The organism is Flaviflexus ciconiae (assembly GCF_003971195.1).
GTDB classification, from domain to species: domain Bacteria; phylum Actinomycetota; class Actinomycetes; order Actinomycetales; family Actinomycetaceae; genus Flaviflexus; species Flaviflexus ciconiae.
Genome location: NZ_CP034593.1, coordinates 1,440,687 through 1,498,357 on the forward strand (window position 1 = coordinate 1,440,687; position 57,671 = coordinate 1,498,357).

Genomic DNA, 57,671 nt, shown 5'->3' on the forward strand with positions numbered 1-57,671 from the left:
CGCAAGCTTCTCGCGCGAGGACCTAACCTTGTCGAAGATCTTCTCGAAGATCGGGCCCAGAATCAGGGGCGTGCCGAGGTCGGAGAAGAAGATCGCAATACCACCGAGCCACACGGAGAACTGCGCCCTCGCGCGGGTCGTGATGAACTTCGTCGTGCTCTTCGCGAGCGCAGCTCCGCCACCGGATCGCTCAACAAGCGCGACGAAACCACCGATAAAGAACAGGAGTACAACGACACCCGCGTTGTAGCTGTCAGTCGCCTGAGCGACAAGATAATCCGTGAACATCGACAGGCTCGTGTCAACCGGATTACCGCCAACAATAATAAGGATGCCGACGAAGACCGCCACGCCCAGAGAAATCACAACATTGCGGAAGGCAATGGAGAGTCCAATGGCGAGAATCGGGGGTATGAGCGAAATTATGCCCATGTGGTCCATGATGATCCCTCTGGTAGATCGAATACTTATTCAGTAAGGGTAATACTGTTCGAAAGCTTTTCAGACTTCGGCGAGGTTGATTTGGCCCACCTTAGAGAGACAATTCCGCCTTATCACCCTTCGCTCAACCAGAGAGATTATGCAGAACCATGTTCAAAATACGTAGCAATCACCAGCTAAATGTATATGGCAGCCGCAGACTCTCCCGAGCAAATTGTCGGCACCACGACCGATTCCAGATTTTCTTTCCATGAGCAACATCACCAGCATGCTGGCCAAGCTATGCAGGGCAGTTGCGAATCTTTCATGCCGACTGCCACTTCGCATAGCCACTCAGTGCGCACAAGACGCTGGGTCCCTCCGAAGAGGGACCCAGCAGTGCGTGGCGCTATAAGTGCGGGGACGCTTCAGAAGAAGTAAGCGTTCCGGATGGCCATTTCCCCTGTCGCTACTCGCTGGCCTTCTCGAGCGCCTCACGGGTGCGCCGGTGGCGGGAGAGGACGTCCTGCGCAGGCTCGGCAAGGTTCTCGTGAAGAACTGCATGAATCTCGGTGTCGACCTGCTTCTCGTAGCGGTCGGCGGCGCGCTTTGCAGCTGATCGTCTGACGGAGCCAGCCATGAAGAACGCCCAGAGTCCAACCAGCACCAGGATTCCAGCGAGGATCCAGTTGCCCATGGCTTCCGCGAACGGGAATCCAGCACCGAGTGCAGTGGCCACCCCAAAACCAACACCGGCGAGCATGAGGAGGATGCCGAGGCCGAGGAGAATGCCAGCGTTCTGCGCCGACGGCTTGGTGAGCGGCACCGAGGTCACCGCATCGTTCACGCGGCGGCGGAGCCGCTCGGGGCCGGCTACCTCATCCGTCAATGTCTTTGCCCATGTAACGGGCAGGCCCCTCTTGGCGGAGTCGAGCCAGCCGTCCCGGATTGCGTCCACTGTGGAGGTGGCGGGCTGTTCCGGTTTGGCGAGGGCGTGCTGACGCCACGACTCTCCCGATTCGCGTAGCGAATCACCGACGGCCCGGATTCCGGCGGCACGTGACAGCTGCTGGGTGATCGGTTCGAGGCTCTCATCCGTCACGTCAGCTTCTGAGGAACCAACGGAGCTGAGGAGTCTGTTCGCGATTGCGCTAATTTCCGCCGAGGCTGTCACCGCGTTGATCGACGGCTTGGAGACGGCAGCGGCAATGTGGATCTTCAGCTCGTCGATTCCCTGATTCTCAAGAGCGGACGCGCTAATAACGGGAACGCCATCCAGTCCATCTTGCTTAAGGACGTCCTTAACGTCTTCCACAATGCGGTCACGCTGATCAAAAGGAACCGTGTCGATCTGGTTGAGGACAACGACCATGGAATCCTGGCGTCGCTCCAGCCCCTTGAGGTATCCGGCGTGGAGTGCCTGGTCGGCATACTTTTGGGGATCGAGAACCCAGACCAGGAGGTCAACGAGTGGCATAAGCTGCGAGACCTGGACGGAGTGGGCAACAGCGACCGAGTCGTGGTCCGGCAGATCAAGCAGGACGAGGCCCTCGAACTCCGGTTCCTCATCGGTCAGGATTGAGGCCTTACGGATCCTGCGATCCTCGTCGACACCAAGGAAGTCCAGCATCGCGCTCGCATCCCCGCCCCACGTGCACGCGGTCGCACGTTCTGTGGTGGGGCGGAGTTCACCCGAGTCCGCGAAGTCGAGATTGCTGATCGCATTGAAGGTCGTCGACTTACCGGAACCCGTTCCACCAACGAGGGCTACAACGGTGAGGTCGATACCGAGATCCATGCGACGGCGAACGGCGGTAATGTCCTCCCGAGCGCGAGCCAGCTGGAACGGTTCGAAGTGTCCCTTCCCGAGTTCAAGGCCCTCGCCGATGGCCTCAAGCTTGGCGTCGACACTGTCGACCATGATGTCGTTCATTCTTTCTCCCATACGGCATTAACGAGTTCACGAGCCCGGATCCTCAGGTTGGAACTATCCGGAAGTTCCAGTGCATCAATCGCCGCGACGTAACGACCGGCCACCTTGTCGATCGCTTCCTGACAGCGATCCTGGAGCGCTCGCTTCGTGCGTGACAGGCCACCCTCGGCGCCACCGTCAGTCAGTGCGGTTTGCACTCCCGGTATCCCACCGGCCCCGGCGCGAAGCAGATCCGCCAACCCGTCTCTGGAAACCTTCTTAGCGATCGCACCGTTCACCTTATCTGCCGCGGCCCGAGAGTCGGCCTGCCAAGCGGAAATGGCACCGTTCACAAAACTATCGATACCAACTTCCACCTTGATTTCGGACGTATCGACGTAGGACATGGACCAGATAGTGGCGGCGCTGTCGCGAACGTCGATGAGTGTCTGCGTGAGGATTACTCTCAGAGCATCGTCGATCGCTTCGGCAATATTGTGCGCAGCCCGATCGCGCTTCGCGATGGCGCGGTTAGCAAAGAGCAGGTCCCTTCCGCTGCCGAGGGAAGCGAGCGGACCACCCGTCGAGGCGAGCGACAGCCACTGCGTTGTTGGGGCACCGCGGGCGATCCTGCCCGACTCAAGGGTCTCGGTGAGCTTCCTCGAGGGCTCGTCAGCCGCCGTACGAGCACCATCTTTCAGACTTTCTGCAGCATCCGTCTGTGCGGTTGCGGCATCGGCCAGATCAAGTAGTTCTCTTCTAATCTCCGGCATCATCGCCTTCGACGTACGGGACACGAGGGACTTCGAGGCCCTCGTTGTCTTCATGAGGTGGAGCCAGTCCTTCAGCTCGGAAACCCGTTCAGGATCGAGTCGACCATTCGTTGCACCAGCATCATCGATGATGAACAGGGGCGACTCCCCCATCCCAGACTCCGCCATGCGCTTCATCAGGTCGGCGCGCACCGCGGTCTTCGCGCGTGCGGGAAGACGGTTGAGAATCACTGCGGTTGTCATGCCCCTGTTGAACGCTTCGCTCAGTGTCGACCAGGCCACGTGGTCCCCGTACCTGGAGGCTGTCGTCACAAAGATCCACAGGTCCGCCGCGTTGATAAGCGTCTGCGACATGTTTCGGTTAGCTTCCTCGATCGAATCGAGATCGGGAGCGTCAATGAGTGCAATACCCGGGAGGGCACTCTCGGTCACAACCGTCTTACAGATCTCGGTCAGCAGGTGACCTTCCATGGCAAGAGCATCATCGGGATGGAAAACAAGAACCGGTGTCATCGTCGTTGGGCGAATCACCGAGGCCTCGGAGATATCGTCCTCGACGAGGGAGTTAAGGATTGTGGACTTGCCCGCACCCGAGGAACCACCGAAGACAACGACAGCTGGAACGGCGTCCTCAAGCAGGTGCGGGAGCAACCGTGTTGACAGCTGTGTCTGAAGAGATCCCTGCATTTCCCGCAATTCGTTGATCCCTGGGACCGACAGTGGGAATACGACCTCGCGAAGCGCCTCGACAGTCTCTGTCACGAGGCGCGCTAACCTTGATACGGCGTACTGGGAACTCACACCCCTATTCTTACCGAAATCTCACTCCAGGTGTTGGACAGTGGTGGGGCAATGGTGCGCTAAGATTTAACGGGCACATGCCGCGCCTCCATAGCTCAATGGATAGAGCAACGGCCTTCTAATCCGTAGGTTGCAGGTTCGAATCCTGCTGGGGGCACAGTGAAGGGTGACAGCCCGGCACCTGCCGGGCTCGTCCAACACCCGCGTCGCAGAAGTGAGGAAAGGCTCGAACGTGGTTTTGAAGCAGGAAGACAACCCGATCGTCTGGATCGACTGTGAAATGACCGGACTAGACCTTGCCAATGACGGCATTGTTGAAGTTTCCGTTGTCATCACCGGTTCAGATCTTGTCCCCGTCGACGAAGGCATCGACCTCGTCATTAAGCCCACCCCCGAGGCCCTCGCTTCGATGGGTGCCTTCGTGACGAAGATGCACACCGATTCGGGCCTCATCAAGGAATGGGAGACCGGCCTTGACCTGAAGGACGCCGAGGAGCAGGTTCTCGCCTACATCTCTGCCCGTGTCCCCAAGGGTAAAGCGCCCCTCGGCGGTAACTCCGTCGGAACCGATAAGTCGTTCCTCGAACGCGACATGCCTTCGGTCATCGACTACCTGCACTACCGCGTCATCGATGTGTCCACCATCAAGGAGCTGGCGCGCCGGTGGTATCCACGCGCCTACTTCGCAGCTCCCGAGAAATTCGGCAACCACCGTGCGCTCGGCGACATCTACGACTCAATCGACGAACTGCGCTATTACCGTTCCGTTCTCTTCCCGCAAGGCGACGGGCCCACGACGGACCAGGCGAAGGAAAGGTCCGCGGAGATTCTCGCATCCCGCACCCAGCTATCCTTCGATACCGCCGGTTCAGACGAAACCACAACGGCAGAAGGAACGGAGCAGGCATAATTGCTTCTCGTTCGCTCCCTACAGGAGCCTTCGTTTGATCTTTGGAGAACCCGCCTCTTCCTGGGCGGGTTCTTCACTACCCACAGTCCTCAATCAGGCGCGTGGATTCCTCACGCGAGCCGGTGGATTCAGCCCGCACGGCACCAACCGATAGGCTAGTGCCGTGATTCTGCCTATCGTCATCACCGGTGATCCGGTCCTCCACTCCCCTGCTGAACCCGTCACCGAGTTCGATTCGGATCTGGCCAGGTTTGTCGACGACATGTATGAGACAACGGTGGCCGCACCGGGTGTTGGCCTTGCCGCACCCCAGGTAGGGATTGGTAGGCAGATCTTCGTCTGGGTATACGACAAGCAGACAGAAGTAGCCCCACGCGGAGTGGCAATCAATCCCCAGCTCTTCATCGAACCGATCCAGCCCGGGGAAGCAACCGTCGAGGACCGTGAGGGATGCCTGTCATTCCCGGACGAAAAGTTTGCTCTAAGGCGTAGTACTCGCGCGATCCTACGCGCGCAGGGTCTCGATGGTGCGCCTTACGAGCTTGAAGCGAGTGGCTGGTTCGCTCGGATCCTCCAGCACGAATACGATCATCTCCAAGGAACGCTCTATGTTGATCGCTTAACCGGCACCGACGCTGAGACCGTTGCGCAAATCACAGAGGAGAGACGATGGGGGCGGCCGGGACTTTCCTGGACACCCCCATCTCCGCGCCATTAACCGGCCCGGATGATGCTTGGCGAGGCATGTGGCACGTGCTCTCGCCAGCCACCGTTAGTCACCAGACTTCGTATCCGCCTTCCTGCGGACGGCGAGGATCACTCCGCCACCCAGGAGCACTAGGCCGCCAATCGTGAACATCCACGTTCCCGAAGCGCCGGTGTGTGGAAGCAAGAAATCAGCGTTGTGTGGATTGTTCTCAACGGGTATGACGAGGGCAGAAGTCTGAGCGCCCGTGACGGCCACTCGAATCGGCTCGGCTTGTAGCTCGTAACCTTGCGGCGCCTTCGTCTCAACAATCCAGTAGTACTGCCAATCCTTTTCATCCTGGATTGGGTTTCCATTTTCGAAGTCCGAGGCGCGCAGACCCGAGATTCTCACGATTCCGTCTTTCCCGGTCGTAAACTCCGAGACTCCGTCAATCGCTATGACGTTCGTCCCCTTCTCCGCGTCAGCCTTTGTTTCGAACACCTGGAACGTGGCGCCGCTGAGCCCGGCCTGATGGTTGGTCGACGAGATCTTCTCGATGACGAGATCGCCCCAACGCGTCTCCGGGATATTTGACGGCACCGGCATCTCCCATTCGATTGATTCGCTATTCGGGAAGAGGAGTGCCTGGTTATCGATGAGGCCATCTCCGATCGTGCCCTTCAGGGACTCTGGGCTGTTCAGCGTGACCACCTCAGTGGTGAGGACGATCTGGACGTCAACGGCTGTCGCACTGCTGGCCTTCGAAGCCGCGAGCGCCATCTTCGCCCTGCCCTCTTCGGTGAAGGTCACCGTCACTTTGGATCCGGCAGTCTGCTCTGCTGTGACGGTGTAGTCCGTTCCGACGGCGAGCTCGATGCCGCCGCTCGTGAGGGTGACGACGGTGGGGTCTGCGGATACTGGCTTGAGGCGATCGTCGAGCTGATCTTCAACGACGTAGGCGGTGGGCGGCAGGAACTTCAGGTTGGTCTCGGAAACGTCCCGGTACTGCGAGTAGTCAGGATTGGCATCCAGCGGGATGTCACCAATGATTGTCCACTCCACGGTGTCGCCAACCTTCGCAGCATCGGCGTCGTTAACGGTCTTACTGATATCGCTCACGCCGTTCTTCGGGTAGACGTTGATGTCGTAAAGCCAGGATGTCCGCTCAACCGGGTCAGTAAGCGGCACTGAGAGGACCCAGTCCTCCGACTTCGTCACACCAATCGGTACTTTCGTTTCTGTGAAGAGGTAGAGGCCGATTGGAAGGTCCTGGAAAACCGCCGGCGAGTAGGTCGTCGCTCCAGTATTTGCGGTGTAGGTTGTGCCGAGTTGGACGGTCGCGGCAGCTCCGTCGTAGAGCCACGCCCCATCATCGAGAACAAGCTTTGATGCGTGCTGCCACCCGTCGATTGTGCTGAGGTCAAGGTCGTACTCCGTCGTTCCAACCGTAATGGCCTCAATCTGCTGAGCTTCGAACGTGACACCGGCAATCGGTGTTCCGTCCACGTCCATCACCGCACCGTTGGACGGCACGCCCCAAAGGTCACCTTGCTCGTACTTGTGGACCGTCACGGTGCCCGTGGAGGGCTCCCCGTCAGTCCCCGGCAAGATAAGGGGGCCTTCGGTTTGACTCGGGAGGGCACTTGCCGCACCCAGCTGACCGACGATGAGGAACAGCGCGAGGAGCGCACTGAGAAGGCCGACAATAGACGGCCTTATTCGTTGTAACACTGTCATGGTTTCCTTCTCCTGGATACGGGACCGGAGCGGGCTACGCTCCATCGGTCGCGGGGCCTCGTCAGAGGCTTCTGCATCAGATTGCCGCCGACGCAGGATCACACCAGAGATCAGAAATTCCCCTGTGTAAGAAAGAAGGGTTGGTCAGTTTGAGGACAGCGATTGATCAACCGCGAGAATCATCACCCTTCTCTGTGGCTCACGGAGAATTGCGCTCTCGCACTGTGCCCAACGGAACATGAGGCGGACGAGATCCACGAGATGGGCCAGAGTACGCCGAGACGTGGCGGAATGGACACCATCAGGACGAGACGGCTTCGCCCCTCGTCATCACTCGCTAACCTTGATGTCGATGGGTTTCCCCATGAAGAAGATTCTGTTTGGTTTGATACCCACCGCGGTTCTCGTTGGCGGCATTCCCATCGGTGAGAAGTATGACAACGATCGCTTAGCGGGATCGGATTATTAGCCGGTCGTGCCGCTCCAGTACGACATAATTCCCGAGACCACGTACGCCAACCAGGGCGTGCCACATGACGTTGGCACCGATTATGAGCTCACTGCTTACGACTCGGATGGTGAAGCGAAGCAGGTGTCATTCACCTACGACAGCGAGGATTCGACGAGCTTCCCCCAAGCTGGGGGGTACACGCTTGTTGAGGCAAGCGAACAGGTTGTAACGGGGCAGAAGGTCGATATCGAAACTGACGTCCCGCAGAGAGCCCTCGACAAGATCAAGGTCTCTCTCTAACAACTCTTTCTAGCTTGACCGGTAGCCACGGAGATATGACAGTTGATCACCAGGAAAAAGAAGAAGCGGGTGCTCCCCGGGCGTAAGCCCAGCGAAGCACCCGCTTCATTCGGTTAGGTCAGAGGACCTCGATGTTGACTGCCTGCATGCCCTTGGGGCCGCGCTCAGCATCAAAGGAGACCTTCTGGTCCTCTTCAAGGCTACGGAAGCCGGAGCTGTTGATCGCGCTGAAGTGCGCGAACAGGTCGTCGGAGCCATCGTCGGGTGCGATGAAGCCGAAGCCCTTTTCGGAGTTGAACCATTTGACGGTGCCTGTGGCCATAACGTCATTCCTTCTCTGTTTTGGACCACGGGAGTGATCCGTGCGACCGCGACGACGGCGCCGCCGCGGAGTTTATTGGGCGCCGAGTGGCGCGAGGGTGTGTATAGGTGATGGTGAGTGTACTGCCGAACACCCCGTCGGGGTCGGTCAGAGGCGCCCCTGTTCGGAGCGAGGAATAAGAGGACCTGCTGGCTCGACTGAAAGTAATTTCAGCATTGAATCGAGCTTGTTCGCCGGGCACATGATCGGCATGCTCAACCATCGAAGTCACGAGAGCTACATTGATTGAACCTGCCGCTAAAGCGGCAAAAGAAGAAATACCACACCAATCATCAAACGACCGCTCCGCAAAGAACGGTACACATACACAATGGAACCCGTCTGTCTTCTCTCCGAGTCCCAGTCGTCGTTTCCAGCGAGGAACCGACGCGCAGTGTCTTGGTGAGGTCCAGTTTCAAGAACCTACCGATGAGTGTACAGCACTGGCGTCCGATTTCTACACGCGGGGCCACGATTCAGAATGTCGGGAACGTTACCTTGCGCTCAACTGCCGAAGTTACGGCTTGGAGTTTCCAGACGAGAGCAAAGCTGCCTGCCACTTCGACCAACCGCCTCCACAACGTCAATTGGAAGAACACGTAGCTCAGAACTTGTTTCGGCACCTTCCCCCACCGGCAAGCTTTAGATATACAAGAGAGGTAATTCCAGTCGTAACCATGTAAGGGTAAATTCTGACGAGGGAAACGTCGCCCTCTTCTGGTGACAGCTAGTACTAAGCGGGCTACACTTTCGGAATCGTCGAGACCGGCGTGCCGGTATTTCCACGACTACGCAATTCCCTATGAAAGAAGTTCGTTATGTCGCAATCCGGTTCTCGACTTAAAAAAGGGATGGGCGGGCTACTTCTTTTCGCTTTTATCCTCGGGGACGTTCTTGGTGCAGGCGTCTATGCGCTGACTGGAACTCTGGCAGGTGAAGCTGGTGGGATCACCTGGGCACCCGTTCTTATCGCCCTGATCATGGCCCTACTGACCGCCGGGTCCTACGCAGAACTTGTGACTAAATATCCGAAGGCTGGCGGCGCCTCAGTTTTTGCTCAGCGAGCTTTCCGTCAACCGATCATTGCGTTCCTTGTTGGCTACTGCATGCTCTGTGCCGGCATTGTTTCCGTGGGTGGCCTCGCCATTGCCTTTGCCGGTGACTACCTGTCAACTCTTATGCCAGTCGTAGTGCCAATCGCCGCTCCCCTGTTCCTTCTCGTCATTGCCCTTATTAACCTTCGGGGAATCACTGAATCCGTCCGTTCCAATTTGGTCATGACGATTATCGAAGTGAGTGGCCTTGTTCTCGTCCTTGTTGCTGTGGCTCTTGCTATGGGTGACGGGCTCGGAGACACGTCCAGGCTCACCCAAGGCCCAGAAACGGGCAGGACAGCCGCCGCAGTTTTCGGTGCAGCGCTCCTGGCCTTCTATAGCTTCGTAGGATTTGAAACATCAGCCAATGTAGCTGAAGAAGTGAAAGACGTATCCCGCGTTTATCCGAAAGCACTTTTCTTTGCGGTCACGTCAGCCGGCATTGTCTACCTTCTGATCGCTATGGCCTCATCAATCATGTTGCCTGCCGACGAATTGGCGGAATCGTCAGGACCATTACTTGATGTTGTGAACGCGACGGGCATGGAGGTTCCGGGCTGGGCTTTCGCCACCATCGCTCTTGTCGCTATCGCTAACGGTGCTCTCATGACGTCGATCATGAGCTCACGCCTTGTATATGGTATGGCGGACCAAGGAATTCTGCCGAGCGTGTTCACGAAGGTTCTACCCAACCGCCGCACCCCGTGGGTAGCGATCATTGCCACCACGGGACTCTCCGCGATTCTGTCTGTCGTTGGTGAGCTCCAGCTCCTGGCCGAAACAGTAGTCCTGTTCCTGCTGTTCGTCTTTATCTCGACAAACCTTGCAGTGCTCGTTCTCCGTAAAGACAAGGTTGAGCACGACCATTTCACGATCCCAGCTTTCATCCCCGTCCTTGCCCTGATCAGTTGCCTCGTTCTCCTTATTCAACAGACTGCGGCGGTATGGGCACTCGGTGGGATCTTGCTTGTCGTTGGCGTGATTCTCTACTTCATTTCTCACCGGGTGAAGTCACGTGAGAAGACAGCTAAGGAGCAAATACTTAAGAGCGGCCCGGACACCACAGATGGCATCTGAACCGCACTCACGTGTACACCGTTGAGAGATAAGTTCTAGGACTTAGTTTTTCTTGCGCGTGACTGTCATGAAACCGGCTGCTCCGAGAACATCGAGAAGGAGTCCTCCCGCGGCCCAGATCCAGGTGTTTGATGAGCTGGTGGGACTGCTGAAGGTTCGGTTGACTTCACGACTGGATAAATTCCAGGAAGGATAGAAGTCATGCCAAAGATCTACACAGATGAGTTCAAGCAATCAGCTATCGAGCTCATCAACGACGGGCTGACCCATAAACAGGTCTGCGCTGATATCGGAGTCTCGGAATCTGCTCTCCAAGCTTGGGTACGCGACTCACGGCTGCGCGCGCATGGCCTCGAGCCGTCGAAGGATCACGACGAGTCACCGGCCCGAGCAATAGCGCTCAAGCTCCTTCAGCCGGGCACGCTCAGTGGCCGTCAACTCGGTGTCAGTGCCACCATGTGCCTCACGGTAGGAGATCAACCAGTTACGGAGCGTTTCCGCTCCCACACGATGGAGGGGTTGTACACCAGGAGGGCATTGAGAGTGCGGAGAGCCTGCTTCATGAGGGTTGGACGGTGGGCTCCACGCCCTGGGCCGCCAGATTACGCCTCCCAGATACGGTCGACCTGTCGCTCTACACGTCGACGGTCCACACCGCGGAAGAGCGCGGCTACCGTATTCACCAGCTCACTGCGGCTGAGCTCCACTCGATTGCCCGTCTTGATGCCATAACCGCATCAGACTTTCCGTCCGCCGGCGGCTTCTACTACACCCCGCTGAACTCCGAAGAGCCGTCAATGTCGCGTTCCTCGGTGACATCGATCATCGAGTGAATCGCATCGGTGAGTAGCGCCGAGTACTTCTCCATCTGCGCACCCTCGCCGGTCGCGGCATTGAACACGCCGACGACTTCGGTGACCGGCTCTTCGTAGGGTCGGCAGCCGACGCGCAGCAGGTCGAGGAGGTGCTTGGCTTCGGTGTGATTCGCGATGACCTCGCCCTGGTCGTCGAGGTAGACGAGGTAGTACGGGTGGAGGCGGTTGCCTCGGTTGATGTGTTCGTCTGCGGTGAGGTTTCGCAGGGCGAAGATGACGCCGGGCGTGGCCGAACGACGTGGATGTCGAGTGGAGGCTCGGTTCGTACATTCAGCGCGGCAATCGCGCCTGGAGTCAGGAGTTGACGGCGGTCCGTCAGCGGTCGGGGTCACTTTTCCAGGAGGCAGTGGGACCTGCGTCGAATGTCTCGTGAACCGTCTTGAGTTTATCGCTACTGTGTTGTGGGTGTGAGAGAGAGTATTTATATCTCGTCGCGTTTCTGAGGAAGCTAGATAACGTGTGACCTGCTTGGCTTTGAACCTTTTTGATGAGTACGCGTATCTGACCGAGGCTTGTGCGAACATCGGTGGGCAGCTCGGGATCGGTAAAGAGTCCTTACGCCGGTGGGTACGCGACACCCAGATCGATGACAGATAACGCGTTGGCACCCCGGGCGAGGTTATCGAGGAGAATAGGTACTTACGTAAAGAGATCCGGGAGCTGGAAGAGGCCAACAGTATTTTGTGGGACGCAGCGGTTTTCTTCGTGGGAAAAGTCGGCCCCGATCGGAGCCTCTCAGGCTTCCATGCCGACGCCCCCACCTGGGCCGAAAGGCAAAGAAATGGGAGAGGTTCGCGCCGGACAAAGAGTGGCAACTTTTGACGAGGGGCGAACCTCTCCTAGCGGGGTGGCTAACGGGGCTTGAACCCGCGACCTCCTGGACCACAACCAGGCGCTCTACCGACTGAGCTATAGCCACCATGGCGCCGTGCGCCGATTCTTAACTATACCGAAGCCTTCAGATCTTTCCGAATTCTGGCGGTGTGAGGTAGCCGTCAGTCGCACTGAGAATCTAGTGTTCCAGCGATTTCTTCAAAAGTTGCGTATGCGGCTTCATTATCAAAGTGCTGTGCGACGTTCCCTGAGGCGTCCGCGAGGTCCCGGATGGTAGTCGCAAGATCATGGTCGGTTGCTAGTACGGATGCTTCGGCGAGGGTGAACTCCCACTGCGTGGCAGTATTCGCCTGCTCGTCGGTTAACATGCCGATTCCGCGATATTCCCGGACCTGGGAGACGACCTCGTCGGCCTGCGCGCAGGCTTCAGCGTCTCCTCCGGTCTCGGATGAACTACATGCGGCTAGAGAGCCGACTGCAAGGAGCCAGATGAGGCGTTTCACCAGAATGCTCGGACCGCTATCGCGTCGGCGAACTTCTCAAGGTTGGATTCGTCGGCGCTGAGGTACAGCGAGCCATCGATGAGTGAGATCTCCATGACGTAGAACTCTTCCTCATCGTTCGGACCGCCGCGGACGATGTCGACGCGATTGAAGAGGAGCTGCTCGTCGCGCCCGGAGGTGTCCTTGATATAGCTGTGTAGGGCCTTGCGAATGCGCTCGCCCCAGCGCCACTCGTCCTCGGTTGCCTGCTTTGAGTGCGCGATCTCTTCCTGGACGGTGTTGCCACCGCGGAAACGGGGGTGGAGCATGGGCTCCTTCTTCACCATGTAGGACGGAAGCCCGTTCAGGTAGATCAGGGAGATCTCACCGGAGTGGTCAACTTCCTGGTGGTAGCGCTGAACCATAACGGTGCGGCCCTTTTCCAGGTGGTGGATTGCATCGCTGATGGCATTCATGCGGGAGGTGCCGTCAGTCGACGTGTAACGTCCGGTGCCGCGTCCTCCGGAGGAGATAGCCGGCTTGATGACGAAGTCACCGTAGGCCGGCATACGGGTGTGCACCTGATGCCGGGACAGGTTCTGGGACGGCTCGAGCCACATCGTGTCGATGGTCGGCATGCCGCGCTTGGCAAGTTCCTTTAGGTAATGCTTGTCAGTATTCCACTCGATGACCGAGGCCGGGTTCAGCAGCCGCGGGACCGACTTCGCCCACTCGATGAATTCGAGACGGTTCGGTGCGTAGTCGCGGACGGAGCGCACAACAACGGTGCCGGCGTTCGACCAGTCAACGGACGGATCGTTCCAGACGGCAATGCGTGGTTCGATTCCCCGCTCGCGAAGAGCGTCGGGGAGCCCAGCTTCATCGCTGTCGAGCTCCGGGAATGCTGCGGCGGTTACGAGAGTCACTATCGGATCAGACACGCTTCCCACGGTACCCGAAATCGCCTGGCAATGACCGCCCATATTGCCTTTCGCACCTCCATCCCGCGAAGATCACACGAGCGGGTGAAGACCCATAGATCCCCACCCGCTCATGTGACATAAATGTATGCGATTATCAGCCGTTACTTGCAGTTAGCTAGCTAAACAAACCTCACGTGGCCGTCGAAAGAAATGGCGATTAGCCCTCGAGTGCGCTCAAGCGCTCAACCGGGACAATCTCCTCGGCCTGGACGCGGATCGCGGATGCTTCACCGTCGGTCGTCGTCTGCTGAGCTGCGAGGATCGCATCGGCCTGCTTGGCCCAGTTCGCAACCTCCCGCTCGGTCGTGGCCTGGTCCCATCCGAGCTCGGTTGCCATGATCTCAGCGATCTCGGGGGCCGCCGCCTTACCGCGGTCAAGCTGCTCGAAGTCAAGGCGGATGCGGTGCAGAAGCACGTCCTCCAGGTGAAGTGCACCCTCGTTGCGAACAGCGAAGACAGCCTCCGCGCGGAGGTAGTCTGCGGCGTGCTCAAGCGGAAGGGCGAGGGTCTCGTCCTCGTCAAGAAGGGCAAGAACGTCTGCGGTCTCGGAGCCGTAGCGGGAGAACAGGTGCTTCACCTGGGTCTCAGTGAGCTCGTAGCGAGATGACAGGAGCGGCAGGGTCCTGCGGGCGGCTTCGAGGCCGGGGGCGCCGACGAGCGGGGTCGTGGCTGTGACCGAAGGATTGGACTTGGCCTTGCCCCGAGCACGTGGTCGACGGCGTCCTCCGCCATCTGCCTATACGTCGTGAGCTTGCCGCCAGCGATGACGGTCAGGCCGGGCTGCGGCGAGGTCACCGTGTGCTCGCGGGAAACCTTCGTCGACTCTCCCTCACCCTTCGTGCCGGGCTGAAGGAGCGGACGCAGGCCCGCATAGGAACCGATGATGTCGTCCGTGGTGATCTTGTCGGAGAGAACCGAGTTTGCCTGCTCAAGGACGTAATCAATGTCGGCGGCGGTAGCGACGGGGGCGTCGCGTTGCTCGTGCCACTTCGTGTCAGTGGTGCCGATCACCCAGTAGCGGTCCCAGGGGATGATGAAAAGTACGGACTTTTCGGTGCGGAGGAAGACACCGGTCTTGCCCTGGATCTTTTCCTTGGGAACGAGAATATGAATGCCCTTAGAGGCAAGAACCTTGAGGCCGCCGCCGGATCCGCCGAGCGACTCGGTCTCTTCGGTCCACACACCGGTGGCACCAATGACGTGCTTGGCCCGGACGGTGACCTCTTCGCCGGTCTCGAGATCCTTGAGGATCGCACCGACAACGGTCTTGCCCTCGGTGATGAACTCCGTTGCTTGGGTGCGGGAGGCGGCGTGAGCACCGAAGCCCTGGGCGGTACGAATCAGGTCAATGACCAGGCGAGCATCGTCAACGCGTGCGTCATAGAAGCGAATACCACCGATGAGAGTGTTCGGGTCAAGGCTCGGGACGAGCTCGAGAGCGCCCTTGTGGCTGTAGTGCTTCTGTACGGGAACGGCCGTACCGGCACCGGCGAGTGCCAGGCCGTCGTACATGCCGACACCGATAGCCGAGTAGGCGCGCTCGATAACGCGTTGCTTCAGCGGCCACAGGAAGGGCTGGGCCGAAACCAGGTGCGGGGCCGTTGTCTTCAGCAAAGTACCACGTTCACGTAGCGCCTCGGCTACGAGGGCAAAGTCGAGCTGATAGAGGTAGCGGAGACCGCCGTGAACAAGCTTCGAGGACCACTGCGACGTACCGGAAGCCCAGTCCCTCATCTCGACCACACCGGTACGCAATCCGCGCGTTGCCGCATCGAGTGCAATGCCCGCTCCGGTGACGCCACCCCCAACAACGAGGATGTCGAGCTCCTGCTCGGCCATGTTCCTAAGCGCCTGCATGCGCGATTCACGGGTCAATGCGGTCTGTGTGGTGTTCACGTATGTTCCTCCCGATAACGAGCGCCTCTGCTCACGGCGCCCATGCCTTTTGTCCCAGATTGCTCTCTTTTGAACGTTTGGTCAAGTGGTGTGAACGGACGTGCATATTTAAACAACATTTGTGTCACATAATTCAATGGTTCTGGAACACCTCGAGCTGATTCAGATGATTCCACGGCACCGAGGCGGGTCCACCTCGGTGCCGCATTCTTCCCTTAACTCATTTGGCAAATGGACTGCCCCGTCTCCGGCAGGGTGCGCACACTCTCCCTGCCCCTACTTCCCCTCGGCCCGCAGGCGCGCGGCACTTGCCTCGGGGGCGAGGTCGAGACGTCGCAGCAGCTGTGCGTTGAGCGCGACAACAATTGTCGAGGCCGACATGAGCAATGCGCCCACGCTCATCGGCAACACGAAGCCAAAAGGTGCGAGAACACCGGCGGCCAACGGCACGGAAACAAGGTTATATCCGGCAGCCCACCACAGGTTCTGCTTCATCTTGCGGTAGCTCGCACGGGAGACCTCGATGACCGACAGGACGGAGCGTGGGTCGGAGCTCGCAAGAATAACTCCCGCCGAGCCAATGGCAACATCGGTGCCAGCACCGATTGCGATCCCAACATCAGCTTGAGCCAGTGCGGGAGCATCGTTCACGCCGTCGCCCACCATTGCCACTTTGCGGCCTTCGTTTTGAAGCTCGGAGACCTTGGCGGCCTTATCTTCGGGACGCACACCGGCGAAGACGCGGTCGATACTAAGATCGGCGGCAACCGTGTCGGCCACGGCCTGAGCATCACCGGTAATCATGACAACCTCGACGCCGATCGCGTGGAGCGCGTCGACCGTTTCGCGCGACTCGGCCCGAACCTCATCGGCCAAACGCAACCCGCCAATCACCTCACCGTCGGCAAGCACATGCAAAATCGTGGCACCTTCATCGTGCCAGGGTTCGACAGCAGGATGCTCGTCGAGTCCATTCTGCTCCAGCAGGTAGGGACCACCCACCTCGATCACCGTACCGTCGACCGTGGCCTTCACACCCACGGCCGGAGCCGAGGAGAAGTCCGTCGAGGACGGCACGTCCAATTCTCGAGCCTTGGCGGCACCAACGATTGCCCTCGCCAGCGGGTGCTCACTGCCGCTTTCAGCAGCGGCCGCGAGCACCAGCACCTCATCGGCAGAGCGATCGCCGACAGGTTCGATGCCGGTAACGGTCGGCTCACCCTTGGTGAGAGTACCGGTCTTGTCGAACAGGACCGTGTCCACGCCGCGCATAGACTCGAGTGCCAGGCGATCCTTGATAAGGACGCCGCCGCGGGCGGCACGCTCGGTAGCGATAGAAACTACCAGTGGGATTGCGAGGCCGAGTGCGTGGGGCAGGCAATCACGAGCACGGTGATAGCACGAACAACAGCATCATCCGGTCGACCCATAAGCGCCCAGACGATCGCGGTGACAATGGCGGCACCAAGCGCAAACCAGAACAACCATCCCGCAGCACGGTCCGCAAGCCGTTGCGCGGGTGAAGACGAATTCTGAGCATCCGATACGAGCTTCTGGATCCCTGCCAGGGCAGTATCGTCACCGATTGCAGTGACTTCAACGCGAAGGCCGGAATCGGTTGCAACCGTACCTGCCACAACGTCATCGCCTTCTTCGCGGCGGACGCTCTTCGATTCTCCCGTCACCATGGATTCGTCCATGCTGGCACTGCCGTCAACGATCCGACCATCGGCCGCAACTACGGAGCCGGGGCGCACCACAACAATATCGCCAACGGCGAGATCCGAAGGAGACACCTTCACGACGTCATCACCTTCGACACGCTCCGCCTCATCCGGTAACAGTGCCGCCAACGAATCCAAGGCGGACGTGGTCTGAGCCAGCGATCGCATCTCGATCCAGTGACCGAAAAGCATGATGACAACCAGCAGTGCAAGCTCCCACCAGAAGTTCAGCTGGTCATCTAGCAACCCAAGGGTGGATCCCCAGGAGGCAATAAAAGCGGTGGTGATGGCGAGCCCAATGAGGAGCATCATTCCCGGCTGACGGGACCGGATCTCGGAAATCGCGCCGGTAATGAAGGGCCAGCCACCCCAGAAGTAAAGAACGGTGCCGAGCACGGGCGAGATCCAGCGCACCCACTCCGCATCCGGCAAATCATAGCCAACAATGTCGGCAAATGCTCCGTTAAAGAACACGACGGGAATGGCAAACACAAGCATGATCCAGAACAACCGCCTGAACTGTCCCACGTGATCGCCGTGACCGCCGTGACCAGCATGCTGGTCATGGCCGTCGTGGTCCGCATGACCAGCATGCCCATCGTGGCTCACATGCTTTCCGTGGCTCACATGCTTTCCGGGGCTCACGTGGCCAGAGTGACCCTCGTGTGGCTCGTGGCCGCTCACCTCGTGGTGATGACCGGCATGTTTTCCGTGATCTTCGTGCTTGTCCATACCTCCAAACTATACCCCTATGGGGTATCTGGCAATGAATGGTTTGACTCAGTTCCCCGGTGGCGAAATCAGGACCCCAGGCACTACGCCACGGACTTCCTCCACCGCCCGCAGAAACAACGCAGGCTCTTAATCAGTAGGTTAAGGGCAAGCTAAACCTGTCGGCATTGAGACCCTCGGAGATTGAATTTAGCCGCGTGGACGCACCGACTATTGTGGACTACTCATTTGGGATCGGAACAACGCTGTTAACGAGGATGCCCGGATCAAAGCAGGAGGGACCCGGCTAGGGATAAAGCAGAGACAGATCATTGGCGGCAGGTGCGCAACAAGACGCCCCGAGTCTTTCACTGGCGTCGGCCTTATCCCGGCCTCATACCAATTCTTCCGTGGGAAACGAAAAATCCTGGCCGAAGCCAGGATTTCTCTCTTTGTACACCGCCAGGGACTCGAACCCTGAACCCACTGATTAAGAGTCAGTTGCTCTACCATTGAGCTAGCGGTGCGCGCAAGAAATAACAATACTCTGGCGGTGCTATCCAGTTCAAACTGGTTGGCCCGTTTTTTGCTGTGAAGTCCTGCACAGAAGCCCATGACCGGTTTTGGTTCCGGTTCATATGGCAGTTCTATCCCGACTCATGTGGCAGTCTGATGGGGTGACTGCTTCGCCTGCCCCGCTCAATGACGCCCTGGATGAACTTGCCGACCGCTTTGGAGAAAATCCTCCGGCGGATGATGTCTACGACGTCTTCCATGCCTGGGTCGAATCAACGGGCAAGGATCTCTATCCGCACCAGGACGAGGCGCTTATGGCGGCGCTGGATGGGGATCACCTCATTGTTTCCACCCCCACGGGCTCCGGCAAATCAATGATTGCGATGGCAGCGTTGTTTGTTGCCCTGTCGGAGGGTCGCAGCGGTTACTACACCGCTCCCCTTAAAGCCCTGGTCTCGGAGAAGTTCTTTGACCTTATCGGACTATTCGGAGCCGCGAACGTCGGCATGGTGACGGGCGATTCCACAATCAACGCTGATGCGCCAATCATTTGTTGCACGGCGGAGATCCTTGCAAACGTCGCTCTGCGGGAGGGCAAGGGCGCCGATGCTGGCGTCGTGATCTCCGACGAGTTCCATTTCTTCTCCGAGCCGGACCGCGGATGGGCATGGCAGGTCCCACTTCTCGAGCTCACAAACACCCAGCACATTCTCCTGTCGGCAACCCTGGGCGACACCTCGCACTTCGTTGAAGATCTTGAGAAACGGACGGACCGTCAGGTGTCGATCATCGACAACGCAGAACGTCCGGTTCCGCTCAGCTATAACTATTCCCTGGAGACGGTGTCCGAGACGATCAAGGAACTCGTTTCCACACACCGCTCCCCCGTCTATATCGTCCACTTCTCTCAGCTTGCCGCGGTCTCCGCAGCAACCGAGCTTCAGTCGGTTGCCCTATCGACGAAGGAACAGAAGACAGAGATTGCCGAGGAGATCGGGGACTTCCGGTTCGGCCCGGGTTTCGGCGCCGTCCTGTCCAAATTGCTCCGAGCGGGAATCGGTGTACACCACGCCGGTATGCTCCCCCGCTATCGCCGTCTCGTAGAAAGGCTTGCCCAGCATGGCCTTCTGAGAGTTATCTGCGGAACCGACACCCTCGGAGTTGGCATCAACGTTCCAATCCGAACGGTATTGCTCACGAGCCTTGCGAAGTTCGACGGTGAGAAGCAGCGCCAGCTCACGGCACGCGAGTTCCACCAGATCGCAGGCCGAGCGGGCCGGGCTGGCTTTGATACCACCGGCGAGGTTGTTGTCCAAGCACCCGAGCATGAGATTGAGAACGCCAAGGCGGAAGCAAAGGCCGCGGAACGGAAGAAGAAGTTCCAGAAGAAGAAGCCCCCGGAGGGGCAGGTCAACTGGACCCGGTCCACCTTTGAACGCCTTATCTCTGCCGCTCCCGAGACTCTCGAGTCCCGCATGCAGATCACGCACGCGATGATGCTCCAGATCCTGGCAAGGGCCGGAGACCCGGTAAAAACCGTCTACCGGCTTCTTACAGACAACTACGAGCCGAGAAGAGCATCCAACCCTCTGCTGCGCCGGGCCATCGATATCTACGTTTCCTTGCGCGCCGCCGGCGTTATCGTTCACCACGACCGGGACTGGCGAGAAGCCAACCCTGATAAGCCCGCCATTGAGCTGGCTCGGGAGGTCCCGGACGACTTTGCGCTAAATGCCCCGCTCTCCCCGTTTGCTCTCGCGGCACTCGAATTGCTGGACATGGAGTCACCCACGTACGCACTTGATGCCGTATCGATCGTCGAATCGGTGCAGGAAGACCCCCGACCAATACTCGTTGCCCAACGGCGCCACGAGCGGGACGTGGCCATGGCTTCCATGAAGGCCGAGGGGCTGGAATACAACGAGCGGATGGCGAGACTCGATGAGATCACGTGGCCTCGCCCGCTGGCCGACCTTCTCGACCCCGCTCTCGAAACCTATCGTCAAACGAATCCGTGGGTTTCCGACTTTGAGCTCTCCCCGAAGTCCGTTGTGCGCGACATGATCGAACACTCGATGACGTTCTCCGAACTCATTTCGAAAAACGACGCCGCCCGCAGCGAGGGCGTTGTCCTGCGGTACCTGACCGACACGTACAAGGCTCTGCGTCAGATTATCCCGGAGGATGCGCTAACGGATGACCTGCAAGACATCATCGACTGGCTGGGCGAACTCGTTCGTTCGGTCGACTCCTCTCTCATTGCCGAATGGGAGGCGCTTGCCGACGGCATGATCGACGATGCCGAAATCATGGCGCACACCAAGATTCCGCAGGGCGGCACCGAACGTGCCTTCGGGGCACGCGAAGACGGCACCGTCCCGATCACCGCCAACCTCCATGCCTTCCGTACGATCGTGCGGAACTGGATGTGGCGCTTCGTTGAGGCGGCCGCCGATGAAGACATCGACAAGCTGGAGTGCCTCTCCCTCCCGGCCACGGTGGCGCCGGCCGAGAAGATCGACGGCGATACGTGGGATAAGTTCCTGGACGACTACTACGCCGATCACGAGTGGCTGGGAACCGATACCGGCTCCCGCTCTGCAAGCTTCCTGCGGTTCAACGAATCCCCCGGGGTAGCCGACTTTGTTGACGCCGGCCTCAGCGAGGAAGCGGCGCAAGAGGCTGGCGCAAAGAAGATGTGGATCGTTCACCAGGTGATTGACGATGGTGAGGAGTCGCGTGACACGGAGTTCGTTGCCATCGTTGATCTTGACGAAAGCACCGCCGCAGATCGCCTGATCGCTTCTCTCGTTAGAATAGGAGACGTTGTCTAGAAGGAGAGCAATGATCAGCGAGCGTTACCAACAACTCACGGCAGAGGTTAACGAAGCCTCGGCGGGCCGGGACGTTCGTGTCCTGCTTGCGGCGAAGCATCAGCCGGCTGAGAAGATCATGGAAGCGCTCCAAGCGGGCGCAACACTGCTTGGCCACAACATCATCCAGCAGCTCACCGCCACCGAAGAGGCCCTCGCAGAGCTTGGGGCACCGGAGCATGAAACCCACGTGATCGGGCACGTCCAGTCCAACAAGGCACGGGCAGCCCTGCGGCACGCTCACACAATCGAGACAGTCGACTCCGCCAAGACCGCCCGCCGCCTCTCAACGGTGAGCGATGATCTCGGCGTCGACCGGAACGTGTTTATTCAGGTGAACTCGGCGGGTGCGGAATCCCAGTTCGGAATCGACCCAGAGGATGCCAAAGAACTCGCCGACCTGATTCGCTCGCTCCCCCGCCTCACCTTGACGGGCCTCATGACAATCGGAGCCAATACGGACAACGAGACACAGATCCACACGTCATTCGCGCTCACCCGTGAACTGTCCGAGTCCCTGCGGGCCGATGGTCACGACTCCTGTACGGAGCTGTCCATGGGAATGAGTGGAGATTGGCGGATTGCGGTCGACGAGGGCTCCACTATCATTCGCGTTGGCCGTCAGGTCTTCGGGGAACGGGACAAGGCGTAAGGAAACTGGGAAGACGGAAGTGGGGAAGAAACACTGATGCTTCTTCCCCACCGACTTCCCTATTCTCTGGCCTCGAGCTTTGCGTTGCTCTCCAGAGGTGTTTGCTCGAGAGGCGCTCACTACAGTGGCGCCACCCCAGCCTTAAATAGGCCGTAGATGTAGCCATCGGTGAGGGCTTCCCAGGAGGCCTCGACAACGTCCTTGCCGACACCGACCGTTGCCCAGACCCCGGCAGGTGAGGCCATGGACACGATGACTCGGGTGGTTGCCCGGGTGGCTGCGGAGCCGTCGAGGATACGGACCTTGAAGTCCGTGAGCTCGCAACTGTCCAGTTCCGGATAAACCGGGACAAGGGCAGAGCGCAACGCGTGGTCGAGAGCGTCAACCGGTCCGACTCCTTCACCGACCGTCAGGGAGCGCCCCATGCCGGTGGAGAGTTTGACGACCGCTTCGGCCCCGTTGGACCTGTCGATGCTTCCAGAGAGGTGGGTTGTCCACGACTCAATATCAAAGTAGGACAGGCGTGAGCCATCAATGATTTCGCGAATCAGCAGTTCAACGGACGCATCCGTCGCGTCGTACGTGTAGCCCTGGGCTTCGGCGGCCTTGATGCGGGAGGTAACTTCGGCCAGAACATCGGGCCTGTTCGACAGGTCAAGTCCAACCTCACGGGCCTTGAGCTCTATCGAGGCCCGTCCCGCCATATCCGACACGATCATTCTCATGTCATTACCGACAAGTGCGGGATCGATGTGCTGGTAAAGGTCCGCGTCCACGCGGATCGCGGATGCGTGGAGCCCCGCCTTGTGGGCGAAGGCCGAGATTCCCGTGTAGGGCTGACGACCGTAGGGGCAATGTTGACGAGTTCGGCAACCGCATGAGAGACACGTGTCTGCTCGGCAAGTTGCTCGGCCGTGACAACGCCCTTACCCATTTTGAGCTGAAGATTGGCAACAGCCGTCAGAATGTTGGCATTGCCGGTGCGTTCGCCGTAGCCATTGACTGTGCCCTGGATATGAGAGGCGCCAGCCGTGACCGCAACGAGCGTGTTCGCCACCGCCATCTCGCCGTCGTTGTGGGCATGAATGCCGAGGCGCGGCTCGAGGCCTTCTTCCGCAAGGCGTGCCTTCAGTTCGCTCACGAGGGTCAGGATCTGGTGCGGCAGTGCCCCACCGTTCGTGTCGCATGGAATGATGGTCGAGGCGCCTGCCTTCGCGGCCGCGACTGCAACGGAGAATGTATAGTCCCCGCTGTCAGCCGCTCCGTCGAAGAAGTGTTCCAGGTCGACCATGACCTCACGGCCCTGGTCGGTCAGGTACTCGACGGTGTCGGTGACCATCGCAAGGTTTTCTTCTTCCGTGGTGCGTAGCGCGAGCTCCACGTGCCGAGCATCCGACTTGGCGACAAGCGTGATGATCGGGGCGCCCGAATCGAGAAGAGCCGCAACCTGCGGATCGTCCTGGACGGCCACGTGCGCTTTTCTCGTTGCACCGAAGGCAGCAAGCTTCGCGCTCGTCAGCGGGTTCGAGTCTTTGAGTACGGCGAAGAACTCGGTGTCCCGCGGGATCGCCCCCGGCCATCCGCCTTCGATGATGTCGGCGCCGTAGGACTCGAGGAGCGGCAGGAGAGTCACCTTGTCGGCAACCGACAGGTTCATGCCCTCCTGCTGCGCCCCATCCCGTAGCGTCGTGTCGTATACGACGAGGTTGTCGCTCATGCTGACAGCTGGTAGGTCCAGTTGTATGGATCCGGTGCGTGGCCGAGCTGAATCGACGTCACCTGGTCGTATATCGACTTGGTGACATCCCCGCCGGTCACGGATACATCGAAGCCCTCGCCCGCGATCCTGCCGATCGGTGTCACGACTGCGGCGGTGCCGCAAGCAAAGACCTCGGCGACCTTGCCAGACTCGATGTCCGCAATAAGGGACTGAAGCGGGATCGTTTCTTCCCGGACAACGTTTCCGCGGTCGCGCAGGATCTGAAGGATCGCACCGCGGGTGCCACCCTCGAGGATGTTCCCTGTAAGAACCGGGGTGGAGACCGAGCCGTCCTCGTAGACAACGAAGACGTTCATGCCGCCCAGTTCATCGACGTTCGTGTTCGTCGCAGCATCGAGGAAGCAGACTTCGTCGAAGCCCTCCTCGTGGGCCGCGAGCTTCGGAACGAGCGACGACGCATAGTTGCCGCCGCACTTCGCTGCCCCGGTTCCACCCGGGCCCGCCCGGTGGTAGTCCGGGGACACCCAGACGGAAATCGGCTGGAAGCCGTTCACGAAGTACGGTCCCGAGGGGGATGCGATGCAGAGGTAGTCGAGCCGGCGAGCAGAACGCACTCCAAGGAAGGGCTCGGTAGCAATGATAAACGGGCGCAGGTAAAGCGAGGACCCGGGAACCGAAGGAACCCAGTCAGCATCCGCACGGACCAGACCAACGATTGAGGCAAGGAAATCCTCGACGGGAAGCTCCGGGATCGCCAGGCGACGGGCCGAGGCGTTAAGCCGTGCCGCGTTGTAGCCAGGCCTAAACGACCAAATCGAACCGTCATCATGACGGTATGCCTTGAGGCCCTCGAAGATCTCCTGGCCATAGTGGAAGACCGCGGCCGCAGGGTCGAGCGTGAGGGGGCCGTAGGGCTCGATAACCTTCGAGTGCCAACCCTTGCCCTCGTCGTAGACCGCGTGAGCCATGTGGTCCGTGTAGTCCACGCCAAAGCTCAGCCGGTTGAAGATCGCTTCCCGCTGTTCACGGGTCGCCGGATGCTTCTTCGGGTGCAGGTCCCAGGCGCCAGCAACCTCATCGGCGGTCGGTAGCGGCAGGGCGGCGGCCTGCTCTAGTTCAGAAAGAGTTTCTGTCATGTTCTGGCCTTCCTAAATCCGTGCGACGACAGCATCGCCGATCTCGCTCGTGGTGCGGACAAGAGGCGTGCCCGCCTCGGCAGCATCCGCCCTCTCCTCCATGTCAGCATCGACGGCGACCCGGATCTTCTTTGCCTCGTCAACAAGGCCCAGGTGCTCAAGCATGAGAGCAACGGACGAGATCGTGGCGATCGGATCGGCCTTCTGCTGACCGGCAATGTCGGGAGCGGAGCCGTGGACGGGCTCGAACATCGAGGGGAAAGCGCCGTCGGGATTGACGTTGCCCGAGGCAGCCAGGCCGATACCGCCGGTGATAGCGCCCGCCTCATCGGTGAGAATGTCTCCGAACAGGTTGTCGGTGACGATGACGTCAAAGCGAGCCGGATCGGTAACGAGGAAGATCGTTGCGGCGTCGACGTGCAGGTAGTCCGTCGTAACGTCCGGGAATTCCTGGCCAACACGCTCAACGGTGCGGCGCCAGAGATGCCCGGCATTCACGAGAACGTTGTGCTTGTGGACGAGGGTGAGGCGGTTGTCGCGCTGAGTCGCAAGGCCGAAGGCATAGCGGACGACGCGCTCGACACCGTAGGCGGTGTTGATCGAGACCTCGGTCGCGATCTCGTGCGGGGTGTCCTGGCGGACCACGCCGCCGTTGCCTGCGTAGAGGCCCTCGGTGCCCTCCCGGACGACGACGAAGTCGATGTCGCCGGGATTGGCAAGCGGCGTGGGGACGCCGCGGTAGTACTTGGAGGGGCGAAGGTTCACGTAGTGATCAAGGGCGAACCGCAGCTTGAGAAGGAGGCCGCGCTCAAGGATTCCCGAGGGAAGCGACGGGTCACCAACGGCGCCAAGAAGAATCGCGTCGTGGGTGGAAATCTGCTCGAACTCATCATCGGGCAGGACCTCGCCCGTGCGGTGCCAGCGGTCGGCACCCAGATCGAAGACAGTTTCTTCGACGGTGACGCCCGAATCGCGCAGTGCCGCATTCATGGCCTTGAGGCCCTCGGCAACGACTTCGGGGCCAATCCCGTCTCCCGGAATTACAGCAAGCTTAATCGTTCGGTTCATGTCCTCATCCTAGCCCTTGGTCCACATTCTGAAATGCAAATTTCACCATTCGGGAGCGCGTGTGGAACCCGCCCCCGTTAAGAATTAAGTAGATTCCCGGCGTTCCATCTTCCGGGTACCCATCTCAGTCTCGCGTCTTCATCTGCGCCGAGACAGTCCTGCCACGAGTGGCCAGCAACTGCAATATCGGTGCCGGCTATCCCCTGCAAAAGCCGTGCCGCCGTTGCGGTTGTCATCCCTTGTAGGGAGCTCTGCCCCGTGGGTCGCTGTGCGCTTTGGGTCAATCCCCGCGCGCTGTTCGGTCATTTGAGCTTTAACTGCGAGACGTTCTTAGCGGTGGGACGTTTCTAGCGGTGGGATGGGGTACCCCGGCGCATGCCGGGGTACCCCATGTCAACTACCTGGCTGCGTGGCCGTCTTCGTAGTCCTCGTCAACGGACTTCCACGAGAACATCTTGCGGAGTTCGACGCCGACCTTCTCAATTTCATGGTCTTCGCCGCGCTTGCGGAGTTCCTGGAACTCCGGTCCGCCCTTGTCCTGGTCGGAGATGAAGCGTTCGGCGAATGCGCCGGACTGCACGTCCGCGAGGACTTCCTTCATGTTCTCCTTGACGTTCGGGGAGATCACTCGGGGGCCGGACACGTAGTCGCCATACTCTGCCGTGTCGGAAATCGACCAGCGCTGCTTCGTGAGGCCACCTTCGTTGATGAGGTCAACGATGAGCTTGAGCTCGTGGAGAACCTCGAAGTAGGCGATCTCGGGCTGGTAGCCAGCTTCGGTCAGGGTCTCGAAACCGTACTGGATGAGTTGCGAAACGCCGCCGCAGAGGACTGCCTGCTCACCGAAGAGATCCGTTTCGGTCTCTTCCGTGAAGGTCGTCTTGATAACGCCGGCGCGGGTTCCGCCGATCGCCTTCGCGTACGAGAGTGCAAGGTCCCAGGCCTGGCCAGAAGCATCCTGTTCGATGGCGACGATGTCCGGGACACCGCGTCCTTCGGCGTACTGGCGGCGGACCGTGTGGCCCGGGCCCTTCGGGGCAACCATGCAGACGTCGTGATCGGCGGACGGCTTGATGTAGCCGTAGCGGATGTTGAAGCCGTGGGCGAAGAAGAGTGCTGCGCCTTCCTTGAGGTTCGGCTCGATCTGCTCCGAGTAGATGGTGCGCTGGTGCTGGTCCGGTGCGAGGATCATGACCACGTCGGCGTCCTTCACAGCGTCCTCGATCGAGGCAACTGCCAGGCCCTGCTCCTGTGCCTTAGCAACGGAGGATGAGCCTTCGCGGAGGCCAACAACGACGTCGACGCCCGAATCGCGGAGGTTCAGCGCGTGGGCGTGTCCCTGCGAGCCGTAGCCGATAACGGCGACCTTCTTCGACTGGATGAGCGACAGGTCGGCATCATCGTCATAGTAAATATCTGCCACAGTGATTCTCCTTGTGTTATCAGGCGCGGCGGAGTGCACGTTCTGCACTCACTCGTTCGGATAGGGAGCGCGAGCCGCGAGATATCGCGACGGCGCCCGATTGGACAATTTCTTTAATTCCGTAGGGAGCAAGCGCTGTCAGGAGCGCCTGCACCTTCCCCGCGGAGCCCGTTGCCTCGATCGTCACCGTATCAGTGACGACGTCAACAACGTGGGCACGGAAGAGTTCAACAAGTTGGAGGACAGCGGTCCGTGTCTCGTCGGTTGCGGAGACCTTGACGAGCAGGAGTTCGCGCTGCACCGAAGTGTCAGCCTCCAGGGCAACGATCTTGATGACGTTAACGAGCTTGTTCAGCTGCTTCGTCACCTGTTCCAGCGGAGCCTCGGCCGCGTCAACAACGAGCGTGATCCGCGAAATCTCGGGATCCTCGGTCGGGCCAACCGCCACCGAGTGGATGTTGAACGCGCGGCGCGCGAACAGTGCGGTGACTCGGGTGAGCACGCCAGGCTTGTTCTCGACGAGGACGGAAAGGGTGTGTCGGGTATTCATTGTTCCTTCTATTCTTCGTCGTCCCAGTTCGGGGCAAGATCGCGGGCGTACTGGATTTCATCGTTCGAGACACCTGCGGCCACCATTGGCCACACCATGGCATCTGCGGAGACCTGGAAGTCGATAACGACCGGGCGGTCGTTGATTTCCATGGCCTGACGGATCGTGTCAGCAACATCCTCGGGCTTGTCACAACGCAGACCCACGCAGCCGTAAGCGTCTGCAAGCTTCACGAAGTCCGGAACGTTCCTCGTGCCGCTACCCGTGTCGAGATCCGTGTTCGAGTAGCGAGCATTATAGAACAGCGTCTGCCACTGACGGACCATGCCGAGCGAGGAGTTGTTGATGATTGCGACCTTGATCGGGATGTCGTTGATAACGCAGGTGGCGAGCTCCTGATTTGTCATCTGGAAACAGCCGTCGCCGTCGATCGCCCACACCGCCTTATCGGGTGCGGCAACCTTGGCTCCCATAGCAGCGGGGATGGCGAGGCCCATCGTGCCCGCACCGCCCGAGTTGATCCACGTACGCGGATTCTCGAACTTCAGGAACTGGGATGCCCACATCTGGTGCTGACCAACGCCGGCAACGTAGATGGCGTCGGGGCCAACAATCTCGGCAAGCTGCTCGAGAACGTACTGGGGAGCCATCTCCCCATCCTCCGTCGGCGTCCACCCCAGCGGATACGTTTCCCGCATGCGGTTCAGGCGCTTCCACCAAGCCGAAATATCGCGCTTGTCGTACTGGCGGTAGGCGGCGGGCAGTTCCTCGATCAGCTCGGCGATCGTCTCCTTGACGTCACCAACGATCGGAACGTCCGCGTGCCGGTTCTTCCCGATCTCGGCCGGGTCAATGTCGGCGTGGATAACCTTCGCGTGGGGGGCGAACGAATCGAGGTTACCGGTCACGCGATCATCAAATCGCGCACCGAGAGCAATAAGGAGGTCGGAGCGCTGCAGTGCATCCACCGCGGCAACCGTGCCATGCATACCGGGCATGCCCAGGTTGTGCGGGTCCTCGACCGACAGCGAGCCGATCGCGTTGAGCGTCGTGACGGCGGGGATGCCGGTGAGCTTGACAAGTTCGCGGAGTTCCTCGGCTGCTCCGGCACGGATCACGCCGCCGCCCACGTAGAACACGGGGCGCTCGGCCGTGGCAACAAGGCGGGCCGCTTCCCGCACCTGACGGGCGTTCGGACGGGTTACCGGTCGATATCCGGGAAGGTCGCGGACCGGGGGCCACACGAAGTCGCATTCGGCGTTCTGGGCGGACTTGGCGATGTCGACGATGACAGGGCCGGGTCGTCCGGTCTGGGCAAGCTCGTAAGCCTCGGCAATGCGTGCCGGGATGTCCTTCGCGTCTGTGACGAGGAACGAGTGCTTCGTGATCGGCATGGTGATGCCGACAATGTCGGCCTCCTGGAAAGCATCCGTGCCAATCAGTGCCGCACCAACCTGGCCGGTGATTGCCAGCATCGGAACCGAGTCCATGTAGGCATCCAGAACGGCAGTTGTCAGGTTGGTCGCACCCGGACCAGAGGTAGCAATGCAGACACCGACCTTGCCGGTGGCATGTGCGTAGCCCTCAGCCGCATGTCCTGCGCCCTGCTCGTGACGCACCAGGATGTGCCGTAGCGAGGTGGAATCCATGAGCGGATCGTAGGTGGGGAGGATGGCACCGCCGGGGAGACCGAAGACCGTATCTACGCCCAGCTCCTCGAGAGAACGAATAATTGACCGGGCACCGGTTGACTTCTCTCGGATAACACCGTCGCCCTGCGCCTTCAGCGCACTCGCTTCAGCGAGTGTTGCCGGGGATGCTGGTTTCCCCATGGTTCCTCCTAGACGTGGATCGGTATGGCAATGAAAAAGCCCCCTGCTTCGGAACAGGGGGCGCGCAACACTTCCTTAGCGGACCGGTGTGGCGCGCCAGGTAACTACAAGCTTCATTTCCATAACTCAGACATTAGCCTGACCCGCCCGGGACAAGCAAGCCAGAGTCACTTGATCTCACATATTGGTTCGCAATGTCAGCCAATGAGACATACCTTCTCGGGGCAAAAGTCCTACTTTTTGGCTTATATTCACTAATTCCACGGAAATACTGCACCCTCCCCCGCCGAGAGTAAACGCTCTCCCGCGTGCGCGAAGCGGGCGTCCAATTATCAAGAAGCAGCCGTTCTCCGCACCTACCTGCACTCCCCTGGCGTAGCCACCACCTATCCCCCATCCCCGTCTCTGCCCCGCAGGTACCTGCCCAATAGCAACGGGGGCTGGTCGAGCTGCCCGGTCTCTATCGTTGGGGGAACCGCGCGGATGTCCGGGAAGCGAAAACGCTGGCCCGCACCCGGTTCGACATAGCGGACGGGGTATTCACGGATAGAAACCCTCACTGACATTGAGAACTTGTGGGAATAGGGACATGCGGACATAAGCGTGCTCCCCGGGACTCGAACGTCCTGTCACGTTCGGATTCCGGGGAGCACTGTTGCAGTATGCCACGAAGCGTGGCTTGTGGCGCTTACATACCGCCAAGGAAGTGGGCGACGAGGATCTTGGCGATCATCGCGACCGGGTAGACAAGTGCATACCCGAGGGCAACGCGGGGGTCTGATCCCGTACGGCCGTTCGCGAATGCGAGGACGGCCGGCTGGGTCTGCGAGCCTGCGAGCAGGCCAGACAGCCTCGTTCCACCCATATGGAAGATATGGCGCATGGTCAAGTAGAGGCCGACTCCCATGATCGAGGTGACAAGAACTCCGAGCAGGAGGATCTTCCACCAGGCATCACCGGAGAAGGCGAGTCCGATCTGGCCACCGGCGTTGCAACCTGCCTGCGCGAGGAAAAGGAGGAGGCCGAGTTCCGACATGACGAGGTTCGCGGTGTTCGGCAGGGCGGTGACGACCTTGCCGACACGACCAAGACGGCCCATGACCAGTCCAACGAGGAGAACGCCGGCGGCGCCACCGAGGGAGAAGCTACCGCCACCGGGCATCGGGATTTCAATGGAGCCAACGAACAGGCCAAGGGCGAGGCCCAGACCGAGCGCCACGGGGTTGATGTCGGTGAGGCCCTTCGAGGAGTCGCCGAGCCACTTGGAGATTTCCTTCAGCTTCATGGTCGGGCCGACAACGCGGACGCGGTCTCCCATTTCCACCATGAGATTCGGGATTGCAAGCATGTCCTGATCGGCCCTGCGGACGCGGGAGATCTTTGCTCCCCAGCGCTCTGCGAGAACTTCGTCGAGTTCGCGGACGGTGAGGCCAACGAGGCTGGGCTCGGACACGGTGATCCGGCGGAAATCGAGCATGCGACGGTCGGAGCGTAGCGAGTGGGAGGAGCGGTGGCCAAGTTCGCCAACAACCTGTTCAACATCGGCATCTTCACCGACGATGGTGACAAGGTCGCCCCGCTGGAGGACCTCGCTGGAGCTGGGGATCCAGATGGGGCCCTGTTCGCCGCGGCGGATGCGGGAGAATTCGATTGCGGAGCCGAGGGACTTCATGATGCCACCAACGGTCGGGCCGTCTTCACGGTCCACGCGGACGTTCTGGTGGGTGACGGGCGACGGGGCATCGGTGTCGAGGTGCGCTTTCCGCAATGCCATCTGCGCCGCAATGATCATGCCGATGACGCCGAACAGGTAGGCGACTGCGTAGCCCACGGTTGCGGTCCCGGGATCACCGGAGGATTCACCGGCGGCCGCGAGCGCGGGCGTGTTCGTGACGGCGCCGGAGAAGGTACCGGCGATGAGTGCGATGTCCATGTCGAACACGTAGCTACCGACAAGGTAGGCGGCAACGGCTGCGACGATGAAGAGGACCACCATCGTGATGATGGGGCCGGTTGCCTGTTTCAGGGACTTGAAGAACGTGCCGCCGGCGTTGTTGCCGATGGAGAAGGCGAACAGGACGAGCCCGAGGGTGCCAATGTAGTGCGGGATTGTGATCTCGACGCCGACCGCATTACCCCATGCTGCGAGGGCGATCGCGAAGAACAGGACGGCAGCCGCACCGAGGCTCACTCCCTTAACTTTGATTCGGCCGAGGGCCATTCCTATGCCGATAATCAAGAAAACCGTCAAGATCGGTTGTTCGGCCAAGTAGTTCAACACACTGTTCATGCCACCCGGACACTCCTCTGTCATGGATCGCTGTCCACGCATCTGTTATTGAATAGTTCCATCAATAAGTATGGCCCGGGTTTTGTCCGAATTGATGGGCAATGAGTCCCGGCACGACGAAGCGGGAGATGTTAGTTGCACCTCCCGCTTACCGTCATATTTTGCGCTTTGTGGGCCGCGTCTCAGAATACTGCGCTAATCGCTACGGGCGGCGTTGTTCGGAACCTCGTTGGCAGCGTCCGTGAGCGGTCAGCCGAGCCCACATCTGCTAGTCGTCGAGTGAACGCACTCCTCCGTAGGTGGCTGAGCGTGCCAGCATCGCGTAGGCCTTGAGCGCCTTGGAGACCTTGCGGGGGCGCTCAGCGGCGGGCTTCCACGGGGTGGATCCCTTGGCGGCGCGGCGCTCGGCCAGGGTTTCGTCGTCGACGAGTAGCTCGAGTTTGCGGGAGGGCACGTCGAGGACAATGCGGTCACCCTCTTCGATAAGTCCGATGGCGCCGCCTGCGGCGGCCTCGGGTGAGATGTGGCCGATGGAGATACCGGACGTGCCTCCGGAGAACCTGCCGTCGGTGATCAGTGCGCAGTCCTTGCCAAGTCCCAGTCCCTTGAGGAAGGACGTCGGGTACAGCATCTCCTGCATGCCCGGCCCGCCCTTGGGGCCCTCATACCGGATGACAACAACGTCGCCGGGAACAACGGACTTGGAGAGGATCAGGTTGATGGCGTCCTCCTGGGAGTCAACGACCCGTGCCCTGCCTTCGAAGTGGAAGAGCTCTTCGTCGATTCCGGCGGTCTTAATGACTGCGCCTTCTTCGGCGATGTTGCCCTTGAGGACGGCAAGACCACCATCTTCCGTGTAGGCGTTCTCGACGGAACGGATGCAGCCGTTCTCGCCGTCCGTGTCGAGCTCTTCCCATTCATTCGCTTGGGAGAAAGCCCTCGTCGTGCGGACGCCACCGGGGGCGGCCTTGAACAGCTGGACCGCTTCGGGTGACGGCGCGGGGCCGCGCACGTCCCACTTCTCCAGCCAGGACTTCAGGTCATCGGAGTGGACCGAATGGACGGAGTCCTTGAGGAGACCTGCTCGGTAGAGCTCACCGAGGATCGCGGGGATGCCGCCGGCGCGGTGAACGTCTTCCATGTGGAACACCGGGTGGTTGGGGGCAACCTTGGAGACGCAGGGAACCTGGCGGGAGATCGCGTCGATGTCATCGAGGTTGAAGTCGACCTCTCCCTCGATTGCGGTGGCAAGGATATGGAGGATCGTGTTGGTCGAGCCACCCATTGCCACGTCCATCGTCATCGCGTTAAAGAACGCATCGCGGGTGGCAATGTTGCGGGGCAGGACCGACTCGTCGTCCTCCTCGTAGTAGCGGCGAGCCAGGTCGACGATGCGACGGCCCGCCCCAAGGAAGAGCTCCTTGCGTGCCACGTGGGTGGCCAGCGTCGAGCCGTTGCCGGGAAGGGACAGGCCAAGGGCCTCGGTCAGGCAGTTCATGGAGTTCGCGGTGAACATGCCGGAACATGAACCGCACGTCGGGCACGCGGCCGATTCGATTTCGGACAGTTGCTCATCGCTGATCGACTCGTCAGCTGCGCCGGTCATGGCGTCGATGAGGTTCACGGGATGGTCAATAACACCGTCGACGGCCTTGCCCGCTTCCATGGGCCCACCGGACACGAAGATGACGGGAATGTTAAGCCTCATGGCGGCCATGAGCATCCCGGGGGTGATCTTGTCGCAGTTCGAGATGCAGACAAGAGCATCTGCCGTGTGGGCGTTCACCATGTACTCAACGGAATCCGCGATAATCTCGCGGGACGGTAGCGAGTAGAGCATGCCGTCATGCCCCATAGCAATGCCGTCATCCACGGCAATTGTATTGAATTCCTTGCCAACACCGCCCGCTTCCTCAATTGCGGAAATCACGAGCTGGCCCATGTCCTTCAGGTGAACGTGGCCGGGAACAAACTGGGTGAACGAGTTGGCAACCGCAATAATCGGTTTACCGAAGTCACCGTCTCCCATACCGGTAGCCCGCCAAAGGGCTCTTGCACCGGCAAAGTTACGTCCCTGGGTTGACGTGGCCGAACGCAGCTGTGGCATTGAAACTCCTTGTCCTCACTCTTCCGATTACCTTACGACCGATCCCACGAATTGGGACAGAAGCGGCCACGAGGCGAGACAGCGCCCCGACATCACCACCGACGAGCTCCCACACGCCACACGCCCCGTCGCACAGCGCTCCCGCACACACCACGTGTTCGACGCCTGGTTCCCTGCATTTTGCGACACGTAGTCCCCCCGATGTATCCCGCACCCGACAATTCCGCCCTTCCACCGAGGCGATATTGCGGCTCTCTGCACTCACGAACTCGGCCCCACCAACCACAAACCACCAACCACCAACCTGCCCCGACATCTCGTCGAACTATGACAATTACCTGATACCGGTCGAGAAAATCGTTGAGAAGTGCGCGCCATGTCGGTAGATTCCAAGAGAGTCAGATCACAGTTCGCGAACCCGCCGAACCGGATGACGGGACAGCCAGCTAGAAAGCGACAGCTAGACAACAAATCACGACCAGCACATTGCCGTCGACCATTAAGGACCAACACCATGTCCGACATCATCACCTCTCTCAAGAACCCGAGTGACGAGGAGGTTCGCGCCGTGGACGCCTGGTGGCGGGCCAACAATTATTTGACCGTTGGCCAGATCTACCTCAAGTCCAATCCGCTCCTACGCGAGCCCCTTGAGGCATCCGACATTAAGCCCAGGCTTCTTGGCCACTGGGGCACCTCCCCAGGCCTATCCCTGATCTACGCCCACGCCTCCCGCCTCATTCAGAAGACCGGGCAGGAAATGATTTATATTACGGGGCCGGGGCACGGCGGGCCCGCGATTGTGGCAGCCACGTACCTGGAGAACACGTACACCGAGTCCTTCCCGCACGTCACGCAGGACACCCCCGGACTCGAGACACTGTTCCGCCAGTTCTCAGCACCCGGTGGCATCCCTTCCCATGCTTCGGTCACCACCCCCGGTTCCATCAACGAGGGTGGCGAGCTCGGCTACGCTCTCGTTCACGCCTTCGGAGCCGTTTTCGATAACCCCGATCTCATCGCACTCAGCGTTGTCGGTGACGGTGAGGCCGAGACCGGACCTCTCGAAGGTTCCTGGAAGAGCATCTCGTTCCTCAACCCTGCGCGCGACGGTGCAGTCCTCCCGGTTCTGCACCTGAACGGCGCGAAGATTGCCTCCCCCACGGTGCAGGGCCGCAAGGACCCCGAGGAGGTCCGCAAGCTGTACGAGGGCCACGGCTACGAGGTTCTCGAAGTCGAAGGCGATGACCTCCCCGGCATGCACTACCGCTTTGCCGAAACCCTTGGAACAGCGTACGAACGGATCAAGGAAATCCAGGACGACGCTCGCACGAACGGCGTCGTTGCGGGAGAGCGCCCCCGCTGGCCCATGATCATCCTTCGCTCCCCGAAGGGGTGGACGGGGCCGGACGTCGTTGACGGCGTCCAAGTAGCGGGAACATGGCGTTCCCACCAGGTACCCCTATCGGGTGTCCGGGAAAATCCGGACCACTTAAAGATCCTGGAAGACTGGATGAAGTCGTACCGCCCCGAAGAGCTCTTTGACGAGTCGGGTATGCCGACGGATATTGTGCGGTCAATCAATCCGGAAGGCGATCTACGCATGTCGGCCCACCCGGCAGGTAATGGCGGAGGGGAGTACAGAGCTCTCGACATGCCGAACTGGCGGGACTTCACCATCGACTTCGCCCCGGCAGAGCGCGGCACGTTCCGCGCCGAATCGACCCGCAAGCTCGGCGAGTTCCTTGAGGAGATCTACCGCCGCAACCCCGAAACGTTCCGACTGTTCTGCCCGGACGAAACAAACTCGAACCGGCTTGGCGCGGTCTTCAATGCTTCGGACCGGATGACAATGGAAGCGGTCACCGACGATGACGAAAAGCTGTCACCGGACGGGCGGGTCATGGAAGTTCTGTCCGAGCACCTGACCCACGGTTGGCTGGAGGGCTACAACCTGACGGGACGCCACGGGCTCTTCGCCTCCTACGAAGCATTCGGCATGGTGTCGGTCTCCCAGACCGTTCAGCACACAAAATGGCTGGAAGAGGCCATCGAACTGGACTGGCGAGTACCGGTTCCCTCGTTCAACATTCTCCTGTCATCGACGTGCTGGAGGAACGACCACAACGGTTTCTCCCACCAGGGACCCGGCGTCCTCTCTACGATCGTCAACATGCGAGGAAACATCGTCCGCACCTACCTGCCACCGGATGCGAACTGCCTCCTCGAGGTTTCCGCATATACGCACGACACGAAGAACCGCGTGAACGTTATCGTCCAGGACAAGCAGCCGCAGTTCCAGTGGCTCACCCCGGACGAAGCAGAAGCGCACTGCCGCAAGGGCTTCGGCATCTGGGACTGGGCCGGAAATGAGGACCCGGAATCGGGCGAAGATCCCGACATCGTCATTGCGTGCGCCGGTGACGTCGTCACCATGGAAGCGGTTGCGGCAGCCCAGATCCTCCGCCAACAGCTACCCTCGCTGAAAATTAGGGTCGTCAACGTCGTTCGCCTACAGACCCTGTCCCGCCCGAAGGACCACCCCACCGGCATGACCGACCAGGACTTCGCAGAAATGTTCACGAACACCCAGGATGTTCTGTTCTGCTTCCACGGCTATGCCGGGGTGATCCACCAGCTGGTTCACGGCCGTCCCGACGTCGACCGGTTCCACGTTCGTGGCTTCCGCGAGGAAGGCACGACCACCACGCCGTTCGACATGGTGGTCCGCAACGGCATCGACCGCTACTCGCTCGTCATCGACGCCCTCAACAACACGAAGCGGACCGTCAGGGGCGCCGCCGACCTGAAGCGCTGGTGCACCAAGCAGCTTGACCGTCACCACGAATACAAGGTTGAGCACCTGGAGGACATGCCAGAAATCACCGACTGGGTGTTCGAAGCATAGGTTACGAAACACAGGTCAACCAGCAAGAGAGTTGTGGGGCGGATCGGAACATTCCGATCCGCCCCACACTTGCATGTGCCACAGCGTCCGATAGGCAAGTTGCTCGAAATCCCGGCGCGATCCCACGGTCAAGCACCGGCGCAACCCCACGGTGTACTACGAGTTGGCGGGCCCGCCGAACAGTGTTCTGCGCGCCTCAAGCACGTGCTCGGGCTTACCGGACGCTGCGACCTTGCCGCGGTGGAAGAGAACCGCATGATCGGCTTCTGCCGCAGCTTCTTCTCGGTGGGTGACCTCAACGATGGTGAGGTGCCCGAAGGTAGCTGCCAGGCCGTCCCGGATTTCTTTCTCCAGGGACGCGTTGAGGTTTGCCGTGAACTCATCGAGGATTAGGACCGAGGGTTCAGTAAGGAGGGCGCGTGCCAGGCAGATTCGCTGGCCCTGACCGCCCGACAGCTTCGATCCATCCTGGCCAACGCGGGTTTTCAGCCCGGCAGGCATGGCCTTCACTTCCTCATCGACCCGGGCAACCTTTAGGGCCTCCCAGACCTGCTCTTCTGTCGCATCGGGATGACCGAGGCGAACGTTCTCGATAATCGTCGAGTCCAACATCTGGTTCTTCTGCGAAACCAGGGCAATCCGCGAGCGCAGCGAGTCCGTGGTGAGGGAATTGATCGACGTACCGTCGACACGGATATCACCCTGTTCTGGATCGTCGAAGCGAAGGAGAAGCTGAACCGTTGTGGTCTTGCCGGATCCGGAGGGGCCGAGCAGGACGGTACGTTTGCCGGCGGGGGCTTCGATGGTGATGTTGTCGAGTGCCGGGGGCACGTTCTCATCAGCCTCGCCGCTGTCCCCGGATAACGGTAGGTGACACCTTCCCATGACAGTGCGGGTGCCCTATCGAGCGGTAGCTCATCGTTGCCGTCAGCGACGCGCTGGGGCTCGTGGCAGATCCGGTAGAGCCGGTGGGCGGCGGCGAGTGACCGGTCGAGAGAACCGACGGCCTCCTCGATCCCGCGCGGGCCTTCAAGGAAGCGAATCGAGCCGACGGCTAGTGCACAGACAACCGCAATCGAGTAATTCCCCGCCAAGCCGACTGCGAGAATTGAGACGGTGACGATGATCGACAGGAAGGAGTTGAGGCCACGGCGGATTCCCGCGGAGCGCGCGGCCGACCGAGACTTCGTCGAGATCGTTTCACCAATCCGATCCATCTCCTCAAAGCGTTCCTTCTCGCGTCCGTAGCCAACGACTTCTTCGACTCCGAAGACGGAGTCGGTGACGTGGGCACTGAGGTCACCGCGAGCCGCGAGCACCCCGTCCGCATGTGTCATCGCGCTCTTCGTTCCGATCAGGGGAACAACGAGGAGGGAGATGGCAAGGCAGACGGCTGGGATTGCCACGATCTCCCATCCGACCAGGGCGCCGGTGACGAGCAGTGTCGAGATCGGAACGACAAAGGCCGAGACGACCGGGGCGAAGGTGTGGGCGTAGACCACTTCGATGCGGTCAACATCCTTTGTGAGCGACGTCAGGACGTCACCCGACCTACTGCGGGTAACAATGCTCGGGGCCTTTGGCCACAGGACCGAGAAGGCGTGGCCGCGGAGAATCTCGAGCGCCTTGAAGGCCACGTAGTGGCCGGTGAACTGCTCGAGGTAGTAGAAGGTTGCCTTGCCGAGGGCAAGCACAATAAGAAGGACAAGTGACGGAACAACGCTGCGACCATCAACCGCGGCCGAAACGATCGCCCATCCCGCGATCCCAAAGATCAGGAGTTCCAGGGCCTGCTTGATGATGCGGAAAAGGGTGGAGACATAGAGTGGCCCGTGCACGGGCTTCGTAATCGACGTGAGCCACGACAGGACCTTCCAAGTCGACGGCCTCTCCGCGGCCGTCTCAGCAGTCACGCGAGTTACCATCTTGTCAGTATCTCTTGCTGTGACGTTGTCATTCTCTGTACCCATCTTGCTGGTGGGGATGTTTGCGCTCCGTTTCATCGGGCCACCTCGCTGACCTTGGCTAGCGTGCCGTCTGACATTTCCCACACGCTGTCCGCAAGCCGGAGCATCGAGGGGCGGTGGGTGATGATGAGAATGCTGAGCTGACCGCGCAGGTCATCGATCGCATCAATAATCTTGGCTTCCGATTCCATGTCCACATGAGAGGTGGGTTCGTCGAGAAGAAGGATGTTCCTGCCTGACAGCAGGGCGCGGGCGAGCGACAGGCGCTGGGCTTGGCCGCCGGACAGCATGGAGGCACGCTCACCGACTTTGGTGAGCAGTCCTTGCGGCATGTACTTCACGTCCTGCTCAACATTCGCCCGTTTCAGGGCTTCCCACATCTCCTCCTCCGACGCATCGGGTTTGCCGATGCGGAGGTTGTCGGCGATTGTTCCCGTGAACATCCAGGTGCTCTGGGAAACTCCGGCGGTAAGTGACCTTGTCTCCGACGCAGTCAGCGCCGAAAGGTCTCTGCCGCCAACGAAGATGGTGCCGTCCTGGGGTGGGAGAGCGCCCTTGAGCAGCGACAGGAGTGTGGACTTGCCGGAACCCGAAGGGCCGATAATTGCGGCGGTTTCTCCCCTCGGCAAGGTCAGGTCAATTCCGTGAAGGACCTCGCCGCGACCGTAATCGTAGCGGACCCCTGACAGGTCGATTGCGAAAGCAGACTCCGATATATCTGCTGTTGCGTCTCCGACTCGCTTCGGCGCGGCGGGCTGAGAGTCAAGGTAGCGGCGGATAGCTCGTTCGGATGCCATACCACCCATGCCGATGTAGAAGAAGCCTGCGACCTGGCCAAGAGGCTCCAAAAGGAGAGTGAGGAGAAGAATGACTGTGACAGCCTCTCCCCCATCGATCGCACCGACATTCATTCGCGTTGCCGTAAGGAAAACGATCCAGCAGATCAGAAGAAGGGAGGCGATACCGTCAATGACGATGATGACAATCTGGTTGCCGGCCAGCAGCTTCATGATCGCACCGCGGTTCGCTTCACCATTGTCCCGAAGCTTTTTCTCAATCCGGGGACCGGCTCCAAAGATCCTGATCGTCACAAGATTGCGGATCGCATCAAGATAGTTGCTGGTGAGCCGGGCGCGCTCAGCACGAGAGTTGCTCGACACCTTGCGGAACAGTTTGAGGAAACCCATGACAATCAGAGGAATGAGTGGGCACACGATCAGTCCGCCCAGGCCAATGATGGGGTCGATGGCGATGGCAACGTAGCCGAGGGTGAGAATCGGAATGCTGAAAGCGGCGATCGTTGAACCAAAGTAGACCTGCCGGTATTCAGTCACCCGTTCGGCACTGTCCGTCATCATCCCAATGAGACGGCCCGACGTGAACTCATGGGTGGCATTCTTCGGCAGCTCGGATTGACGGAATACGGTCGCCAGGAGACCGCTACGGATCCGCCGCTCCTCAGCCCGCGCCTCACGGCCCGCGCAATCGGCCTCAAGGACAGCGCAAACACCCGCCAGGAGCCCGAGAACAAGCGCACCAATCCAGGTTCCGGAGGGAATCTCGTTACCAACGAGAGCGTCTCCGACGGCCGATCCAAGAAGGATAAGGGCCGCCGCGGTGAGGATCGCCGACAGGAGCCGGAGCCCCGCCACGACCATGACGGCCCGTTGGCCTCGCTCCGAAATAATCGGAGTTTTCTTCTGCTTCACAAACAAGCTCCTTGAGAGATCACCGGAATTCAATCCGACATCCCATCCAGCACCCTCCCCGCCGAACGCTGCGACAGTTTGGCTCCGGGCGCTCCCGGCCCGCCGACTCATCGGAACCCAAAAGCTCGATGCAGGGCAGGGAGGGTGCGCCATTCCTACGACCCACGTGGCGGGCCAATCCTCACTCCAACCTAGGCATTACCCAATCTGGAATCAATCAACCCGCCACGCATCACAGTGACAGGCAACAGGCCAACCACTCTACTAATGAGAACGTTTATCACTCTATCATTATTCGTGATGATCCCGCCTTCCCTGACGTGCTTTGCCAGGCACCTGACAGGACATCGACCGCACTGCGCAACCGTCTCGTTCACCCAGCGCCACCACCCTCAGTCTCTGACCGGGATGACGCTGTCTTTCTTTTGCGCTGGGCCGCGGCGTTTTTCTTGCCCGCAACTGTCTCCTTGCGCAGTTCGCACCTAGACTGGTGGGAATTCATCGACCATGAGGAGCCCCAATGAATCCCCACTACTTCACTCTCGACCGGGAGCCAGCCTTGGAGTTCGTGAAGGAACAGGGAGCGGGAACGCTCGTCACTGCCAGAGCCGACGGAACGATTGATGCGACTGTTATGCCGATCGTGTTCCGCGGGACAACCTGATCATGCACATGGCTCGGTTCAACGATCACTGGAAGAGCTCCGACTTCCCGCGTCCCGCCGCTATGATCTTCACCGGGGCACACGACTACATCACCTCCCGCGACTACGACCTGCCGGAAGGAGTTTCCGTTGCCTCAACATGGGATTACACGCAGGTCGTTATCCACGGCGAAGTCACCGTTCTCGACGATCGGGAATGGGTCCGGGAAGCCGCCGTTGAGCTCACGGCACTGTGGGATAAAGAGGAGGCGGAGAACCTCGAGGAGAAGTACCTGGAGCGCGCCTCCAAAGCCATCGTTGGCATGTCGATGACGATCGACCGGATCGAAGGTAAAGCCAAGCTGTCCCAGAACCGCCTACCGGGCGAACGCGCCAAGATCTCGTCAACCCTGCGGGATAGGGGGACCGAACGAGCATCGAAGCTTGCCGAGGATATTGATGCAGCACCGTCAACGGCACGCAGGGTTCCTTTCCTTGGCGGGCTACACGCCGCAAAGAAGAACAACCCTCCGCTCGCGCACTAACGACGCACGTCCCCCTCCCCTAACCAAGAGAAAGCAACAGGGCGGCTGGGCAAGGCGACCGGATGGGGCGATGCAAAAACACCGGGCAACGCAATAACACGAGGCGAAGCCATGCGGCTAAGACCTTAAAGTTTCTCCGGCCTGTCACGCCGCGGGCGTACCGACTGCGCGTGGATATGCGGTCTCCATTAGCATCGGGATATGACGAATCCTCTTTTGAGCACATCCACTCTTCCCTACGGCGTGCCGGACTGGGCCACGATTAAGCGCGAGCACATTCTGCCTGCCGCCCGCCAAGCAATGGCTGCTGAGCGAATGGTGTGGGACGAGATTGCGACGAATACCGAACCCGCCACGGTCGAGAACACCGTGGTTCCCTTCGATGAGTCAGCTGAAGAACTCGAACGAGTTCTCTCCCCGGCCTTCACCCTCTTCTCGTCCGTTGGTGGCGATGAGCTCGACGCCATCCAGGCAGAGATCGGCCCGGAACTTTCCGCACACGAGAACGCCTTCTGGCTCGACCGTAGACTGTTCGATCGCTTCAACACCATCGATCTGAGCAACGCTGACGAGGAGACAACCTACTTTGTTTCCGACATTCTCAAGAAGTTCCGCCTGAACGGCATCGACCTATCCCCCGAGGACCAGGAGATTCTCAAGGAAATCGATGCCAAGCTTTCCGAGCTCAACATTCACTTTGGCCAGCGGGCCGTTAAGGCCATGAGGGACAATGCGCTGACCGTGACCGATCGCGCGGACCTTGCCGGGCTATCCGAGGAGCAGATTGCCTCCTACCAGCAAGACGACGGCACATACTCCCTGCCACTCCTTAACTTCACGAACCAGCCGCTTCAGGCGCAGCTGACCAAGCCCGAAACCCGACGCGCGCTTCTGGCGGCGTCAACGAGCCGCGGCCTTGGTGCCCGCGAGTCGTCAGATACTCGCCAAATCGTCATCGAGATCGCCACCCTGCGCGCCCGCAAGGCCGCTCTGCTTGGCATGCCGCACCACTCGGAGGTTGTTGCCCAGCGCGGCATGGCAAAGGAGTCGCAGGCCATCATCAACCTGCTGACCACCGTGGCCGCAAAGGCGGTTGCCGCAGTGGACCGCGAAGTAGACGAATTAAGGCCGCTCGCCGAAGCCGACGAGGCGGGGGACGGCCTCCATGCTGGCGACCTCACCTACTACCAGGAGAAGCTCCGCGGGCAGGTCGCCGTCGACGATGCTGCTCTGAAGCCATACCTGGCTCTCAGCAACGTTGTCGAGAAGGGCATCTTCTACGCGGCGGAGAAACTGTTCGGCCTGACGTTCACGCCCCGCCCCGACATTGCGGGTTACGTCGACTCCATCCAAACCTGGGAAGTGTTCGATGAGTCCGGCGAAGCGATCGGTCTATTCCAGGCGGACTTCTACAACCGTCCCGGCAAGAACGGCGGGGCGTGGATGCATTCGATTGTTTCTCAGTCGCGCCGTGCCGGCACCAAGCCTGTCATCATGAACAACTCGAACTTCGATGAGCCTGCCGAGGGACAGGATCTGCTCCTCACCTGGGATCAGGTTGAAACTGTCTTCCACGAGTTCGGCCACGCCCTCCACGGTCTCCTGTCCGACACCCACTACGTGTCGACCGCCGGAACGTCCGTTCCTCGCGACTTCGTTGAGCTTCCCAGTCAGCTCAACGAGATGTGGTCCTACCATCCCGCCGTTCTCGCACAGTACGCCGTTCATCACGAGACCGGTGCGCCCCTGCCTGCAAATCTGGCCCAGAAGCTCTCTGCTTCGAAGACCTTCGGTCAGGGCTTCGCCACGACCGAGTTCCTCGCATCGGCCCTTCTCGACCAGGCATGGCACCGCCTCACCGCGGACAAAGTACCAACTGTTGACGAGATTGAGACTTTCGAGGAGAGGGCGCTGGAGGAACTTGCCGTGCACCACGACCTGGTTCCGCCCCGCTACCGGAGCACCTACTTCAGCCACACCTTCTCGGGTGGCTACGATGCTGGCTACTACTCGTACATGTGGGCAGAGGTTCTTGTCGCCGACATTGAGCAGTGGTTCGGAACAGAAGCAGCGAAGAATGATGGTGGGCTCAATCGCGAAGCCGGTGACATTCTCCGCAACGAACTCATGTCACGCGGCGGTTCCCGCGACCCCTTGGAATCGTTCAAGGCGGTACGTGGCCGCGAGCCCCGCGCCGAGGCACTCCTCGAACGCCGCGGGCTCAACTAAGAAACAAATAGCTCTAGGCGCTAGATCGTAAACGGGGGCTTACTCTCTGGCACCACATACTAACAAAGCCGGTGCGGGCATCAGTCCGTACCGGCTTCGTTCTCAAATGCCCCATCCGTCCTCCCGCAGAGCACCATCACTGACTGGAAGTCATGAAGCCCCGGCGACGTGGGGTCACAAAAGGGGATCTTTACAACTGCGCGGGATCTTGCCCTGTGTCTCGGACGTATGTTCTTCTACTCCCCTATAAACAACCCAAAGCAATCAGTTCCTCCCTCCCTGTCCACACGACTCGGACACCCCGAACGGATTCATCTATAGGGTGGGAAGAAAAACGTGTTCACGTATTGAAGGGATGAGAAGTGACCACTCATTATCTAAGCAAGGACAATGGGACCAACGGTTTCCATACGCACCTACATCCTGAGCTTCGAATCGCACCGGGAACGGGAGAGAAGATCACGTTCGAAACGGACGATGAAGCGTATAGGCAAATGCACGAGTTTAAGGCGATGGACAAGGTAACAGCGACCATTAACCCGCTGACCGGCCCCGTCTATGTGGAAGGTGCCCAGCCCGGCGACGTTCTTGCAGTTACCATTCACGACATCAGCTTCCCTTCGAAGGTTGCCTGGTCCGTTTACCTGCCCGGCGCAGGAGCTCTAGCGAGGCCGATGGGAAATGAGTTCTACACACGAGAAATCGGCCTCACCGACACGCATGCACAGCTCACAGACAAGGTCTCCGTGCCAATCGAACCAATGATTGGATGCATCGGCGTTGCCGCCGCCGACGTCACCATGTCAACGGTTATGCCCTCCTACCCAACGGGCGGGAACATGGATCTTCCCGATGTCACGATAGGCTCCACCGTCTACCTTCCAATTGAAGTTAAGGGAGCGCTCCTCTACCTCGGCGACCTGCACGCAGTCATGTCCCGCGGCGAATCATCCTTCGTGGCTATCGAAGCTGCCGGCGAGGCAACCGTTTCTATCGACCTCATTAAAGAGTCCTCTGGCTCAATCATGCGTCTCCGTGCTCCAAGGGTAGAAACCGCCAGCGAAATCATTACGGTCGGACTTGGTGACCCCGTCCAGAACTCCATCATCATGGCCTACGAATCCCTGTTCGACATCCTGACCACGGATCATGGACTCACGAACGAAGACGCCTACACGATTATGTCCGCCTCAGCCCATACGGAGCTGGGAGGCCCAACAGGCTCCCGAAATCCGGATCCCCTGCACCCCTTCCGAGCTATCGGTGCCGTGACCCTCGCACGCATCGAGAAGCAGTACCTCACCTAACTCTGCAGCGCTTCACATCAGCACCCGCGCAAACCAGAACAAAGGGATAAACAAGTAAGGCCCAGGACTGAGTCCTGGGCCTTACTAATGAATAAATGGCGGCGGTGTCCTACTCTCCCACACCCTCCCGAGTGCAGTACCATCGGCGCTGGTGGGCTTAGCTTCCGGGTTCGGAATGAGACCGGGCGTTTCCCCACCGCTATAGCCACCGCCAAAAACACGGAGTAACAACAGCTTTAAACCATATTTGATTATAGGTTACGTCACCCCACGCGTGTGGGTTGGATGGTAACCGTACAGTAGACGCGAACACAGCAGTAGTGCTTACTCGTTAAATCTTTTCACCAAGTGTTTTATGGTGTTGTGTAATCTTTTGGCCAATTAGTACCAGTCAGCTCCACACCTTACAGTGCTTCCACATCTGGCCTATCAACCCCATAGTCTTTAGGGGGCCTACACCAACCCGAAGGTTGGATGGAAACCTCATCTTGAAGCAGGCTTCCCGCTTAGATGCTTTCAGCGGTTATCCCTTCCGAACGTAGCCAACCAGCCATGCACCTGGCGGTACAACTGGCACACCAGAGGTTCGTCCGTCCCGGTCCTCTCGTACTAAGGACAGCCCTTCTCAAGTTTCCAACGCGCGCAGCGGATAGGGACCGAACTGTCTCACGACGTTCTGAACCCAGCTCGCGTACCGCTTTAATGGGCGAACAGCCCAACCCTTGGGACCTACTCCAGCCCCAGGATGCGACGAGCCGACATCGAGGTGCCAAACCATGCCGTCGATATGAACTCTTGGGCAGGATCAGCCTGTTATCCCCGGGGTACCTTTTATCCGTTGAGCGACGGCGCTTCCACAAGCCACCGCCGGATCACTAGTTCCTGCTTTCGCACCTGCTCGACCTGTCAGTCTCACAGTCAAGCTCCCTTGTACACTTGCACTCGCCACCTGATTACCAACCAGGCTGAGGGAACCTTTGAGCGCCTCCGTTACCATTTAGGAGGCAACCGCCCCAGTTAAACTACCCACCAGGCACTGTCCCTGAACCAGATCATGGTCCAAAGTTAGATGTGCAATACGACCAGAGTGGTATTTCAACAACGACTCCACACCCACTAGCGTGAATGCTTCACAGTCTCCCACCTATCCTACACAAGCCGCACCGAACACCAATACCAAGCTATAGTAAAGGTCCCGGGGTCTTTCCGTCCTGCTGCGCGTAACGAGCATCTTTACTCGTCGTGCAATTTCGCCGAGTTCGTGGTCGAGACAGCGGAGAAGTCGTTACGCCATTCGTGCAGGTCGGAACTTACCCGACAAGGAATTTCGCTACCTTAGGATGGTTATAGTTACCACCGCCGTTTACTGGGGCTTAAATTCCCAGCTTCACCCACCACAAAAGTGAGTTAACCAGTCCTCTTAACCTTCCAGCACCGGGCAGGCGTCAGTCCGTATACATCGTCTTACGACTTCGCACGGACCTGTGTTTTTGATAAACAGTCGCTTCTCCCTGGTCTCTGCGACCCTCACCCCTAGCCAGAAAATGGCTTCAAGGTTCAGGTCCCCCTTCTCCCAAAGTTACGGGGGCATTTTGCCGAGTTCCTTAACCACGATTCTCTCGAACGCCTTAGTATTCTCTACCTGACTACCTGTGTCGGTTTCGGGTACGGGCGGCTCAAACCTCACGTCGAGGCTTTTCTCGGCAGTACAGGATCACCCTACTTCCCCCAATAAAGGGGTCATCATCAGACCTCACCCTCCATGTTCCCCGGATTTACCTAGGAAACGGGCTGCGTCCTTAAACGTGCCAAGCCATAAGACACGCGGTGGCTACCTCTCTGCGTCACCCCTGTTAATACGCTTGCCTACCGTAAGATCAGGTCCCACGCGCACCACCACCACACCCCGAAGGGCCTGATAGTGGTTTGGATGGTTAGTATCCCTCACCTCAGCATTGGACGGTTTTTCGCCGGTCACCAGAATATCAACTGGTTGTCCATCGACTACGCCTGTCGGCCTCGCCTTAGGTCCCGACTAACCCAGGGCGGATTAACCTGGCCCTGGAACCCTTAGTCATTCGGCGGACGGGTTTCTCACCCGTCTTTCGCTACTCATGCCTGCATTCTCACTCGTCACCATTCCACCAACGCTCACGCCCTGGCTTCACCACAATGACGACGCTCCCCTACCCAACACTCAACAAAGTGTTGCCATGGTTTCGGCGGTGTACTTTAGCCCCGCTACATTGTCGGCGCACAATCACTTGACCAGTGAGCTATTACGCACTCTTTCAAGGGTGGCTGCTTCTAAGCCAACCTCCTGGTTGTCACTGCAACTGCACATCCTTTCCCACTTAGCACACGCTTAGGGGCCTTAACCGATGGTCTGGGCTGTTTCCCTCTCGACTACGAAGCTTATCCCCCGCAGTCTCACTGCCACGCAAACGTAACCGGCATTCGGAGTTTGGCTGACGTCAGTAACCCGGTGGGGCCCATCAGCCATCCAGTAGCTCTACCTCCAGCACGCTACACGCAACGCTGCACCTAAATGCATTTCGGGGAGAACCAGCTATCACGGAGTTTGATTGGCCTTTCACCCCTACCCACAGGTCATCCCCTCCTTTTTCAACAGAAGTGGGTTCGGGCCTCCACACGCTCTTACACGTGCTTCACCCTGCCCATGGGTAGATCACCCCGCTTCGGGTCTAGAGCATGCGACTCAAACGCCCTATTCAGACTCGCTTTCGCTACGGCTACCCCACACGGGTTAACCTCGCCACATGCCACTAACTCGCAGGCTCATTCTTCAAAAGGCACGCCATCACCCCAACAAAGGAGGCTCTGACGGATTGTAGGCGCCCGGTTTCAGGTACTATTTCACTCCCCTCCCGGGGTACTTTTCACCATTCCCTCACGGTACTATCCACTATCGGTCACTAGGGAGTATTCAGGCTTACAAAGTGGTCTTTGCAGATTCACACGAGATTCCACGAGCCCCGTGCTACTTGGGAGACGCATAAGAACACATGCTGCAGTTTCATCTACCGGGCTCTCACCGTCTACGGCCCTGTTTCCCACCAGGTTCAACTACCACAACACACGACTCTCGACCCCTTTACGGAGGGCCATAACACGATCCCACAACACCGCATGCGCAACGCCCGTAAGCTCTCACACACACACGGTTTAGCCATCATCCGCTTTCGCTCACCACTACTCACGGAATATCTCTTCCTACGGGTACTAAGATGTTTCACTTCCCCGCGTTCCCCCCACACACCCTATACATTCAGGTGCGGGTAACCCACCATAACGTGGGCCAGGTTTCCCCATTCGGACACCCTCGGATCACAGCTCGTTTGCCAACTCCCGAGGCTTATCGCAGGCTACAACGTCCTTCTTCGGCTCCCAGTGCCAAGGCATCCACCGAACGCCCCTACAAAATTACACAACAAAACACATCATTAAAAAACTCTTCGATTCACACAAACCAAAGATGCTCGCGTCCACTATACAGTTACCAAACAACCCACCCACACCACACAAACAACCAAAAAAATTGTTTCCATGACAGAGCAACCAGGGCTGCTAACCCCAAACCCCAACAGCATGCCGTTCAATGAAAAACTTTCCCATACCAAATCTTTGCAGAAAATCTTTGCCTCGTAGCCTGCACTCCAGCAGCAGACCAATCGCTATCCCATCGGCAGGAACATCGCCACCACCCCACACCCACACACCAACAAACAGTGCATGTTACAAGCATCAAGTGGATTTCGGGAAAAAACTCCCTAGAAAGGAGGTGATCCAGCCGCACCTTCCGGTACGGCTACCTTGTTACGACTTCGTCCCAATCGCCAGCCCCACCTTCGACCGCTCCCCCCAAAAAGGTTAGGCCACGGGCTTCGGGTGTTGCCAACTTTCGTGACGTGACGGGCGGTGTGTACAAGGCCCGGGAACGTATTCACCGCAGCGTTGCTGATCTGCGATTACTAGCGACTCCGACTTCATGGGGTCGAGTTGCAGACCCCAATCCGAACTGAGACCGGCTTTAAGGGATTCGCTCCGCCTTACGACATCGCAACCCTCTGTACCGGCCATTGTAGCATGCGTGAAGCCCAAGACATAAGGGGCATGATGATTTGACGTCGTCCCCACCTTCCTCCGAGTTAACCCCGGCAGTCTCTCGTGAGTCCCCACCACAACATGCTGGCAACACGAGACAAGGGTTGCGCTCGTTGCGGGACTTAACCCAACATCTCACGACACGAGCTGACGACAACCATGCACCACCTGTACACCACCCCGAAGGCTGCCCCATCTCTGGAACATCGCAGTGTATGTCAAGCCTTGGTAAGGTTCTTCGCGTTGCATCGAATTAATCCGCATGCTCCGCCGCTTGTGCGGGCCCCCGTCAATTCCTTTGAGTTTTAGCCTTGCGGCCGTACTCCCCAGGCGGGGCACTTAATGCGTTAGCTACGGCGCAGAACCAAAGGCCCCACACCTAGTGCCCAACGTTTACGGCATGGACTACCAGGGTATCTAATCCTGTTCGCTCCCCATGCTTTCGCTCCTCAGCGTCAGTAATAGCCCAGAGACCTGCCTTCGCCATCGGTGTTCCTCCTGATATCTGCGCATTCCACCGCTACACCAGGAATTCCAGTCTCCCCTACTACACTCAAGCCTGCCCGTACCCACTGCAAGCGCGGAGTTAAGCCCCGCGTTTTCACAGCAGACGCGACAAGCCGCCTACGAGCTCTTTACGCCCAATAATTCCGGACAACGCTCGCGCCCTACGTATTACCGCGGCTGCTGGCACGTAGTTAGCCGGCGCTTCTTATACAGGTACCCTCAACCACACAAAAATATGGCCTTGTTCCCCATCGAAAGAGGTTTACAACCCGAAAGCCGTCATCCCTCACGCGGCGTCGCTGCATCAAGCTTGCGCCCATTGTGCAATATTCCCCACTGCTGCCTCCCGTAGGAGTCTGGGCCGTATCTCAGTCCCAGTGTGGCCGGTCACCCTCTCAGGCCGGCTACCCGTCGACGCCTTGGTAGGCCACTACCCCACCAACAAGCTGATAGGCCGCGAGCCCATCCCCCACCAAAAAAATCTTTCCCACAACCACCATGCGGCGGAAGCAGAATATCCGGTATTAGACCCAGTTTCCCAAGCTTATCCCGAAGAAGGGGGCAGGTTACTCACGTGTTACTCACCCGTTCGCCACTAATCCACCAACAGCAAGCTGCCAGCTTCATCGTTCGACTTGCATGTGTTAAGCACGCCGCCAGCGTTCGTCCTGAGCCAGGATCAAACTCTCCGCAAAAAACATTGCATCAAGCCAGAAACGACTCTCAAAAAACAAAACAAAAAAATCAACAAAAAATACAAAAAACAATCAAAAAACGACACACTATTGAGATTCAAAACAAGCAACCCACAAACGTTCATCATCCGTTAAGACGACCCCCGCCGGAGCAACCTCTCCATCCTACCAACCCCACCAGGAAAATCAAGCCCAAACCATGTGATCCAAACCATCATCCCCCACCAGAACCCAAAGAACCAGAGGCATTCCCCCGACCAACGCCGGAAGCAACCTCATAAATCTAGGCCCCCAACCAACCCACCGTCAAATTCCTCGACAGTGACCCTCCACACCGATCCAGGTCACACCCCATTAAACCCGTGTTTACCTGCAGAAACGCAGATTCGCGCTCCCCCACTAAGCTAATTTTCGGCCACAAAACGCTCCGGGCGACAACGCAAGGGCAACTGGTCTCAGTTGTCCTCTGTTAGCTGGGAGCTCGAGGAAAGTGTCCCACAGCACGCATTGGCATGTCACCGCAAGCCCCGACTTGTCCCGGCATTCATCTTGCAGACGGTCTTCCTTACTGCCGCATGCGATCCGTCTGGCATAGGCAAACCCATTATTACTCCCTGGGAGACTGTTGCCTTGAGGCTCCGCACGCCGCCCTGACCAAGACACCCGCCCGAAACGTGGGACAGATCTCCCCGCAATGACGCAACTTGTTGTTCGCTACAGCTATGCCGGCCGTGCGCTACGACTCTGATCGCACGGTAGCTGGCACTCTCCCGAGCACTGAAGATGCGTCTTTGCCATGAGGCGACCGTGGGGACGCGGCAGCTGATGCCCCGTCCATGCGCGACAGGCAAGAAAGTTCTTCGCTGCCACCCTTCAATCGCAACCGGGCCAACCCTTCCAGTCGCCGACGGCAGTGCCGGTAACCGTGCTGGGCGAACTCGCAGGCAAGTATGTACTGAGCGTCAACATCCCACCCAGCTCAAAGAATACGGTGCCCCCCTATGCGGAACCGGATCCAACTTCTAAGGAGTATCGTCACGCCTCGCGGACTGAATGGATCCTGCGGTAGAGCGCTGCGATGATCGTGCGTCTAGCTCTAACGCGGCTGTCCCACCGTTAAGCACACGACGTCAGACGATGATCCGGAAGCAAACAGTGACATCTGAAGCTGGAGCTCGGTGAGGATGATCCAGCACTGACAGATAGCTGTTCCCCTTCTCAGCTACGGCACTGCGCTGAACTGGCAGATCCGACCAGATGCTCGCAGATCACTAGTAGCTCCCTCCCTTGTGAGCAAACGACGACTGTTCACTGCATCTTGCGCCGATCAAACAGCGAACCGAAGACGCGGTGGACCATACTCCAACAAGAGACGATTTGGCCTAAGCAGCAGTTCCCCCGATTCCCGGCGACTACAGCCGGCAACAAACCACCATCAACAAGACAGGTAATGCAGCTTATCCGCCACACGAATCCTCCTCATCTTGCGATCGACGGATCCTGGAACTTCAGAGGCACGCGCGCAACGGCAATCCTCCAGCCATCCTGAACCGGCGATCATGACGACACACTGCTGGCAACAGAGCATCACGCGAGTTCGAAGCCCCAACGCCACTCGCTGGGAGGGGGCCGTCACCTCATCAGTAACGCGCACCCGATCCAGAGCTGCACTACATGTCACTGCTGCACATTCCGGACAGGTGACTTCTTCGCCCACCAGCCCTTCAACCTCTATCCGCCCACAAGTTATTGGCCCCTTGAATATGCGTTCCAACTACACATCGCTACGGCATGACACGTTCCTCGCAAATGCCGCCCGCTTCCCGACATCCAGCAGTTGCGACAGTCATGTAGACGCAGCATCGAACCAAACGATGGCCTCCGCGCTGAGACCCCCGCAGGGAGCAAAAATTCCTGGCATACTTCCGGGTACGCGAAGAGGGCCCCGCACGAATGCGGGGCCCTCAACCGTAAATATAATGGCGGCGGTGTCCTACTCTCCCACACCCTCCCGAGTGCAGTACCATCGGCGCTGGTGGGCTTAGCTTCCGGGTTCGGAATGAGACCGGGCGTTTCCCCACCGCTATAGCCACCGCCAAAAACACGGAGTAACAACAGCTTTAAACCATATTTGATTATAGGTTACGTCACCCCACGCGTGTGGGTTGGATGGTAACCGTACAGTAGACGCGAACACAGCAGTAGTGCTTACTCGTTAAATCTTTTCACCAAGTGTTTTATGGTGTTGTGTAATCTTTTGGCCAATTAGTACCAGTCAGCTCCACACCTTACAGTGCTTCCACATCTGGCCTATCAACCCCATAGTCTTTAGGGGGCCTACACCAACCCGAAGGTTGGATGGAAACCTCATCTTGAAGCAGGCTTCCCGCTTAGATGCTTTCAGCGGTTATCCCTTCCGAACGTAGCCAACCAGCCATGCACCTGGCGGTACAACTGGCACACCAGAGGTTCGTCCGTCCCGGTCCTCTCGTACTAAGGACAGCCCTTCTCAAGTTTCCAACGCGCGCAGCGGATAGGGACCGAACTGTCTCACGACGTTCTGAACCCAGCTCGCGTACCGCTTTAATGGGCGAACAGCCCAACCCTTGGGACCTACTCCAGCCCCAGGATGCGACGAGCCGACATCGAGGTGCCAAACCATGCCGTCGATATGAACTCTTGGGCAGGATCAGCCTGTTATCCCCGGGGTACCTTTTATCCGTTGAGCGACGGCGCTTCCACAAGCCACCGCCGGATCACTAGTTCCTGCTTTCGCACCTGCTCGACCTGTCAGTCTCACAGTCAAGCTCCCTTGTACACTTGCACTCGCCACCTGATTACCAACCAGGCTGAGGGAACCTTTGAGCGCCTCCGTTACCATTTAGGAGGCAACCGCCCCAGTTAAACTACCCACCAGGCACTGTCCCTGAACCAGATCATGGTCCAAAGTTAGATGTGCAATACGACCAGAGTGGTATTTCAACAACGACTCCACACCCACTAGCGTGAATGCTTCACAGTCTCCCACCTATCCTACACAAGCCGCACCGAACACCAATACCAAGCTATAGTAAAGGTCCCGGGGTCTTTCCGTCCTGCTGCGCGTAACGAGCATCTTTACTCGTCGTGCAATTTCGCCGAGTTCGTGGTCGAGACAGCGGAGAAGTCGTTACGCCATTCGTGCAGGTCGGAACTTACCCGACAAGGAATTTCGCTACCTTAGGATGGTTATAGTTACCACCGCCGTTTACTGGGGCTTAAATTCCCAGCTTCACCCACCACAAAAGTGAGTTAACCAGTCCTCTTAACCTTCCAGCACCGGGCAGGCGTCAGTCCGTATACATCGTCTTACGACTTCGCACGGACCTGTGTTTTTGATAAACAGTCGCTTCTCCCTGGTCTCTGCGACCCTCACCCCTAGCCAGAAAATGGCTTCAAGGTTCAGGTCCCCCTTCTCCCAAAGTTACGGGGGCATTTTGCCGAGTTCCTTAACCACGATTCTCTCGAACGCCTTAGTATTCTCTACCTGACTACCTGTGTCGGTTTCGGGTACGGGCGGCTCAAACCTCACGTCGAGGCTTTTCTCGGCAGTACAGGATCACCCTACTTCCCCCAATAAAGGGGTCATCATCAGACCTCACCCTCCATGTTCCCCGGATTTACCTAGGAAACGGGCTGCGTCCTTAAACGTGCCAAGCCATAAGACACGCGGTGGCTACCTCTCTGCGTCACCCCTGTTAATACGCTTGCCTACCGTAAGATCAGGTCCCACGCGCACCACCACCACACCCCGAAGGGCCTGATAGTGGTTTGGATGGTTAGTATCCCTCACCTCAGCATTGGACGGTTTTTCGCCGGTCACCAGAATATCAACTGGTTGTCCATCGACTACGCCTGTCGGCCTCGCCTTAGGTCCCGACTAACCCAGGGCGGATTAACCTGGCCCTGGAACCCTTAGTCATTCGGCGGACGGGTTTCTCACCCGTCTTTCGCTACTCATGCCTGCATTCTCACTCGTCACCATTCCACCAACGCTCACGCCCTGGCTTCACCACAATGACGACGCTCCCCTACCCAACACTCAACAAAGTGTTGCCATGGTTTCGGCGGTGTACTTTAGCCCCGCTACATTGTCGGCGCACAATCACTTGACCAGTGAGCTATTACGCACTCTTTCAAGGGTGGCTGCTTCTAAGCCAACCTCCTGGTTGTCACTGCAACTGCACATCCTTTCCCACTTAGCACACGCTTAGGGGCCTTAACCGATGGTCTGGGCTGTTTCCCTCTCGACTACGAAGCTTATCCCCCGCAGTCTCACTGCCACGCAAACGTAACCGGCATTCGGAGTTTGGCTGACGTCAGTAACCCGGTGGGGCCCATCAGCCATCCAGTAGCTCTACCTCCAGCACGCTACACGCAACGCTGCACCTAAATGCATTTCGGGGAGAACCAGCTATCACGGAGTTTGATTGGCCTTTCACCCCTACCCACAGGTCATCCCCTCCTTTTTCAACAGAAGTGGGTTCGGGCCTCCACACGCTCTTACACGTGCTTCACCCTGCCCATGGGTAGATCACCCCGCTTCGGGTCTAGAGCATGCGACTCAAACGCCCTATTCAGACTCGCTTTCGCTACGGCTACCCCACACGGGTTAACCTCGCCACATGCCACTAACTCGCAGGCTCATTCTTCAAAAGGCACGCCATCACCCCAACAAAGGAGGCTCTGACGGATTGTAGGCGCCCGGTTTCAGGTACTATTTCACTCCCCTCCCGGGGTACTTTTCACCATTCCCTCACGGTACTATCCACTATCGGTCACTAGGGAGTATTCAGGCTTACAAAGTGGTCTTTGCAGATTCACACGAGATTCCACGAGCCCCGTGCTACTTGGGAGACGCATAAGAACACATGCTGCAGTTTCATCTACCGGGCTCTCACCGTCTACGGCCCTGTTTCCCACCAGGTTCAACTACCACAACACACGACTCTCGACCCCTTTACGGAGGGCCATAACACGATCCCACAACACCGCATGCGCAACGCCCGTAAGCTCTCACACACACACGGTTTAGCCATCATCCGCTTTCGCTCACCACTACTCACGGAATATCTCTTCCTACGGGTACTAAGATGTTTCACTTCCCCGCGTTCCCCCCACACACCCTATACATTCAGGTGCGGGTAACCCACCATAACGTGGGCCAGGTTTCCCCATTCGGACACCCTCGGATCACAGCTCGTTTGCCAACTCCCCGAGGCTTATCGCAGGCTACAACGTCCTTCTTCGGCTCCCAGTGCCAAGGCATCCACCGAACGCCCCTACAAAATTACACAACAAAACACATCATTAAAAAACTCTTCGATTCACACAAACCAAAGATGCTCGCGTCCACTATACAGTTACCAAACAACCCACCCACACCACACAAACAACCAAAAAAATTGTTTCCATGACAGAGCAACCAGGGCTGCTAACCCCAAACCCCAACAGCATGCCGTTCAATGAAAAACTTTCCCATACCAAATCTTTGCAGAAAATCTTTGCCTCGTAGCCTGCACTCCAGCAGCAGACCAATCGCTATCCCATCGGCAGGAACATCGCCACCACCCCACACCCACACACCAACAAACAGTGCATGTTACAAGCATCAAGTGGATTTCGGGAAAAAACTCCCTAGAAAGGAGGTGATCCAGCCGCACCTTCCGGTACGGCTACCTTGTTACGACTTCGTCCCAATCGCCAGCCCCACCTTCGACCGCTCCCCCCAAAAAGGTTAGGCCACGGGCTTCGGGTGTTGCCAACTTTCGTGACGTGACGGGCGGTGTGTACAAGGCCCGGGAACGTATTCACCGCAGCGTTGCTGATCTGCGATTACTAGCGACTCCGACTTCATGGGGTCGAGTTGCAGACCCCAATCCGAACTGAGACCGGCTTTAAGGGATTCGCTCCGCCTTACGACATCGCAACCCTCTGTACCGGCCATTGTAGCATGCGTGAAGCCCAAGACATAAGGGGCATGATGATTTGACGTCGTCCCCACCTTCCTCCGAGTTAACCCCGGCAGTCTCTCGTGAGTCCCCACCACAACATGCTGGCAACACGAGACAAGGGTTGCGCTCGTTGCGGGACTTAACCCAACATCTCACGACACGAGCTGACGACAACCATGCACCACCTGTACACCACCCCGAAGGCTGCCCCATCTCTGGAACATCGCAGTGTATGTCAAGCCTTGGTAAGGTTCTTCGCGTTGCATCGAATTAATCCGCATGCTCCGCCGCTTGTGCGGGCCCCCGTCAATTCCTTTGAGTTTTAGCCTTGCGGCCGTACTCCCCAGGCGGGGCACTTAATGCGTTAGCTACGGCGCAGAACCAAAGGCCCCACACCTAGTGCCCAACGTTTACGGCATGGACTACCAGGGTATCTAATCCTGTTCGCTCCCCATGCTTTCGCTCCTCAGCGTCAGTAATAGCCCAGAGACCTGCCTTCGCCATCGGTGTTCCTCCTGATATCTGCGCATTCCACCGCTACACCAGGAATTCCAGTCTCCCCTACTACACTCAAGCCTGCCCGTACCCACTGCAAGCGCGGAGTTAAGCCCCGCGTTTTCACAGCAGACGCGACAAGCCGCCTACGAGCTCTTTACGCCCAATAATTCCGGACAACGCTCGCGCCCTACGTATTACCGCGGCTGCTGGCACGTAGTTAGCCGGCGCTTCTTATACAGGTACCCTCAACCACACAAAAATATGGCCTTGTTCCCCATCGAAAGAGGTTTACAACCCGAAAGCCGTCATCCCTCACGCGGCGTCGCTGCATCAAGCTTGCGCCCATTGT

The 57,671-nt window shown here is 58.9% G+C and carries 30 protein-coding genes, 3 tRNA genes, 6 rRNA genes and 5 pseudogenes (2 of these 44 cut by a window edge); 14 read left to right on the top strand and 30 right to left on the bottom strand.

What is annotated here, in order from left to right; translation table 11 throughout:
- The 3 genes from EJ997_RS06380 to EJ997_RS06390 form a co-directional block, all read right to left on the bottom strand.
- Window positions 1-432 carry the start of a Na+/H+ antiporter NhaC family protein gene (locus EJ997_RS06380; protein ID WP_206501584.1) on the bottom strand. It extends 1,188 nt beyond the left edge of the window, so the window shows 432 of its 1,620 coding nt (coding positions 1-432); it begins with the start codon at window positions 430-432; the stop codon falls past the left edge of the window.
- 457 nt (window positions 433-889) lie between these two features.
- Window positions 890-2,353 (bottom strand): GTP-binding protein, encoded by a 1,464-nt coding sequence (locus EJ997_RS06385; protein WP_164719846.1) that lies wholly within the window; start codon window positions 2,351-2,353, stop codon window positions 890-892.
- Entirely contained in the window at window positions 2,350-3,867 is a 1,518-nt protein-coding gene (locus tag EJ997_RS06390) for a GTPase (RefSeq protein WP_126703828.1), read from the bottom strand. Before EJ997_RS06390 ends, EJ997_RS06385 begins: the two co-directional genes overlap by 4 nt.
- Window positions 3,868-3,990: 123 nt before the next feature.
- Here EJ997_RS06390 and EJ997_RS06395 point away from each other — a divergent pair.
- From EJ997_RS06395 to def, 3 genes are all read left to right on the top strand, one after another.
- A tRNA-Arg gene (locus EJ997_RS06395) sits at window positions 3,991-4,063 on the top strand.
- Between the two features lie 75 nt (window positions 4,064-4,138).
- Window positions 4,139-4,816, top strand: a complete 678-nt coding sequence (orn, locus tag EJ997_RS06400) for an oligoribonuclease (RefSeq protein WP_228201408.1) — start codon at window positions 4,139-4,141, stop codon at window positions 4,814-4,816.
- Between the two features lie 163 nt (window positions 4,817-4,979).
- Entirely contained in the window at window positions 4,980-5,534 is a 555-nt protein-coding gene (gene def / locus EJ997_RS06405) for a peptide deformylase (RefSeq protein ID WP_126703829.1), read from the top strand.
- A gap of 54 nt (window positions 5,535-5,588) precedes the next feature.
- On the opposite strand, the gene EJ997_RS06410 is transcribed toward def, so the two are convergent.
- A complete protein-coding gene (locus tag EJ997_RS06410; protein WP_164719848.1) occupies window positions 5,589-7,241 on the bottom strand; it encodes a SpaH/EbpB family LPXTG-anchored major pilin in 1,653 nt (550 codons plus the stop codon).
- A gap of 475 nt (window positions 7,242-7,716) precedes the next feature.
- Between EJ997_RS06410 and EJ997_RS06415 the strand changes: the two genes are divergently transcribed.
- Window positions 7,717-7,992 (top strand): DUF1093 domain-containing protein, encoded by a 276-nt coding sequence (locus EJ997_RS06415; protein WP_126703831.1) that lies wholly within the window; start codon window positions 7,717-7,719, stop codon window positions 7,990-7,992.
- 118 nt (window positions 7,993-8,110) lie between these two features.
- On the opposite strand, the gene EJ997_RS06420 is transcribed toward EJ997_RS06415, so the two are convergent.
- Window positions 8,111-8,314 carry a cold-shock protein gene (locus EJ997_RS06420; protein ID WP_126703832.1) on the bottom strand — a complete coding sequence of 68 codons (204 nt, stop codon included), beginning with the start codon at window positions 8,312-8,314 and terminating at the stop codon, window positions 8,111-8,113.
- An 890-nt stretch (window positions 8,315-9,204) separates the two neighbouring features.
- Between EJ997_RS06420 and EJ997_RS06425 the strand changes: the two genes are divergently transcribed.
- The 3 genes and pseudogenes from EJ997_RS06425 to EJ997_RS13435 all read left to right on the top strand — a co-directional run bounded on the left by EJ997_RS06425 (window position 9,205) and on the right by EJ997_RS13435 (window position 11,357).
- Window positions 9,205-10,524: an APC family permease gene (locus EJ997_RS06425; RefSeq protein ID WP_206501586.1), complete on the top strand. Its 1,320-nt coding sequence runs from the start codon at window positions 9,205-9,207 to the stop codon at window positions 10,522-10,524.
- A gap of 201 nt (window positions 10,525-10,725) precedes the next feature.
- Window positions 10,726-10,881 (top strand): annotated as a pseudogene (locus tag EJ997_RS14070) (transposase); the annotation flags it as partial.
- 218 nt (window positions 10,882-11,099) lie between these two features.
- On the top strand, window positions 11,100-11,357 hold the full coding sequence (locus EJ997_RS13435; protein WP_228201409.1) for a hypothetical protein: 258 nt from the start codon (window positions 11,100-11,102) through the stop codon (window positions 11,355-11,357).
- Here EJ997_RS13435 and EJ997_RS06435 read toward each other — a convergent pair.
- From EJ997_RS06435 to EJ997_RS06465, 7 genes and pseudogenes are all read right to left on the bottom strand, one after another.
- Window positions 11,291-11,731: a hypothetical protein gene (locus tag EJ997_RS06435; RefSeq protein WP_206501588.1), complete on the bottom strand. Its 441-nt coding sequence runs from the start codon at window positions 11,729-11,731 to the stop codon at window positions 11,291-11,293. The two genes, EJ997_RS13435 and EJ997_RS06435, sit on opposite strands and share 67 nt — an antisense overlap.
- A gap of 514 nt (window positions 11,732-12,245) precedes the next feature.
- Window positions 12,246-12,318: transfer RNA gene (locus EJ997_RS06440), tRNA-His, on the bottom strand.
- 76 nt (window positions 12,319-12,394) lie between these two features.
- Window positions 12,395-12,736, bottom strand: a complete 342-nt coding sequence (locus tag EJ997_RS06445; protein ID WP_126703835.1) for a hypothetical protein — start codon at window positions 12,734-12,736, stop codon at window positions 12,395-12,397.
- The gene (locus EJ997_RS06450; RefSeq protein ID WP_126703836.1) at window positions 12,733-13,656 is read right to left on the bottom strand and encodes an ATP-grasp domain-containing protein; all 924 of its coding nucleotides are present in this window, start codon (window positions 13,654-13,656) and stop codon (window positions 12,733-12,735) included. The genes EJ997_RS06445 and EJ997_RS06450 overlap by 4 nt, the downstream gene beginning before the upstream one ends.
- Before the next feature lie 199 nt (window positions 13,657-13,855).
- Window positions 13,856-15,555, bottom strand: a pseudogene (locus EJ997_RS06455) (glycerol-3-phosphate dehydrogenase/oxidase).
- Between the two features lie 315 nt (window positions 15,556-15,870).
- Window positions 15,871-18,050, bottom strand: a pseudogene (locus EJ997_RS14075) (heavy metal translocating P-type ATPase).
- A gap of 434 nt (window positions 18,051-18,484) precedes the next feature.
- Window positions 18,485-18,556: transfer RNA gene (locus EJ997_RS06465), tRNA-Lys, on the bottom strand.
- A 132-nt stretch (window positions 18,557-18,688) separates the two neighbouring features.
- Between EJ997_RS06465 and EJ997_RS06470 the strand changes: the two genes are divergently transcribed.
- Complete coding sequence (locus tag EJ997_RS06470) at window positions 18,689-21,379, top strand: DEAD/DEAH box helicase (protein WP_126704975.1); 2,691 nt, start codon at window positions 18,689-18,691, stop codon at window positions 21,377-21,379.
- 10 nt (window positions 21,380-21,389) lie between these two features.
- Window positions 21,390-22,070: a YggS family pyridoxal phosphate-dependent enzyme gene (locus EJ997_RS06475; RefSeq protein ID WP_126703837.1), complete on the top strand. Its 681-nt coding sequence runs from the start codon at window positions 21,390-21,392 to the stop codon at window positions 22,068-22,070.
- A 119-nt stretch (window positions 22,071-22,189) separates the two neighbouring features.
- Here the strand turns inward: EJ997_RS06475 and EJ997_RS13960 are convergent, their stop codons facing one another.
- The 9 genes and pseudogenes from EJ997_RS13960 to ilvD all read right to left on the bottom strand — a co-directional run bounded on the left by EJ997_RS13960 (window position 22,190) and on the right by ilvD (window position 34,196).
- A complete protein-coding gene (locus tag EJ997_RS13960) occupies window positions 22,190-22,846 on the bottom strand; it encodes an alpha-isopropylmalate synthase regulatory domain-containing protein (RefSeq protein WP_323052597.1) in 657 nt (218 codons plus the stop codon).
- A 191-nt stretch (window positions 22,847-23,037) separates the two neighbouring features.
- A pseudogene (locus EJ997_RS13965) lies at window positions 23,038-23,787 on the bottom strand (citramalate synthase); the annotation flags it as partial.
- Window positions 23,784-24,926 carry a branched-chain amino acid aminotransferase gene (locus EJ997_RS06485; RefSeq protein WP_126703838.1) on the bottom strand — a complete coding sequence of 381 codons (1,143 nt, stop codon included), beginning with the start codon at window positions 24,924-24,926 and terminating at the stop codon, window positions 23,784-23,786. The gene EJ997_RS06485 and the pseudogene EJ997_RS13965, both read right to left, overlap by 4 nt.
- A 12-nt stretch (window positions 24,927-24,938) precedes the next feature.
- Entirely contained in the window at window positions 24,939-25,994 is a 1,056-nt protein-coding gene (locus EJ997_RS06490; protein ID WP_126703839.1) for a 3-isopropylmalate dehydrogenase, read from the bottom strand.
- 397 nt (window positions 25,995-26,391) lie between these two features.
- A complete protein-coding gene (gene ilvC / locus EJ997_RS06495) occupies window positions 26,392-27,417 on the bottom strand; it encodes a ketol-acid reductoisomerase (protein ID WP_126703840.1) in 1,026 nt (341 codons plus the stop codon).
- 19 nt (window positions 27,418-27,436) lie between these two features.
- On the bottom strand, window positions 27,437-27,967 hold the full coding sequence (gene ilvN / locus EJ997_RS06500; protein WP_126703841.1) for an acetolactate synthase small subunit: 531 nt from the start codon (window positions 27,965-27,967) through the stop codon (window positions 27,437-27,439).
- Window positions 27,968-27,975: 8 nt separating this feature from the next.
- Window positions 27,976-29,799 carry an acetolactate synthase large subunit gene (locus EJ997_RS06505; RefSeq protein ID WP_126703842.1) on the bottom strand — a complete coding sequence of 608 codons (1,824 nt, stop codon included), beginning with the start codon at window positions 29,797-29,799 and terminating at the stop codon, window positions 27,976-27,978.
- Between the two features lie 688 nt (window positions 29,800-30,487).
- Window positions 30,488-32,089 (bottom strand): aspartate:alanine exchanger family transporter, encoded by a 1,602-nt coding sequence (locus tag EJ997_RS06510; RefSeq protein WP_126703843.1) that lies wholly within the window; start codon window positions 32,087-32,089, stop codon window positions 30,488-30,490.
- A 268-nt stretch (window positions 32,090-32,357) separates the two neighbouring features.
- The gene (ilvD, locus tag EJ997_RS06515; protein WP_126703844.1) at window positions 32,358-34,196 is read right to left on the bottom strand and encodes a dihydroxy-acid dehydratase; all 1,839 of its coding nucleotides are present in this window, start codon (window positions 34,194-34,196) and stop codon (window positions 32,358-32,360) included.
- A gap of 514 nt (window positions 34,197-34,710) precedes the next feature.
- On the opposite strand from ilvD, the gene EJ997_RS06520 reads away from it, so the two are divergent.
- On the top strand, window positions 34,711-37,104 hold the full coding sequence (locus EJ997_RS06520; RefSeq protein ID WP_126703845.1) for a phosphoketolase family protein: 2,394 nt from the start codon (window positions 34,711-34,713) through the stop codon (window positions 37,102-37,104).
- A 156-nt stretch (window positions 37,105-37,260) separates the two neighbouring features.
- On the opposite strand, the gene EJ997_RS13440 is transcribed toward EJ997_RS06520, so the two are convergent.
- The 3 genes and pseudogenes from EJ997_RS13440 to EJ997_RS06535 all read right to left on the bottom strand — a co-directional run bounded on the left by EJ997_RS13440 (window position 37,261) and on the right by EJ997_RS06535 (window position 40,780).
- Window positions 37,261-37,989 (bottom strand): ATP-binding cassette domain-containing protein, encoded by a 729-nt coding sequence (locus EJ997_RS13440; RefSeq protein ID WP_126703846.1) that lies wholly within the window; start codon window positions 37,987-37,989, stop codon window positions 37,261-37,263.
- A gap of 266 nt (window positions 37,990-38,255) precedes the next feature.
- A pseudogene (locus EJ997_RS13445) lies at window positions 38,256-39,107 on the bottom strand (ABC transporter transmembrane domain-containing protein); the annotation flags it as partial.
- Window positions 39,104-40,780 (bottom strand): ABC transporter ATP-binding protein/permease, encoded by a 1,677-nt coding sequence (locus EJ997_RS06535; protein WP_126703848.1) that lies wholly within the window; start codon window positions 40,778-40,780, stop codon window positions 39,104-39,106. The gene EJ997_RS06535 and the pseudogene EJ997_RS13445, both read right to left, overlap by 4 nt.
- A gap of 520 nt (window positions 40,781-41,300) precedes the next feature.
- Between EJ997_RS06535 and EJ997_RS06540 the strand changes: the two genes are divergently transcribed.
- The 4 genes from EJ997_RS06540 to EJ997_RS06555 all read left to right on the top strand — a co-directional run bounded on the left by EJ997_RS06540 (window position 41,301) and on the right by EJ997_RS06555 (window position 45,504).
- Window positions 41,301-41,444 carry a PNPOx family protein gene (locus EJ997_RS06540; protein ID WP_126703849.1) on the top strand — a complete coding sequence of 48 codons (144 nt, stop codon included), beginning with the start codon at window positions 41,301-41,303 and terminating at the stop codon, window positions 41,442-41,444.
- A gap of 8 nt (window positions 41,445-41,452) precedes the next feature.
- The gene (locus EJ997_RS06545) at window positions 41,453-41,968 is read left to right on the top strand and encodes an FMN-binding negative transcriptional regulator (RefSeq protein WP_164719852.1); all 516 of its coding nucleotides are present in this window, start codon (window positions 41,453-41,455) and stop codon (window positions 41,966-41,968) included.
- Window positions 41,969-42,169: 201 nt separating this feature from the next.
- Window positions 42,170-44,197 (top strand): M3 family metallopeptidase, encoded by a 2,028-nt coding sequence (locus tag EJ997_RS06550; protein ID WP_126703851.1) that lies wholly within the window; start codon window positions 42,170-42,172, stop codon window positions 44,195-44,197.
- Between the two features lie 362 nt (window positions 44,198-44,559).
- The gene (locus EJ997_RS06555; RefSeq protein WP_126703852.1) at window positions 44,560-45,504 is read left to right on the top strand and encodes an acetamidase/formamidase family protein; all 945 of its coding nucleotides are present in this window, start codon (window positions 44,560-44,562) and stop codon (window positions 45,502-45,504) included.
- A gap of 96 nt (window positions 45,505-45,600) precedes the next feature.
- Here the strand turns inward: EJ997_RS06555 and rrf (EJ997_RS06560) are convergent.
- From rrf (EJ997_RS06560) to EJ997_RS06585, 6 genes are all read right to left on the bottom strand, one after another.
- Window positions 45,601-45,717, bottom strand: a 5S ribosomal RNA gene (rrf, locus tag EJ997_RS06560).
- A gap of 147 nt (window positions 45,718-45,864) precedes the next feature.
- Window positions 45,865-48,955: ribosomal RNA gene (locus EJ997_RS06565) — 23S ribosomal RNA — on the bottom strand.
- A 344-nt stretch (window positions 48,956-49,299) separates the two neighbouring features.
- A 16S ribosomal RNA gene (locus EJ997_RS06570) occupies window positions 49,300-50,831 on the bottom strand.
- Between the two features lie 1,980 nt (window positions 50,832-52,811).
- Window positions 52,812-52,928 (bottom strand): 5S ribosomal RNA (gene rrf / locus EJ997_RS06575).
- A gap of 147 nt (window positions 52,929-53,075) precedes the next feature.
- A 23S ribosomal RNA gene (locus tag EJ997_RS06580) occupies window positions 53,076-56,167 on the bottom strand.
- Window positions 56,168-56,511: 344 nt separating this feature from the next.
- Window positions 56,512-57,671: ribosomal RNA gene (locus EJ997_RS06585) — 16S ribosomal RNA — on the bottom strand (it continues 372 nt past the right edge of the window).
- Together the 16S, 23S and 5S rRNA genes form the textbook arrangement of a ribosomal RNA operon.

What these genes read in the sequence shown, in the direction of transcription:
- EJ997_RS06545 (WP_164719852.1), top strand. Translation starts at nt 41,453, where the DNA reads ATGGCTCGGTTCAACGATCACTGGAAGAGCTCCGACTTCCCGCGTCCC.
- EJ997_RS06475 (WP_126703837.1), top strand. Translation starts at nt 21,390, where the DNA reads ATGATCAGCGAGCGTTACCAACAACTCACGGCAGAGGTTAACGAAGCC.
- EJ997_RS06490 (WP_126703839.1), bottom strand. Translation starts at nt 25,994, where the DNA reads ATGAACCGAACGATTAAGCTTGCTGTAATTCCGGGAGACGGGATTGGC.
- EJ997_RS06520 (WP_126703845.1), top strand. Translation starts at nt 34,711, where the DNA reads ATGTCCGACATCATCACCTCTCTCAAGAACCCGAGTGACGAGGAGGTT.
- ilvD (WP_126703844.1), bottom strand. Translation starts at nt 34,196, where the DNA reads ATGCCACAGCTGCGTTCGGCCACGTCAACCCAGGGACGTAACTTTGCC.
- ilvN (WP_126703841.1), bottom strand. Translation starts at nt 27,967, where the DNA reads ATGAATACCCGACACACCCTTTCCGTCCTCGTCGAGAACAAGCCTGGC.
- EJ997_RS06510 (WP_126703843.1), bottom strand. Translation starts at nt 32,089, where the DNA reads ATGAACAGTGTGTTGAACTACTTGGCCGAACAACCGATCTTGACGGTT.
- EJ997_RS06470 (WP_126704975.1), top strand. Translation starts at nt 18,689, where the DNA reads ATGTGGCAGTCTGATGGGGTGACTGCTTCGCCTGCCCCGCTCAATGAC.
- EJ997_RS06485 (WP_126703838.1), bottom strand. Translation starts at nt 24,926, where the DNA reads ATGACAGAAACTCTTTCTGAACTAGAGCAGGCCGCCGCCCTGCCGCTA.
- EJ997_RS06505 (WP_126703842.1), bottom strand. Translation starts at nt 29,799, where the DNA reads ATGGGGAAACCAGCATCCCCGGCAACACTCGCTGAAGCGAGTGCGCTG.
- EJ997_RS06420 (WP_126703832.1), bottom strand. Translation starts at nt 8,314, where the DNA reads ATGGCCACAGGCACCGTCAAATGGTTCAACTCCGAAAAGGGCTTCGGC.
- EJ997_RS06540 (WP_126703849.1), top strand. Translation starts at nt 41,301, where the DNA reads ATGAATCCCCACTACTTCACTCTCGACCGGGAGCCAGCCTTGGAGTTC.
- EJ997_RS06425 (WP_206501586.1), top strand. Translation starts at nt 9,205, where the DNA reads ATGGGCGGGCTACTTCTTTTCGCTTTTATCCTCGGGGACGTTCTTGGT.
- EJ997_RS06550 (WP_126703851.1), top strand. Translation starts at nt 42,170, where the DNA reads ATGACGAATCCTCTTTTGAGCACATCCACTCTTCCCTACGGCGTGCCG.
- EJ997_RS13440 (WP_126703846.1), bottom strand. Translation starts at nt 37,989, where the DNA reads ATGGGAAGGTGTCACCTACCGTTATCCGGGGACAGCGGCGAGGCTGAT.
- EJ997_RS06385 (WP_164719846.1), bottom strand. Translation starts at nt 2,353, where the DNA reads ATGAACGACATCATGGTCGACAGTGTCGACGCCAAGCTTGAGGCCATC.
- EJ997_RS06410 (WP_164719848.1), bottom strand. Translation starts at nt 7,241, where the DNA reads ATGACAGTGTTACAACGAATAAGGCCGTCTATTGTCGGCCTTCTCAGT.